Origin of the sequence: Novosphingobium sp. YAF33, from assembly GCF_052113265.1 — a bacterium.
Taxonomy (GTDB): domain Bacteria; phylum Pseudomonadota; class Alphaproteobacteria; order Sphingomonadales; family Sphingomonadaceae; genus Novosphingobium.
In genome coordinates this window covers 54,703-106,751 of sequence record NZ_JBFRCW010000015.1, presented here as the reverse complement: position 1 = coordinate 106,751, position 52,049 = coordinate 54,703, and the positions used below count along the sequence as shown (strand labels likewise).

General features: G+C 65.0%; 55 protein-coding genes and 3 tRNA genes (1 of these 58 running past the window's edge). 17 read left to right on the top strand and 41 right to left on the bottom strand.

The window, feature by feature from the left end; translation table 11 throughout:
- Positions 1–440 precede the first annotated feature (440 nt).
- The 3 genes from AB4Z00_RS23030 to AB4Z00_RS23020 form a co-directional block, all read right to left on the bottom strand.
- Positions 441–1,814, bottom strand: a complete 1,374-nt coding sequence (locus tag AB4Z00_RS23030) for a tyrosine-type recombinase/integrase (RefSeq protein WP_442047365.1) — start codon at positions 1,812–1,814, stop codon at positions 441–443.
- Positions 1,815–2,015: 201 nt separating this feature from the next.
- Positions 2,016–2,092, bottom strand: a tRNA-Met gene (locus AB4Z00_RS23025).
- A 107-nt stretch (positions 2,093–2,199) separates the two neighbouring features.
- Positions 2,200–2,742 carry a 2'-5' RNA ligase family protein gene (locus AB4Z00_RS23020; RefSeq protein ID WP_442047364.1) on the bottom strand — a complete coding sequence of 181 codons (543 nt, stop codon included), beginning with the start codon at positions 2,740–2,742 and terminating at the stop codon, positions 2,200–2,202.
- A gap of 107 nt (positions 2,743–2,849) precedes the next feature.
- Here AB4Z00_RS23020 and AB4Z00_RS23015 point away from each other — a divergent pair, with 107 nt between their 5' ends.
- On the top strand, positions 2,850–3,260 hold the full coding sequence (locus AB4Z00_RS23015) for a sugar transporter (RefSeq protein WP_132263548.1): 411 nt from the start codon (positions 2,850–2,852) through the stop codon (positions 3,258–3,260).
- Positions 3,261–3,271: 11 nt separating this feature from the next.
- On the opposite strand, the gene mltG is transcribed toward AB4Z00_RS23015, so the two are convergent.
- From mltG to aspS, 4 genes are all read right to left on the bottom strand, one after another.
- A complete protein-coding gene (gene mltG / locus AB4Z00_RS23010; protein ID WP_442047363.1) occupies positions 3,272–4,246 on the bottom strand; it encodes an endolytic transglycosylase MltG in 975 nt (324 codons plus the stop codon).
- Positions 4,247–4,265: 19 nt separating this feature from the next.
- Positions 4,266–5,525, bottom strand: a complete 1,260-nt coding sequence (fabF, locus tag AB4Z00_RS23005) for a beta-ketoacyl-ACP synthase II (protein WP_132263552.1) — start codon at positions 5,523–5,525, stop codon at positions 4,266–4,268.
- A gap of 186 nt (positions 5,526–5,711) precedes the next feature.
- Complete coding sequence (locus tag AB4Z00_RS23000) at positions 5,712–5,948, bottom strand: acyl carrier protein (RefSeq protein ID WP_007013838.1); 237 nt, start codon at positions 5,946–5,948, stop codon at positions 5,712–5,714.
- 233 nt (positions 5,949–6,181) lie between these two features.
- On the bottom strand, positions 6,182–7,966 hold the full coding sequence (gene aspS, locus AB4Z00_RS22995; protein ID WP_442047371.1) for an aspartate--tRNA ligase: 1,785 nt from the start codon (positions 7,964–7,966) through the stop codon (positions 6,182–6,184).
- A gap of 224 nt (positions 7,967–8,190) precedes the next feature.
- Between aspS and AB4Z00_RS22990 the strand changes: the two genes are divergently transcribed.
- The 3 genes from AB4Z00_RS22990 (at position 8,191) to AB4Z00_RS22980 (ending at position 11,484) form a co-directional block, all read left to right on the top strand.
- A complete protein-coding gene (locus AB4Z00_RS22990) occupies positions 8,191–9,156 on the top strand; it encodes a hypothetical protein (protein ID WP_442047362.1) in 966 nt (321 codons plus the stop codon).
- A gap of 81 nt (positions 9,157–9,237) precedes the next feature.
- Positions 9,238–10,461, top strand: coding sequence for a ribonuclease D (gene rnd, locus AB4Z00_RS22985; RefSeq protein ID WP_134095414.1), 1,224 nt, complete (start codon positions 9,238–9,240; stop codon positions 10,459–10,461).
- Between the two features lie 126 nt (positions 10,462–10,587).
- Positions 10,588–11,484: a hydrogen peroxide-inducible genes activator gene (locus tag AB4Z00_RS22980; RefSeq protein WP_132263558.1), complete on the top strand. Its 897-nt coding sequence runs from the start codon at positions 10,588–10,590 to the stop codon at positions 11,482–11,484.
- Between the two features lie 36 nt (positions 11,485–11,520).
- On the opposite strand, the gene AB4Z00_RS22975 is transcribed toward AB4Z00_RS22980, so the two are convergent.
- Both AB4Z00_RS22975 and pgsA read right to left on the bottom strand, forming a co-directional pair.
- Complete coding sequence (locus AB4Z00_RS22975; RefSeq protein ID WP_442047370.1) at positions 11,521–12,651, bottom strand: MFS transporter; 1,131 nt, start codon at positions 12,649–12,651, stop codon at positions 11,521–11,523.
- 252 nt (positions 12,652–12,903) lie between these two features.
- Positions 12,904–13,497 (bottom strand): CDP-diacylglycerol--glycerol-3-phosphate 3-phosphatidyltransferase, encoded by a 594-nt coding sequence (gene pgsA, locus AB4Z00_RS22970; protein ID WP_132263560.1) that lies wholly within the window; start codon positions 13,495–13,497, stop codon positions 12,904–12,906.
- 255 nt (positions 13,498–13,752) lie between these two features.
- Here pgsA and AB4Z00_RS22965 point away from each other — a divergent pair, with 255 nt between their 5' ends.
- Entirely contained in the window at positions 13,753–15,066 is a 1,314-nt protein-coding gene (locus tag AB4Z00_RS22965; RefSeq protein ID WP_134095413.1) for an MFS transporter, read from the top strand.
- 27 nt (positions 15,067–15,093) lie between these two features.
- On the opposite strand, the gene AB4Z00_RS22960 is transcribed toward AB4Z00_RS22965, so the two are convergent.
- The 3 genes from AB4Z00_RS22960 to AB4Z00_RS22950 form a co-directional block, all read right to left on the bottom strand.
- A complete protein-coding gene (locus tag AB4Z00_RS22960) occupies positions 15,094–15,312 on the bottom strand; it encodes a hypothetical protein (RefSeq protein ID WP_243654098.1) in 219 nt (72 codons plus the stop codon).
- 223 nt (positions 15,313–15,535) lie between these two features.
- The gene (locus AB4Z00_RS22955; RefSeq protein ID WP_132263566.1) at positions 15,536–15,718 is read right to left on the bottom strand and encodes a CsbD family protein; all 183 of its coding nucleotides are present in this window, start codon (positions 15,716–15,718) and stop codon (positions 15,536–15,538) included.
- A gap of 131 nt (positions 15,719–15,849) precedes the next feature.
- On the bottom strand, positions 15,850–16,263 hold the full coding sequence (locus tag AB4Z00_RS22950; RefSeq protein ID WP_132263568.1) for an EVE domain-containing protein: 414 nt from the start codon (positions 16,261–16,263) through the stop codon (positions 15,850–15,852).
- Positions 16,264–16,418: 155 nt separating this feature from the next.
- Here AB4Z00_RS22950 and AB4Z00_RS22945 point away from each other — a divergent pair, with 155 nt between their 5' ends.
- The 6 genes from AB4Z00_RS22945 to AB4Z00_RS22920 all read left to right on the top strand — a co-directional run bounded on the left by AB4Z00_RS22945 (position 16,419) and on the right by AB4Z00_RS22920 (position 22,919).
- Positions 16,419–17,354: an isopenicillin N synthase family dioxygenase gene (locus tag AB4Z00_RS22945; RefSeq protein ID WP_134095411.1), complete on the top strand. Its 936-nt coding sequence runs from the start codon at positions 16,419–16,421 to the stop codon at positions 17,352–17,354.
- 142 nt (positions 17,355–17,496) lie between these two features.
- Complete coding sequence (locus tag AB4Z00_RS22940; RefSeq protein ID WP_442047369.1) at positions 17,497–19,236, top strand: putative bifunctional diguanylate cyclase/phosphodiesterase; 1,740 nt, start codon at positions 17,497–17,499, stop codon at positions 19,234–19,236.
- Between the two features lie 59 nt (positions 19,237–19,295).
- Positions 19,296–20,114: a diaminopimelate epimerase gene (gene dapF / locus AB4Z00_RS22935; RefSeq protein WP_132263572.1), complete on the top strand. Its 819-nt coding sequence runs from the start codon at positions 19,296–19,298 to the stop codon at positions 20,112–20,114.
- Positions 20,111–21,328, top strand: a complete 1,218-nt coding sequence (locus AB4Z00_RS22930) for a MiaB/RimO family radical SAM methylthiotransferase (protein WP_442047361.1) — start codon at positions 20,111–20,113, stop codon at positions 21,326–21,328. Before dapF ends, AB4Z00_RS22930 begins: the two co-directional genes overlap by 4 nt.
- Positions 21,325–22,266, top strand: coding sequence for a signal recognition particle-docking protein FtsY (gene ftsY / locus AB4Z00_RS22925; RefSeq protein ID WP_442047360.1), 942 nt, complete (start codon positions 21,325–21,327; stop codon positions 22,264–22,266). Before AB4Z00_RS22930 ends, ftsY begins: the two co-directional genes overlap by 4 nt.
- Positions 22,266–22,919, top strand: a complete 654-nt coding sequence (locus AB4Z00_RS22920) for an inner membrane-spanning protein YciB (RefSeq protein ID WP_442047359.1) — start codon at positions 22,266–22,268, stop codon at positions 22,917–22,919. Before ftsY ends, AB4Z00_RS22920 begins: the two co-directional genes overlap by 1 nt.
- Positions 22,920–22,959: 40 nt before the next feature.
- Here AB4Z00_RS22920 and AB4Z00_RS22915 read toward each other — a convergent pair whose 3' ends face one another.
- The 10 genes from AB4Z00_RS22915 to AB4Z00_RS22870 all read right to left on the bottom strand — a co-directional run bounded on the left by AB4Z00_RS22915 (position 22,960) and on the right by AB4Z00_RS22870 (position 31,304).
- Positions 22,960–23,805: a hypothetical protein gene (locus AB4Z00_RS22915; protein WP_132263580.1), complete on the bottom strand. Its 846-nt coding sequence runs from the start codon at positions 23,803–23,805 to the stop codon at positions 22,960–22,962.
- 111 nt (positions 23,806–23,916) lie between these two features.
- Positions 23,917–25,875, bottom strand: a complete 1,959-nt coding sequence (locus tag AB4Z00_RS22910) for a potassium transporter Kup (protein ID WP_132263582.1) — start codon at positions 25,873–25,875, stop codon at positions 23,917–23,919.
- Between the two features lie 105 nt (positions 25,876–25,980).
- The gene (locus AB4Z00_RS22905) at positions 25,981–26,772 is read right to left on the bottom strand and encodes a tetratricopeptide repeat protein (RefSeq protein WP_442047358.1); all 792 of its coding nucleotides are present in this window, start codon (positions 26,770–26,772) and stop codon (positions 25,981–25,983) included.
- Positions 26,769–27,158 carry a cytochrome c-type biogenesis protein gene (locus AB4Z00_RS22900; RefSeq protein ID WP_243841153.1) on the bottom strand — a complete coding sequence of 130 codons (390 nt, stop codon included), beginning with the start codon at positions 27,156–27,158 and terminating at the stop codon, positions 26,769–26,771. Before AB4Z00_RS22900 ends, AB4Z00_RS22905 begins: the two co-directional genes overlap by 4 nt.
- 44 nt (positions 27,159–27,202) lie before the next feature.
- Positions 27,203–27,757 (bottom strand): DsbE family thiol:disulfide interchange protein, encoded by a 555-nt coding sequence (locus AB4Z00_RS22895; protein ID WP_442047357.1) that lies wholly within the window; start codon positions 27,755–27,757, stop codon positions 27,203–27,205.
- Positions 27,754–29,733 carry a heme lyase CcmF/NrfE family subunit gene (locus AB4Z00_RS22890; protein WP_442047356.1) on the bottom strand — a complete coding sequence of 660 codons (1,980 nt, stop codon included), beginning with the start codon at positions 29,731–29,733 and terminating at the stop codon, positions 27,754–27,756. The genes AB4Z00_RS22895 and AB4Z00_RS22890 overlap by 4 nt, the downstream gene beginning before the upstream one ends.
- A 10-nt stretch (positions 29,734–29,743) precedes the next feature.
- Positions 29,744–30,223 carry a cytochrome c maturation protein CcmE gene (gene ccmE, locus AB4Z00_RS22885; protein WP_442047355.1) on the bottom strand — a complete coding sequence of 160 codons (480 nt, stop codon included), beginning with the start codon at positions 30,221–30,223 and terminating at the stop codon, positions 29,744–29,746.
- A gap of 2 nt (positions 30,224–30,225) precedes the next feature.
- Positions 30,226–30,366: a hypothetical protein gene (locus tag AB4Z00_RS22880; RefSeq protein WP_165921337.1), complete on the bottom strand. Its 141-nt coding sequence runs from the start codon at positions 30,364–30,366 to the stop codon at positions 30,226–30,228.
- Between the two features lie 25 nt (positions 30,367–30,391).
- On the bottom strand, positions 30,392–31,120 hold the full coding sequence (ccmC, locus tag AB4Z00_RS22875; RefSeq protein ID WP_132263592.1) for a heme ABC transporter permease CcmC: 729 nt from the start codon (positions 31,118–31,120) through the stop codon (positions 30,392–30,394).
- A 107-nt stretch (positions 31,121–31,227) separates the two neighbouring features.
- Positions 31,228–31,304: transfer RNA gene (locus AB4Z00_RS22870), tRNA-His, on the bottom strand.
- Positions 31,305–31,482: 178 nt separating this feature from the next.
- Between AB4Z00_RS22870 and AB4Z00_RS22865 the strand changes: the two genes are divergently transcribed.
- Positions 31,483–32,115 carry a prolyl hydroxylase family protein gene (locus AB4Z00_RS22865; protein WP_132263594.1) on the top strand — a complete coding sequence of 211 codons (633 nt, stop codon included), beginning with the start codon at positions 31,483–31,485 and terminating at the stop codon, positions 32,113–32,115.
- A gap of 39 nt (positions 32,116–32,154) precedes the next feature.
- On the opposite strand, the gene AB4Z00_RS22860 is transcribed toward AB4Z00_RS22865, so the two are convergent.
- Positions 32,155–32,712: a superoxide dismutase family protein gene (locus tag AB4Z00_RS22860; RefSeq protein ID WP_132263596.1), complete on the bottom strand. Its 558-nt coding sequence runs from the start codon at positions 32,710–32,712 to the stop codon at positions 32,155–32,157.
- Positions 32,713–32,870: 158 nt separating this feature from the next.
- Here AB4Z00_RS22860 and AB4Z00_RS22855 point away from each other — a divergent pair, with 158 nt between their 5' ends.
- Positions 32,871–33,221, top strand: a complete 351-nt coding sequence (locus AB4Z00_RS22855) for a PilZ domain-containing protein (RefSeq protein ID WP_134095403.1) — start codon at positions 32,871–32,873, stop codon at positions 33,219–33,221.
- A 107-nt stretch (positions 33,222–33,328) separates the two neighbouring features.
- On the opposite strand, the gene rpmE is transcribed toward AB4Z00_RS22855, so the two are convergent.
- From rpmE to AB4Z00_RS22795, 12 genes are all read right to left on the bottom strand, one after another.
- Complete coding sequence (gene rpmE, locus AB4Z00_RS22850) at positions 33,329–33,556, bottom strand: 50S ribosomal protein L31 (RefSeq protein WP_021235635.1); 228 nt, start codon at positions 33,554–33,556, stop codon at positions 33,329–33,331.
- 117 nt (positions 33,557–33,673) lie between these two features.
- Positions 33,674–34,126 carry a 3-hydroxyacyl-ACP dehydratase FabZ gene (gene fabZ / locus AB4Z00_RS22845; RefSeq protein WP_132263601.1) on the bottom strand — a complete coding sequence of 151 codons (453 nt, stop codon included), beginning with the start codon at positions 34,124–34,126 and terminating at the stop codon, positions 33,674–33,676.
- Positions 34,127–34,146: 20 nt separating this feature from the next.
- Complete coding sequence (locus AB4Z00_RS22840) at positions 34,147–34,752, bottom strand: OmpH family outer membrane protein (RefSeq protein WP_132263603.1); 606 nt, start codon at positions 34,750–34,752, stop codon at positions 34,147–34,149.
- Complete coding sequence (bamA, locus tag AB4Z00_RS22835) at positions 34,752–37,394, bottom strand: outer membrane protein assembly factor BamA (protein ID WP_431566735.1); 2,643 nt, start codon at positions 37,392–37,394, stop codon at positions 34,752–34,754. The genes AB4Z00_RS22840 and bamA overlap by 1 nt, the downstream gene beginning before the upstream one ends.
- A gap of 172 nt (positions 37,395–37,566) precedes the next feature.
- The gene (gene rseP / locus AB4Z00_RS22830; RefSeq protein WP_134095401.1) at positions 37,567–38,952 is read right to left on the bottom strand and encodes an RIP metalloprotease RseP; all 1,386 of its coding nucleotides are present in this window, start codon (positions 38,950–38,952) and stop codon (positions 37,567–37,569) included.
- 30 nt (positions 38,953–38,982) lie between these two features.
- A complete protein-coding gene (locus tag AB4Z00_RS22825; RefSeq protein ID WP_132264193.1) occupies positions 38,983–40,134 on the bottom strand; it encodes a 1-deoxy-D-xylulose-5-phosphate reductoisomerase in 1,152 nt (383 codons plus the stop codon).
- 5 nt (positions 40,135–40,139) lie between these two features.
- A complete protein-coding gene (locus AB4Z00_RS22820) occupies positions 40,140–40,913 on the bottom strand; it encodes a phosphatidate cytidylyltransferase (protein WP_442047354.1) in 774 nt (257 codons plus the stop codon).
- Positions 40,900–41,595 carry a polyprenyl diphosphate synthase gene (gene uppS / locus AB4Z00_RS22815; RefSeq protein WP_134095400.1) on the bottom strand — a complete coding sequence of 232 codons (696 nt, stop codon included), beginning with the start codon at positions 41,593–41,595 and terminating at the stop codon, positions 40,900–40,902. The genes AB4Z00_RS22820 and uppS overlap by 14 nt, the downstream gene beginning before the upstream one ends.
- A gap of 28 nt (positions 41,596–41,623) precedes the next feature.
- Positions 41,624–42,181, bottom strand: coding sequence for a ribosome recycling factor (gene frr, locus AB4Z00_RS22810; protein WP_132263613.1), 558 nt, complete (start codon positions 42,179–42,181; stop codon positions 41,624–41,626).
- Between the two features lie 3 nt (positions 42,182–42,184).
- The gene (gene pyrH, locus AB4Z00_RS22805) at positions 42,185–42,907 is read right to left on the bottom strand and encodes a UMP kinase (RefSeq protein ID WP_132263615.1); all 723 of its coding nucleotides are present in this window, start codon (positions 42,905–42,907) and stop codon (positions 42,185–42,187) included.
- Positions 42,908–43,024: 117 nt separating this feature from the next.
- Entirely contained in the window at positions 43,025–44,212 is a 1,188-nt protein-coding gene (locus AB4Z00_RS22800) for a DUF1624 domain-containing protein (RefSeq protein ID WP_442047353.1), read from the bottom strand.
- Between the two features lie 69 nt (positions 44,213–44,281).
- On the bottom strand, positions 44,282–44,713 hold the full coding sequence (locus tag AB4Z00_RS22795) for a winged helix-turn-helix transcriptional regulator (protein ID WP_442047352.1): 432 nt from the start codon (positions 44,711–44,713) through the stop codon (positions 44,282–44,284).
- Between the two features lie 55 nt (positions 44,714–44,768).
- Here AB4Z00_RS22795 and AB4Z00_RS22790 point away from each other — a divergent pair, with 55 nt between their 5' ends.
- Complete coding sequence (locus AB4Z00_RS22790; RefSeq protein ID WP_442047351.1) at positions 44,769–45,377, top strand: NAD(P)-dependent oxidoreductase; 609 nt, start codon at positions 44,769–44,771, stop codon at positions 45,375–45,377.
- A 77-nt stretch (positions 45,378–45,454) separates the two neighbouring features.
- Here AB4Z00_RS22790 and tsf read toward each other — a convergent pair whose 3' ends face one another.
- Both tsf and rpsB read right to left on the bottom strand, forming a co-directional pair.
- Positions 45,455–46,378 (bottom strand): translation elongation factor Ts, encoded by a 924-nt coding sequence (tsf, locus tag AB4Z00_RS22785; protein WP_132263623.1) that lies wholly within the window; start codon positions 46,376–46,378, stop codon positions 45,455–45,457.
- Between the two features lie 201 nt (positions 46,379–46,579).
- Positions 46,580–47,335 carry a 30S ribosomal protein S2 gene (gene rpsB / locus AB4Z00_RS22780; protein ID WP_132263625.1) on the bottom strand — a complete coding sequence of 252 codons (756 nt, stop codon included), beginning with the start codon at positions 47,333–47,335 and terminating at the stop codon, positions 46,580–46,582.
- A 395-nt stretch (positions 47,336–47,730) separates the two neighbouring features.
- Here rpsB and AB4Z00_RS22775 point away from each other — a divergent pair, with 395 nt between their 5' ends.
- Positions 47,731–48,000: a hypothetical protein gene (locus AB4Z00_RS22775; RefSeq protein WP_442047350.1), complete on the top strand. Its 270-nt coding sequence runs from the start codon at positions 47,731–47,733 to the stop codon at positions 47,998–48,000.
- A 15-nt stretch (positions 48,001–48,015) separates the two neighbouring features.
- On the opposite strand, the gene AB4Z00_RS22770 is transcribed toward AB4Z00_RS22775, so the two are convergent.
- The 4 genes from AB4Z00_RS22770 to AB4Z00_RS22755 all read right to left on the bottom strand — a co-directional run bounded on the left by AB4Z00_RS22770 (position 48,016) and on the right by AB4Z00_RS22755 (position 50,802).
- Positions 48,016–48,486, bottom strand: a complete 471-nt coding sequence (locus AB4Z00_RS22770) for a hypothetical protein (RefSeq protein WP_132263629.1) — start codon at positions 48,484–48,486, stop codon at positions 48,016–48,018.
- 382 nt (positions 48,487–48,868) lie between these two features.
- On the bottom strand, positions 48,869–49,765 hold the full coding sequence (locus AB4Z00_RS22765; RefSeq protein WP_442047349.1) for a CDP-alcohol phosphatidyltransferase family protein: 897 nt from the start codon (positions 49,763–49,765) through the stop codon (positions 48,869–48,871).
- Positions 49,762–50,511, bottom strand: coding sequence for a phosphatidylserine decarboxylase (locus AB4Z00_RS22760; protein WP_132263631.1), 750 nt, complete (start codon positions 50,509–50,511; stop codon positions 49,762–49,764). Before AB4Z00_RS22760 ends, AB4Z00_RS22765 begins: the two co-directional genes overlap by 4 nt.
- Positions 50,512–50,716: 205 nt before the next feature.
- Positions 50,717–50,802, bottom strand: a tRNA-Tyr gene (locus tag AB4Z00_RS22755).
- 163 nt (positions 50,803–50,965) lie between these two features.
- Between AB4Z00_RS22755 and AB4Z00_RS22750 the strand changes: the two genes are divergently transcribed.
- Both AB4Z00_RS22750 and AB4Z00_RS22745 read left to right on the top strand, forming a co-directional pair.
- Complete coding sequence (locus AB4Z00_RS22750; protein WP_134095394.1) at positions 50,966–51,790, top strand: TrmH family RNA methyltransferase; 825 nt, start codon at positions 50,966–50,968, stop codon at positions 51,788–51,790.
- 28 nt (positions 51,791–51,818) lie between these two features.
- Positions 51,819–52,049, top strand: partial view of a hypothetical protein gene (locus AB4Z00_RS22745; protein ID WP_442047348.1) — the start only. Its footprint extends 603 nt past the window's final position; only the first 231 of its 834 coding nucleotides appear in the window; it begins with the start codon at positions 51,819–51,821; its stop codon lies beyond the right edge, outside the window.

Sequence of the window (52,049 nt, the reverse complement as noted above, 5' to 3'; positions counted from 1 at the left end):
TTCTCTACCAGCGAACGCAAGTGCATCATCGGATCGGTCATCGTGATTCCTTCCGTCAGGTTTGAGCTTCACAACCCAAACCTACCCGAAAATCACGGTGACCACCTCAGCCTTCAGCTACACCACGTCCTGGGACACGATCTCCTCGGGCAAACTGCGGGTCCTCAAAATATTCATTCTCCGCAGCACTAACGAGATTGTTCTAGCCCGTCGACAGCGACCTTCTATCGTCGAGCGGGCGCCCGGGCGAACTATCAGATCACGTATCAGTTCGAAACGAAAAGCTTCCGCTCCGCTTCTGAGGACCGCAAATGAGAGGCTGAGCGTCCGAAATGGGTCGAAACTTGCTGCTCCTAAGTATGCCCCGCAAACAACGAATTTGTTCCTCAAGCCGAACGATTCACAGTTCTCGTTCGAGTATGAGCGTTTTCATATGAAGCTCAATTCTCGCCGGAACGTGCACGTGCCGGGAACTTGATGATGTTGTCCCGGTTTTCCACGTCCTGCTGGACGAGCCGCAAATCGCCTCGCCGCTCTTGGCTACGTGGCCGTCGCTCATGGACGTCGGAAATGTCATTCCGGTCCACGCCGGAAGAGACCGAACCATCTTTCTCCGGGCAACCGCAGGCATCGACGTAGTTACCCCAGTCCTGAAGCATCCGACTTCTTTGAGTAAGATGCTGGGCGCTGTTGTAGGCGGCTCGAACGGTGTCATCCTCCGCGTGCGCCAGAGCCAACTCGATCCAGTCCGATCGATAGTTCTGGGATTCGTTCGCCCAGGTCGAGCCCAAGGCCCGGAAACCGTGGATGGTTTGCTTGCTGCGATATCCCATTCGATAGCACCCGTAGAGCATCGTGTTCTCGGACATTGCGATCCCGGCTCGGTCTCCAGGGAAGATGAACCCGCCGGGTGTCGCCTTCGCCAGCTCCTTTCGCCGCCTGAGGATCAGGACGGCCTGAGATGACAGCGGCACCAAATGCTCGCGCCTTTTCTTCATCCGCTCGGCGGGCACTCTCCACACCGGCTGCCTGCCATCCAGATCCTCGATCTCGCTCCAGACCGCAAAGCGAACTTCACCAGTGCGGGCCCAGGTCAGCAGGGTGAACATCATGGCGTCGCGGGTTCGATCACGCCTTCTGCTTCCATCTTCGCCGTCGTAGCCGGCGATGGAACGAACGAGGTCAGGCACTTCATGGAGCGACACCCGCGCCATGTGCTTCACTCGCGGCCGAGGCTTGAGGGCACCTAAGAGGTGGACGGTCGGATTCTCGCGCGCCCAGCCGTTTGCGATCGCGAATCGATAGACCTGGCTCACGCACTGGTTGGCGCGCCGGCTGATATCGAGAGCCCCCCTCGCCTCGATCTTTCTGATCATGGCCAAAATCTCTGCCACGGCTACCTCAGTGAGGGGACGGTGGCCGATCACAGGAAAGACATCGCTTTCCATCCGGCTCAGTACCCGTCTGGCGTGAGCGGCATTTAAACTGTCCGAACGATTGGCGTGCCACGCACGGGCCGCCTTCTCAAAGGTGCGCTCCGCAACCTCCTGCTCCTCGGCCAGTACCACCCCTGGATCTCGGCCCTCGGCAAGGCAGACCCTCGCCTCGTCGCGCTTGGTCCGCGCCGCGGCGAGCGGAACGTCGGGGTATTTTCCGAAGCTCAGGAGCTTTTCCTTCGCTGCGAATCGGTACTTCATCCGCCACAACTTCGAGCCGTTCGGTTGCACATAAAGATGCAATCCGCCGCCGTCCGTCAGCTTGTATGCGCGGCTCCGGATCGCTGCGTATTTAACTTCAAGTTCCTTGAGAGCCATCTGGGGGTATCGCCTGTTGGGGGTGCCGGGCAAAAATACCCCCAATTCCACCCCCAATTCAAATCGACGTGAGCGGTCCCGCATGGACGCGAACGGACGTCAGCGCACCTATGCGGCCGCTGTAAGTAGCTGATTTTATTTTGAAAAAAGGCGTTTCCGGATGTCTGCGGACAAAGCTGGACTACCGCTCAAAAGCGGGATTGGTAGCGGAGGAGGGACTCGAACCCCCGACACGCGGATTATGATTCCGCTGCTCTAACCAGCTGAGCTACTCCGCCAAACCAGGGCCGCCACGTGGGGGCCAGATCCGGTGCCTCGCATTGCTGCTGGGCAGGCCGCGTCCTCTAGGGGTAAGGTTTCCATCGGTCAACACCCAAAAATGCTTTTAGCCGCGAAAAGCTATCGAGCGGATCGGGCGCCACAATCCGTCCTCCCAGGCATGGACGCCGAAGCCTCGGAAACGGAAGGTTACCGGGCGCAAGCGCGGCTCCAGATCGGCCTGGAGCGCGCGGGCGGCGGCTGGTTCCACCTTGTTCTGGATCGTGATGTGAAGCCGCAGCGGCCGACTGTCCTGATCGGTGAGCAGCCCGTACATGCGCTCGGCGATCTGGGCATGCAATTCGACCATCTCAGGCGATTCGATGGCGATCGCCGTGCCGCCGCCCAGCTTCATCACGCCGGCGATCTGCGCTTGCGGCCTGCTTGCGCGGGCGAGCGTCCCGAGGACCTGCAACAATTCGGGCTCCACGCGCGGCGGAAGCGCATGGAACAGAGTGACGTGGGCGCGAAGGCGGTTCCGTTCGGCAGGATAGTGCGCGCGGCGCAGGCCGTCCGCCCAGTCCAGAACATCGGCAGGCAGTTCCGCCGTGACGAGCAGCGGCGCATTCGGCTTGCGCTCCGGCGGCAGGACCTCACCCTCGCGGTTCATGCAGTCTGCTCCTTCATTGCCGCGCCCTCCCCCGCCGTAACGGTTGTCAGGGCCTTGGCGCCAAGGCAAAATCGCCCATTCACCGTCCTGCGCGAAAGGAAGCGGGCATGAGAAAGTTCCGGGTCATCGCCGTTCTCATACTCTTGTGGAATCTTCTGGGCGATGCCGCCTATCTCATGCAGGCGACCGCCAATCTCGACGAGATTGCGCTGCGCGATCCGGTGCAGGCGCAGGCCTTTCGCGCAATGCCCGGCTGGGTCTGGGCAGCTTACGCCGTTGCCGTGTCGAGCGGCACCATCGGCGCGATCGTCCTGCTGATGCGGCGCGGCTGGGCCTGGGCGCTCTTCGCGCTGTCGCTTGTCGCCGTGGTGATCCAGTTCGGCTGGACCTTCCTCGGCTTCCACCTGCTCGGTGCGAAGGGACCGTCCTCCGCCGTGTTTCCACTGCTGATCGTGGCGGTCGCCCTCGCTTCGACGGTCTACGCCCGCCGCAAGCGCGCGGACGGGACGCTGAAGTAGCGCCCGCGCCGTCAGATCTCGCCGCGCGCCCGGCGGATCGCGAACCACTTCTTCACGTTCTCGTTGTGCTCCGAAAGGGTCGCAGCGAAAACGTGCCCGCCGGTACCGTCCGCCACCATGTAGAGGGCGTCGGTCTTCGCCGGATTGAGCACGGCGGCGATCGATTCGCGGCCGGGATTGGTGATGGGATGCTTGGGCAGACCGGCCATCGTGTAGGTGTTGTAGTCGTTGACCGCGCGGATTTCCGACTGGCGGATGCGGCGGCCTAGCGGCTTGCCCTTGGTGATCGGATAGATGATCGTCGGGTCGGCCTGAAGCGGCATGCCGATGCGCAGGCGGTTGGAGTAGAGCCCCGCCACCATGCCGCGTTCAGACGGCTTGCCGGTTTCCTTCTCAACGATGGAGGCCAGGATCAGCGCCTGTTCCGGCGTTTTGACGACCAGACCGGACGCGCGTTTGGCCCAAAGCTCTGCCAGGGTCTTCGTCATGGCCCCTTGCATGCGCCGCAGCAGGGCCGCGCGCGGTTCGCCATTTTCGTAGGCATAACTGTCGGACAGGACGGACCCCTCGTTCGGCGTCGAAACGTCGCCGCTGAGGTGCTCCTGCGCGTTCAGGCGCTCGTAGACCATGATCGAGGGCATGCCCTCGGGCACCATCACGAAGCGGCGGACCATGTCGTCGCTGGAAATGATCGCCAGCACGCGCGAAGCACTGGCATGGGCGGGAATGGCGAACTCGCCCGCCTTGATGCCGCTGCCGCCGCCGAAGACGCGGGCACGCAGCGTGAAGCCGCGCGCGCTGCGGATCACGCCCTGCTTTTCCATCCGTTCCGCCACGGCCGAGAGGCTGGCCCCGGCCGGAACGAGGAAATGCTGGTCCTTCTTGAGCGGTCCGGATCCGTACCAGCCTCCCACGAAGGACCACAGGGCGATCGCCGCCACCAGGCCGATGGCCGCGACGAGTATCCAGTTGCGCCGCGACATCATCGCCTTCAGTCCTTCTCGATCAGTCGATCTTGCGCATCACCAGGCTGGCATTGGTGCCGCCGAAGCCGAACGAATTGTTCAGCACGGCGCGCACTTCGCGCTTCTTGGCGACGTGCGGCACCAGGTCGACGCCTTCGCAGCCCTCGTCCGGATTGTCGAGATTGAGCGTGGGCGGCACGATCTGGTCGCGCAGCGCCAGGATGCAGAAGATCGATTCCACCGCACCGGCACCGCCGAGCAAGTGGCCGATGGCCGACTTAGTCGAGCTCATCGAAACGCCGCCGATGTCATCGCCGAACAGGCGGCGCACGGCGCCGAGTTCGATGGTGTCGGCCATCGTCGAAGTGCCGTGGGCGTTGATGTAGTCGATGTCGGCCGGGGTCATGCCCGCCTTCTTCAGCGCCATCGCCATCGAGCGATAGGCACCGTCGCCAGTGGGCTCCGGCGCGGTGACGTGGAAGGCATCGCCCGAAAGCCCGTAGCCGATCACTTCGCAGTAGATCTTGGCGCCGCGCGCCTTGGCATGCTCGTACTCTTCCAGCACGAGGACGCCCGCGCCCTCGCCCATGACGAAGCCGTCACGATCCTTGTCGTAAGGGCGGCTCGCCTGTTCGGGGCGGTCGTTGTAGCTGCTGTTGAGCGCACGGGCCTGTGCGAAACCGGCAATGCCGATCGGGCAAACGGTGGATTCGGCGCCGCCCGCCAGCATGATGTCGGCATCGCCGTCCTTGATCATGCGCGCGGCGTCGCCGATCGAGTGCGCGCCGGTGGAGCAGGCGGTGACGACCGCGTGGTTCGGGCCCTTGAGGCCGTACTTGATCGAGACCTGGCCCGAGATCAGGTTGATGAGGCGGCCGTGCACGAAGTGCGGCGATACACGGCCCGGGCCCTTTTCGGCCAGCACCAGCGATTCGCTTTCGATGCCCGGCAACCCGCCGATGCCCGAACCGATCGAGCAGCCGGCCATGAGCTTGTCTTCCTCGCTCATGTCGGTGAGGCCGGCGTCTTCCAGCGCCTGGCCCGCGGCGTCGATGCCGTAGACGATGAAAGGATCGACCTGGCGCTGGACCTTGTGGTCGACGCGCTTGTTGGCGTCGAAACCATATTCGTGGTCGGCCGGCTTCACCTCGCAGGCGATCTGGCACTTCTGGTCCGAGGCATCGAAGCGGGTGATCGGCCCTGCCCCGCTCTTGCTCGCAAGGATGTTGGCCCAGGCGGTCTCCACGTCGGCCCCGAGCGGGGTGACAAGACCAAGTCCAGTGACGACAACACGACGCATTCATGCTCTCCGAAAAAGCAATTTGGCCGAAAATGCGGCCGGTGCAAACCAGCCTGCAGAAACGGCAACAGGCCCGCCCCCTTAGAGGTCGAGCCTGTCGAGTTCAATCCGGTTATGAACCGGGATCACAGCCGCCCGCGCGCCGGCACCTGGCCGGCCTGCGCGAGAGTAGCCGAAAAGCCGGGCTCAGCCCTTGTTCTCTTCGATGTACTTGATGGCATCCGAGACGGTGCTGATCTTCTCGGCAGCATCGTCGGGGATTTCGACGCCGAATTCTTCTTCGAACGCCATGACCAGCTCGACGATGTCGAGCGAGTCAGCGCCCAGATCGTCGATGAAGCTTGCTTCTTCCGTCACCTTGTCGGCTTCGACGCCCAGGTGTTCGACGACGATCTTCTTAACCCGATCGGCGGTATCGCTCATTGAATAAACCCCTTCAAAAATTCGCGAGGTGTGAAATCTCGCCTGCCGCCCTAATGACTGGGGGCCGCGCTGGCAAGCCTCGCACGCAAGTTAGGATCACGACGTACAAGCGTCATGGCCCGATTTATCCACGACGCGTCCCTGTTTCCAGATTGTTTCCCGAAAACGGGGCTGCATCGTGACGGTTGAGGCGGCGGAGCAAGCCCCGCCGCCATGCAAAAATTCGAACGAACTCAGCTCTTCTGCGGTTCCACGACACGCATGTGCAGTTCGCGCAGCTGCCTGGATTCGGCCGGGCTCGGCGCGCCCATCAGCAGGTCTTCGGCGCGCTGGTTCATCGGGAACAGCGTGATTTCACGCAAGTTCTGCGCCCCGCAGAGCAGCATCACGATGCGGTCCACGCCGGCCGCCATGCCGCCGTGCGGCGGCGCGCCGTACTGGAAGGCGCGGTAGAGGCCGCCGAAGCGATCTTCCACGTCCTGCTTGGTCAGGCCCACCATTTCGAAGGCCTTGACCATCAGTTCGGGCGACTGGTTGCGGATCGAACCCGATGCGATTTCGTAGCCGTTGCAGACGAGGTCGTACTGGAACGCCTTGATCGTCAGCGGATCCTGGCCGTCCAGCGCTTCCATGCCGCCTTGCGGCATCGAGAACGGGTTGTGCGCGAAATCGACCTTCTTGTTGTCCTCGTCCCATTCGAAGAACGGGAAGTCGACGATCCAGCACAGCTCGAAGCGGTCCTTGTCGATCAGGTCGAGCTGCTCGCCGGTACGGATGCGGGCGAGACCGGCCAGCTTGGCAGCCTGCTCTTCCTTGCCGGCGGCGAAGAACACGCCATCGTTCGGGCCGAGACCCAGCGCTGCGATCAGCGCGGCGGTCTTTTCCTCGCCGTGGTTCTTGGCGATCGGGCCTCCGGGGACGCCGTCCTTGATGTTGATGTAGCCAAGGCCCGAATAGCCCTCGCCGCGTGCCCAGACGTTCATCTCGTCGAAGAACTTGCGGCTGCCGGCGCCGGCGCCCGGAGCCGGGATCGCGCGGATCACGCCGCCGTTCGCGACGATGCCGGCGAAGATGCCGAAGCCCGATTCGACGAAGTGCTCGGTCACGTCCTTGATGATCAGCGGGTTGCGCAGGTCGGGCTTGTCCGAACCGTAGTCCAGCATCGACTGGGCATGCGGAATGCGGCGGAATTCACCCGCGGGCGTCACCGGCTTGCCCTCTGCGAAGTCGGCGAAGACGCTCTGGAGCACCGGCTCCATGGTTTCCCAGACTTCTTCCTGGGTCACGAAGCTCATTTCGAGATCGAGCTGGTAGAATTCGCCCGGCAGGCGGTCTGCGCGCGGATCCTCGTCGCGGAAGCAGGGTGCGATCTGGAAGTAGCGGTCGAAACCGGCGACCATCAGCAGCTGCTTGTACTGCTGCGGCGCCTGCGGCAGCGCGTAGAACTTGCCGGGATGGATGCGGCTCGGCACCAGGAAGTCGCGCGCGCCTTCGGGGCTGGAAGCGGTGAGGATCGGCGTCGAATATTCGGTGAAGCCGATGCCTTCCATCTTGCGGCGCATGTCCGAGATGACCTTGGTGCGCTTGACGATGTTGGCGTGCAGCGTGTCGCGGCGCAGATCGAGGAAGCGATAGCGCAGGCGGATATCCTCGGGATATTCCTGCTCGCCGGCCACCGGCATCGGCAGCTCCTCGGCGCGGCTGATCACCGTGGCGGAACGGGCGTAGACCTCGATCGCGCCGGTCGCGAGGTTGGCGTTCACCGTGGATTCGGTGCGGGCCTTCACCACGCCCTCGATCGTCACGACCGATTCGACGCGCAGCGAATCGAGCAGTTCCAGCGCCGCGCTGTCGGTATCGGCCACCACCTGGGTCATGCCGTAGTGGTCGCGCAGGTCGACGAAGAGAACGCCGCCGTGATCGCGCTTGCGATGCACCCAGCCCGAGAGGCGAACGGTCTGGCCGACCTCGGCAGCGGTCAGGGCGCCGCAGGTGTGGGAGCGATAGGGATGAGTCATGGCGGGCTCGCGCTTCTTCTGATCGGAATTGAGTTGCAAGCCGAGGCCCCTAGTCGAGTGGCGCGGCGATTTCCAGAAGAGATCGGACCGTCATGCGCGTCCAGCGCCAGGTGGCTTGTGGAATCCTCGTGGATTCCCGTTCCTATCTCTCGACCAGGCGCGCGGGCGCTAACCTGAAATAAACCATTGCGGGTCCATACCCATCGGCAAAACGGGTCTTGCCGATGGATCACATGGACAATGCGCAGGCTTCGGGCACCGTCACGATCGACGGTATTCCGGAGAATCAGTTCCGCACCGCGATCGAGGCCATGCTCCGCGAGGGCCGGGCCGACGAAGCCGCGCGCCGCCTCAAGGACGAACTCGTCTTTCTCTGCGGCGAAGGCCTCCCCCTGCCCGCGCGTTTCCGGTTCATCGCTGCGCAGGACGTTTCCGTCAGCGGCTGGGCGCGCCTGATCGAGCGGATCGGCGAACTCGACCGGCCCGGAGACCCGATCACCGCGATCGGCATCGACATCTGCCAGGGACCGACCGAAACCGGGCGGCCCTTCTACGAAACCGCTTTCTATACCGACCGCGCCTGGCCCTTCTCTCGCGCCGGGCGAATCGACCTGGCAGCGGCCTGCGGGGCCGACAGCCCGGCGTGGCAGGGCGCTGCGGAAGACAATGGCGATACGCTGAATGTCACCGGCCTGGAGGACCTTCATGCCGTGATCGCCGCGATAGGCAAACTCTGCGAAAGCGGCATGGCCACCATCGAGGAGCAGCGTGCCTGCATCGTCGGGGCCTGCCATCTCGCGGTGCTGACTCATCAGGCCATCCGTGACGCGGCCATGGCCGAGGGCCTGCCGCGGCCCATGGCCCTCCTCGTCGGCAGCGACGGCGGCTATCCGGGCTTCGAGGCAGCGGCGCTCGCCGCCGCCGAAGGACCGCCCCGCAACGCGCCTCCCGCCGCGCCGTCCGAGCCGGCGAAAGACGCCCAGCGCCCCGCCGAACAGGCCGCGGCGATTCCCGGCGACAATTCCGAAGCCTGGCCCGAAGCCTGGCACCTGCCGCCGCCGGGCCTGCACGTCACCGGCACGCAGCTTCGCCGCCGGCTGGTGACCCAGGAAAGCATCGCCGAACTCGACGCAGAGGCGAGTCCGAGCCTCCTGAACAGGGTTTTCGGAGGCCTGTGGCGCAAGAAATAGGCAATTTCGTCATTTGTCGGAGAATTTGACGGGCTGGAAACATTGATCCCCCGCCCTGTTCGCGTTACCGCCACGGTCGAAATGAAAATCCACCCTCTGATAACGAAGACCGAAGACCTCGCCGCGCTGTGCGAACGCCTTGCGAAATCCGATTTCGTGGCGGTCGACACCGAGTTCATGCGCGAGAACACCTATTGGCCGGAACTCTGCCTCGTGCAGATCGCCAATACCGAGGAAGCGGCCGCGATCGATCCTATGGCAGTTGGGCTCGACATGACGCCCCTGCTCGACCTGCTGACCGACAACGAGGAGGTCCTGAAGGTCTTCCACGCCGGCGGGCAGGACGTGGAAATCATCTACAACGCTACCGGCCGCACGCCCCATCCGATCTTCGATACGCAGATCGCGATGATGGCGATCAGCCAGTCCGAGCAGATCGGCTATTCGAACCTGGTCGAATCGTGGATGGGCCTCACCATCGACAAGGGCGCCCGCTTCACCGACTGGTCGCGCCGCCCGCTGACCGAGCGGCAGATCGAATATGCGATCGGCGACGTTACCCACCTCTCCAAGATCTTCCCCAAGATCCTCAAGCGCCTGATGAAGACCGGGCGCGGCGAATGGCTCGACCAGGAAATGGAAAAGCTCGCCGATCCGGAGCACTACCGCAACGATCCCGCCCAGGCGTGGAAGCGGATCAAGGCCGCCGGCCGCAACCCGACGATGCTCGGCCGCCTCAAGGCCATTGCCGAGTGGCGCGAGCACGAAGCGCAGGGCAAGAACATCCCGCGCGGCCGTATCGCCCGTGACGAAACGCTGGCCGACATCGCCAGCCACCCGCCCAAGCAGCAGTCCGACCTCGCCAAAGTGCGCGGCCTTTCGCAGGGCTGGAAAGACAACGACATCGGCAAGCGCCTGATGAACACCATCGCCAAGGCCGAGCCGCTGCCCGATGACGAATTGCCCCCGCGCACACCCAAGGGCGCGCCGCTCGGCAAGGAAGGTGCGCTCGTCGCTGACCTGCTCAAGCTGCTGCTCAAGATCCGCGCCCGCGAGATCGACGTTGCCGCCCGCCTGCTGGCCCGCAGCGAGGATCTCGAACTGCTGGCCGCCGGCGTGCGCAAGAAACTGCCGATTCTCGAAGGCTGGCGCTACGGCGTGTTCGGCCGCGATGCGCTGGACCTCGTAGAAGGCAAGCTCGCGTTCGCCGTCGAGAACGGCAAGCTCAAGATGACCCGCGTCGAGGACGAACCGACGGACGAGGCCTCCGATGAGCCTTCGGACGCCGCCGCAACGGAAGAATAAGGCACGGCAGAAGTCCATCGTCCCGGACCCGATCCGGGACGATGCGCCTTTCCGCCTTCTTCCGGAAGCGCATTCAACAAAAGCAAACGCTTGGCGAACCTGCCGCGTTCATGCGATAGCCGGCGCGTGACCGTATACCAGCCCACGCTCAAGCAGCTCCAGTACCTCGTCGCCCTGCACGAACACGGGCATTTCGGCCGTGCCGCCGATGCCTGCTTCGTCTCGCAATCGACTCTGTCCGCGGGCCTGCGCGATCTCGAAGCGCTGCTGGGGGTCACTCTGGTGGAGCGCACCAAGCGCGCGGTGCGCTTCACGCCGCTCGGCAATGCCGTGGTGGCCAAGGCGCACCGCATCCTGCGTGAGACCGAAGAACTCTCCGACCTCGTCCAGTCCAGCGGCAAGCCGCTCTCCGGCGAAGTGCGCATGAGCGTGATCCCCACGATCGCGCCGTTCCTGCTGCCCCGCATGCTCCCGCGCCTGCGCCGCGAGCGCCCGAACCTCAAGCTGTTCCTGCGCGAGGAGCCCAGCCAGGCCGCCATCGAATCGCTGCACCACGGCCGCGCCGACTGCGTGCTCCTGGCGCTGCCCTATGCCACCGGCGAGGTCGAGAAGGAGACCATCGAACTCGACGCCTTCTTCGTCGCCTTCCCCAACGACGATCCGCGCAATCCGCCGGCCGAAGTCGGCCCCGAGGTGATCGACGAGCACCGCCTGCTGCTGCTGGAAGACGGCCACTGCCTCAAGGACCATGCACTTGCGGCCTGCAACCGCCCGGAACTGCGCGCTTCGGCAACGATGATCGGCACCTCGCTCCATACGCTGGTGCAGATGGTCGACAACGGCCTGGGGCTGACGATGCTGCCGGAAATGGCGATCGATGCCGGCATTCTGAACGGCACCAACGTCGTGGCCCGCCCGCTGCTCTCCCCCAACGCCAACCGGGAGATCGCGCTGGTCTGGCGCAAGAACTCGCCCCGGGCCGAGGAATTCCGTTTGCTCGCGGATGAGTTGCGCGCCGGATAAGCCGCGCGCCCGGTCCCGGGCGCGCGATCCGGGAAATCAGGCCTTGCGCCGCAAAGTCTGAAGGCCCAGCCCCAGCGCCGCGATTCCGGTGCCGAGCACGACGACGCCGGTCCAGCCCCAATTGTGCCACGCCACGGTCGCCGCGCCGGAACTGGCCGAGCCGGCGAAGAACATCGAGGCCATGTAGACGGTGTTGATCCGCGAGCGCGCCTCGGGGCGCAGGGCGTAGATGATGCTCTGGTTGGAGATCTGGCTCGCCTGGATCGCGAAGTCGAGAAGCAGCACGCCGACCACCAGGCCGATGATCGAGGTCCATAAACCGAACACGAGCCAGGACACCAGCGTGAGGGCGCTGGCAGCGACGATCACCGGATGAGGGCCGCGTCGGTCGGCGATCCGTCCCGCGACGGGCGCGGCCAGGACGCCGGCCGCCCCGAGCACGCCGAACAGCCCCGCCACTTCCGAACCGAGGCCGAAACGCGGCTCCTGCAAGTGCAGCGCCAGGATCGTCCAGAACACGCTGAACACGCCGAACTGGGTGCACTGGGTGAATGTCGCCAGGCGCAGGGCGGGAAATTCGCGCCAGAGATCGCGCAGCGAGGCTATCAGCCCCAGGTAGCCGAGCCCGCCCGATTGCGGACGGCTGCGCGGAAGCTGCCAGGCCATCAGCCCCGCGGTCAGCAGCGCCAGAGGCACCGCCAGCCAGAACATCGCGCGCCAGCCGAAAGCCGCGCCGACGAAGCCGGCCAGGGTTCGGCTCAGCAAAATGCCGCAGAGCAACCCGGCCATGACCGAGCCGACCACGGCACCACGCTTTTCTTCAGGCGCGAGATTGGCGGCGAGCGGAACGATCTGCTGCGCCACCGAGGCAAGCAGGCCGACGACCAGCGAGGCCGCCAGCACCGTGCCACCCGTGGGCGCGAGCGCGACCAGCGCCAGCGCGACCGAGAGCGCCAGGCACTGCAGCACGATGAGCCGCTTTCGCTCCAGCAGGTCGCCCAGAGGCACCAGCAGCAGCAATCCACCCGCGTAGCCGAGCTGAGTCGCGGTGGGGACGTAGGTGATCGCAGCGCCGGAAAAATCGCGCTCCATCAGCCCGAGCATGGGCTGGCCATAATAGATATTGGCCACGGTCAGCCCGGCGGAAACGGCCAGGGCAAAGACCATGGAGGGGCCGAACGCGCGCTCGCGGCCAGATCCGCCGCCCGGTGCTCCGCCCTGTTCCTCACCGGACGGCAGCTTGCGAAATGAGGCGGGGTTGGAACGAGGCGACGCGGAGATGGGATTATCCTTCATGAAGAGTCCCCCCGAACCGGAGCGCCCTGCCGGGTCAGCGCGCTTGTGCCAAACGCAACGAGTTCAAGCCCGATAGCCAATTTTGCAATAGAGCGCCGCCGAAAACGAGGCCGGCGCGGGCCTTCAGTCCATGTGCTTCAGGCCGACGCGCAGATAGTCCCAGCCGGTGATGAGCGTCAACGCGGCCGCAGCCCAGAGCGTGGTGAGCCCGACGGTATGCGGGATATTGACCTCCACCGCGCCCAGGTCGACGTTCCACCATGGCATCGCCGCGCCCAGGATCAGGGCGCCGAGCGAAACCAGCTGGAACGTGGTCTTCCACTTGGCAAGGCGGCTTACGGGCACGGAAACCTGAAGCCCGCCCAGGAACTCACGCAGGCCGGATACGGCAATCTCACGCACCAGGATGATGAGACCGGCGATCACATGCATGTCGCCGACGTAGGGCCCGGTGAGAATCCCCTGCGCCGTCAGCACCAGGATCACGGTGGCTACCATGATCTTGTCCGCGATCGGATCGAGGAACACGCCCAGTTTCGACACCGTGCCGCTTGACCGGGCGAGATAACCGTCGAAATAGTCGGTTATGCCCATCAGGCAGTAGATGCCGAAGGCAAGGCCATAGCCGAATTCCCATCGGGGCCACCACAGCAGGAAGCCCAGCAGGGGGAGCGTGACGATCCGCGAGAGCGTGAGGATATTCGGCAAGGTCAGCATGTTCTCTAGCCCATAGCGTCGATTCTCGCGTTTGAGAATTGGCTTGTGATCGGGTGCCGCGTCATTTCCGCCCGACCACCTCGGCCTTGCCTCGATCGGCGTGGCGGTGTTTGTTGCCGGGGCATTTCCACAGGGCCCGCAGGCGGCCGCACCCCGGCAAAAAAGGCCGGGTCGGCGCCTACAGGGGTTGTGCCCTCGCCCTACCGCATTAAGTGTCGCCGCAACGATGAAGCGAGGCCGCCGAATTTTTCCGACATGACCACGACCTCCCAACTCATCCGGGCAAGACGATTCCTGCCCCTCTTCGTCACCCAGTTGCTTGGCGCGTTCAACGACAACCTGTTCAAGAACGCGATGGTGCTTTTCGTCGTCTACGGCGTCTACAATTCGGAAACCGCCGAGGCCCGGTTCAGCGCGCTCGCTTCCGGCATCTTCGTGATCCCCTTCTTCCTGCTCTCCGCCCTCGCCGGCCAGATGGCCGACATGCGGGACAAGTCGCGAATCATCCGCATCGTCAAGTTCTGCGAGATCATCATCATGGTGGTCGGCGGGACCGGGCTTGCGCTCGCCTGGCAGGGTATCGCGCTGCACACGGTGGCCATCCCGCTGATGCTGCTGGCGCTGTTCGCCATGGGCATCCATTCGACGTTCTTCGGCCCGATCAAGTACGCGATCCTCCCCCAGCACTTGCGCGATGACGAAGTGCTGTCAGGCACCGGGCTGGTGGAAGCCGGGACTTATATCGCCGTGCTGGCCGGCACGATCGTGGCGGGCTGGATCAGCGTGGATACCGCTGCCATCACCGTGGTGATCATCGCCGGCCTGGGCTATTTCGCGGGCCGCCAGGTGCCGCCCGCACCGCCGCAGGGCAAACCGGAGCCGATCGACTACCACGTCATCCGCTCCTCCATCCACCTTGTGCGCACGACGATGAAGGACCGCCGGGTCTACCTGGCGATCTGCTCCATCAGCTTCTTCTGGGCGATCGGCACCGTGCTGTTCATCCAGTTCCCGCCCCTTGCCAAGAACATGCTCCATGCCAGCAAGGAAGTGGCCAGCCTGTTCCTGGTGATCTTCTCGGTGGGCGTCGCCATCGGTTCGGTAGCGATCAATGCCCTGCTCAAGGGTACCGTTTCCGCGCGCTGGTCGCCGCTATCGGTGATCGGCATGGGCCTGTTCCTGCTGGCGTTCCAGGAAGTCTGCGCGATCTGGCCGCCACACGAAGGGCCGGAAGTGCTGATGAACGTCGGCACGTTCGTGGTCCAGCCGCTGGCCGTGCCGCTGCTGCTCACCCTGCTCGGCATCGCCGTGAGCGGGGGCATGTTCGTGGTGCCGCTCTACGCCTTCCTGACGACTTTCGTCGACAAGTCGCAGACCGCCCGCACCATCGCGGCCAACAATATCGTGAATTCGGGCGCCATGGTGGTCGGTGCCATCGCCACCGGGCTGATGTCGCTGCTGGGCCTGCCCGTGGTCACCCAGCTTATGGTCGTGGCGCTGTGCTGCGTCGCTTCGGCCTGGCTGGGATACCTGCTGTACCGGGCCGAGCGCACCGCCAGACGTCCCTGATCTACAGCCCGATCTGGGCCAGGCCCTTCAGGCGATGAAGGCGACCACGGCGGCCAGGCTCACGCAATAGGCCGAGAGGAAACTGCGCCAGTCTCCGCCGGTCATTTCCCAAGCGGTCCGGGCCTCGGCATTTTCCGCGGCCTCCACGGCAGGGGGCCGCATGCCCCGGAAGACATGACGAGGCAGAGAGCGCCGGAAGGGATGGCCGGCCCGCTCATGAGTGAGGACGAGTGCGCGTCTTGACATGCTCCACATGGGACGCACCTTAAGACATTGTTTACCTTTGACCACTCGCCCGAAAGAGACATCCCGATCCGGGACGGTACTGCTGCCAGGCAGGCCATGAACGACCTTTAACAGGCGAAGATTCCTTGGTTTTCTGCCATCGCAGCGATCAAGGCCCAAACGAAAAAGGGCCGCCCTCGGGCGACCCTTTTCGAACGCTTCGGCATGGAGCCGAGGCGCGTGGTCAGATCCGGTCGCCGAGGGCGCCCTTGACCTTGCCAACGCCCTGCTGAAGCTCGCCCTTGGTTTCCTGGGCCTTGCCTTCAGCCTGCTGGGCCGGGTCGTTGCGAGCCTTGCCCGCGGCCTGCTTGGCGTTGCCGGCAATCTCGTTGCCCAGACCCTTGATGGTGTCCTTCAGTTCGCCCATGATCGGTACTCCTTTTCGGTTTCGGCAGAAATCCGCCGTCTACACGAACAAGAAACCGGACCAGGGCGCTGGAAGTTGCAGGCCGCTGCGCCGAAGCGTTCCGCAGCGGCGACGAATCTTTTCGCCTGTCTTTATCCGCCGGCCAGGGTCAGGATGTACTTCCAGTCTTCCGGCGTCACTTCCGCCACCGAAAGGCGCGACAGCCGGATCATTTCCATGTCGGCCAGCCTGGGATCGGCCTTGATCTGCTTGAGCGTGACCGGACGCGCCACCTTGCGCACCGGCTTCACTTTCACCGCCGCCCATTTGCCCTCCGGATCGGACGGATCGGTGAGGCCGGACTGGCTGATCGTGACGATGCCCACGATCTCCTTGCCGATGTTCGAATGATAGAAGAAAGCCTCGTCCCCCACTTCCATGGCGCGCAAGTTGCCCGCGGCGCGGTGGTTGCGCACGCCGTCCCAGGTGCCCTCACCTTCCGCGACCAGATCGTCCCAGCCGTAGGCATCCGGTTCGGACTTCATCAGCCAGTAGCGCTTTGCCATGAATCGCCTTTCGATTTTCGATTTGGGACGGAAGCTTCTATGGGGGCGGCATAGCGATTCAATCGACGGAAACAACATCGGTGATTCGGCCTTCCGCTGGAGGCGCCGGTCACCGCCCGCTTACCACGGGCCGCCGATCCTGTTGGAAGACCATGATGAACCTTGCCCAGATTCCCGTCCTCAGCCTCGCAGACGACCGCGCCGAATTCTCGCAGCGCATCGGCGAGAGCTTCCGCACTTTCGGTTTCGCCATGGTCCGCGACCACGGCATCGACCAGGCCCTGATCGACCGCGCCTGGGAGATGACCGCCGCTTTCTTCGCCCTGCCAGACGACGTGAAGCGCAGCCACTTCATCCCCGGCCAGGGCGGCGCGCGCGGCTATACGCCGTTCCGCACCGAAGTGGCCAAGGGTGCCACCGAAAAGGACCTCAAGGAGTTCTGGCACATCGGCCGCGACCTGCCGGCCGGCTCGCCCCTCGCCGCCTCGATGCCGCCCAATATCTGGCCCGGCGAAGTCGAAGGCTTCCAGGAGACCTTCACCGAACTCTATGCCCAGTTCGACAAGGCCGGCGCGGAAATCCTCTCGGCGATCGCCGTCTACCTCGGCCTCGACGCCCGCTGGTTCGATCCTGCTATCGAGGACGGCAACTCGGTGCTGCGCCTGCTGCACTATCCCCCCGTGGCGCAAGGCGCAGGCGGCGCCATCCGCGCGGGCGCGCATGAGGACATCAACCTCATCACCCTTCTTCTCGGCGCGCAGGAAGCCGGCCTGGAACTGCTGGGCAAGAACGGCGAGTGGCTGTCGGTCGCCCCGCCCGAAGGCGCGGTCGTCATCAACATCGGCGACATGCTCCAGCGCCTGACCAACCACGTCCTCCCCTCGACCACGCACCGCGTGCGCAATCCCGAGGGCGACCGCGCCGCGCACAGCCGCTATTCGATGCCGTTCTTCCTGCACTTGCGCAGCGACTTCCCGTTCAAGACGCTCGACCAGTGCATCACGCAAGAGAACCCCGACCGCTATCCGCTGAGCATCACGGCGGACGACTACCTGCAGGAGCGCCTGCGCGAAATCGGCCTCAAGATGTGATCGATCGGTGCTCCCGGAAGATCCCGGGAGCACCGCTGTCTCTGCGATTTAACCAATATTTCAGTCCACTGCGCTAAGGAACTCACCGGGGTTCAAGCAGGGGGTAACTGGAGTGACGGAAACGGAGGCCACACGATACGCCGTGGTTGGCGAGGCGACCGAAGCGGCGAACGAAGGCCCGGATAACGAGGCCGATCGCCCGGTGGACATCGTCGCGCTCGGTATCGTCACGGCCGCGATCCTGTTGTTCCTCGCCACCGGCGCGGCGATCGGTCCTTCGGTCGTGAAGTCGCTGACCGGACAAGGCCCAGCGCCCGACCGGTTCCTGGTCAACGCCTTCCTCCTCAACGTCGCCATCATCATCTTCGGATGGAGCCGCTATCGCCAGCTCTGCGAGGAAATCCAGCAGCGCAAGCGCGCCGAGCGGCACGCCCGCCACCTGGCGGAAACCGATCCCCTCACCGGCTTCCTCAATCGCCGCAGCTTCCACCGCGCGGTGGACGCCCTGATCCGCGAGGCCGCGCTGCGCGACCGGGCAGTGATGCTGGCGATGATCGACCTCGACAATTTCAAGCAGGTCAACGACTACAACGGCCACAACACCGGCGACCGCCTGCTCCAGGAATGCGCGCGCCGCATTTCCGGGTGCCTGCCGGATCGCGCCCTGATCAGCCGCATCGGCGGAGACGAATTCGCGGTTGCCGTGGAATTCGACCGGAGCCGGGTCGAGCGAATCGACCGCATCGCCGCCTCGCTGGTCGAGGCCATCGGCCAGAGCGTCTCGGTCAATTCCACCCCGATCGACGTGACGGCCTCGATCGGCCTGGCCCGTTCGGATATTCCCCGTTCGGATGCTCCCCGCTCCGCCCCTTCCGGCGAGCGGGCGCCGGGGCCCGATGCGCAGGCTCTGCTCGAGATGGCGGATATCGCCATGTATCACGCCAAGCGCCAGGGTCGGAACAGCTTCTACTGGTTCGAAACGGCCATGGCCGAAGAGATGCGCTTCCGCAGCGATCTGGAGTTCGGCATTCGCCAGGGCATCGCCAATGGCGAATTCGTGCCCTTCTACGAGCAGCAGATCGATCTCCAGACCGGCGAGCTGACCGGCTTCGAGATGCTGGCGCGCTGGAACTCGCCGCTGTTCGGGATCGTCGCGCCGGACATCTTCATTCCCGTGGCCGAGGACATCGGCGCAATTGCCGAACTCTCCGAACAGCTCATCGCCCGCGCCCTGGACGATGCGCGGGGCTGGGACGCGCGGCTGACGCTTTCGGTCAATATCTCGCCCCTGCAGATGCGCGACCCCTGGTTCGCCCAGAAGCTGCTGAAGCTTTTGGTGGAGGCCAGTTTCCCGCCCCATCGGCTGGAGATAGAGATCACCGAATCGTGCCTTCACCAGAACCTCACCCAGGTCCGCACGCTGATTGCCAGCCTGAAGAACCAGGGGATCAAGGTGAGCCTCGACGATTTCGGCACGGGGTTCAATTCGCTGGCAATGCTGCGCAGCCTGCCGTTCGACCGCATCAAGATCGATCGCAGCTTCATATCGGGCCTGGCCGAGAACAAGGACAGCATGGCCATCGTCCACGCCATCGCCCTGCTCGGCAAGGGTCTCGACCTGCCGGTCACGGCCGAGGGGATCGAGACCAGCGAAGTCCTGTCCCACCTCCAGCAATACGATCGCATCAAGGGCCAGGGCTATCTCTACGGCAAGCCGCGTCCCGCCGAGCATCTGGCCGAGTGGCTGGAAGGCATGGAGATCGTGGCCGATGCCGAAGCCGTCAGCGATCTTGCCGCCTTGCGCCGCCGCATCGAAGCCGCGCGCATAGACGAGCAGCGGGCCTCCGGCGCCGCGCCGGATCCGCAGGCCCGTCTGGCCTGAAGCGAGCGCCTCGCGGCTTTTTCTGGACCTCGCGCCCCGCAGCGCATAAATCGCCCGCCATGCGGATCGACTTCACCAAGATGCATGGACTGGGCAACGACTTCGTCGTGCTCGATGGACGCACCGCCGCGCTGCCGGTCGTGAACGCTGCGCTCGCCGCCGCGCTCGCCGATCGCCATACCGGCATCGGCTGTGACCAGCTCATTGTCCTCACGCCTTCCGATCGCGGCGACTTCCGCATGCGCATCTTCAATGGCGACGGCAGCGAAGTGGAAGCCTGCGGCAATGCCACCCGCGCGGTGGGCCTGCTGCACGGTCGGCCGGCCACCGTGGAAACGCTGGGCGGCATCGTCTCCACCACGCCCAGGGGCAGCGGCATCAGCGTCGAGATGGGCAAGCCCCGCTTCGACTGGAACGCGATCCCGCTTGGCTATCCGATGGACACGCGCAGCCTGCCGGTGGCCTGGGAGGAACTCGTCAATCCCATCGCCGTCAATGTCGGCAATCCGCACGTCATCTTCTTCGTCGACGATCCCTATGGCATCGACATGGCCCGGCTCGGCCCCCTGATCGAGAACGATCCGCTGTTTCCCGAGCGCATCAACGTGAACGTCGCAGCCGTGACGGCGCGCGACGCCATCACCCTGCGCGTCTGGGAGCGCGGCGCCGGACTGACACGCGCTTGCGGCACGGGCGCCTGCGCCACCGCCATCGGCGCCATGCGGCGCGGCCTGGTCGACCGCAAGGTCACCGTCACCCTTCCCGGCGGCCCGCTGGCCATCGAATGGCGAGCGGACGACGAAATCGTCATGACCGGCCCGGCCACCGAATCGTTCCGCGGCTCGTTCGAAACGGCGGACTACGGGATCCCAGATTGACTGTCGAAGTCCATTCGCTCGGCTGCCGCCTCAACATTTCCGAGAGCGAAACGCTGCGCGGCTTGCTGCGCGGGGCCGAGGATCAGCCCGAAGGCCTGGTGGTCGTCAATTCCTGCGCCGTGACGGCGGAAGCCGTGCGCCAGACGCGTCAGGCGATCCGCCGCGCCCGCAAGGCCCACCCGGACGCGCGCCTGATCGTCACCGGCTGCGCGGCTGAAGTGGAACGCGCGATGCTGGCCGCCATGCCCGAAGTCGACGGCATCGTCGCCAACACCGCCAAGCTCGATCCGCGCGCTTGGAACGTCCCGCCAGCGCCCATAGCGCCTTCCCCCGGCCTGACCGCGCGGCGCGCCTATACGCGCGGTTTCGTGCAGGTCCAGAACGGCTGCGACCATGCCTGCACTTTCTGCGTGATCCCGCAAGGCCGTGGGCCCAGCCGCTCACGCACCGTGGCCGAAGTCCTCCACGACCTGGCCGTCCACATCGACGCCGGCGTCAACGAGATCGTGCTGACCGGCGTGGACCTCACCTCCTGGGGCGGCGATCTTCCCGGATCGCCCCGCCTCGGCACGCTCTGCGAAGCGATCCTCGCCCGCTTCCCCGGCCTGCCCCGCCTGCGCCTGTCCTCGATCGACGGCGCCGAAGTGGACGAGACGCTGTTCGCGCTGCTGGCCAGCGAGCCGCGGGTCATGCCGCATGTCCATCTCTCGCTCCAGCACGGCCACGACCTGATCCTGAAGCGCATGAAGCGCCGCCACAGCCGCGCCGATGCGCTGGAACTGGTCTCCGGCCTGCGCGCGCGCCGGCCCGAAATCGCCATCGGCGCCGATCTCATCGCCGGCTTCCCGACCGAGGACGAGGAAGCCCATGCCGCCAATCTCTCGATCATCGAGGAACTGCAGGTCGTCCACGGCCACGTCTTCCCCTATTCGCAGCGGCCCGGCACCCCGGCGGCGCGCATGCCGCAAGTGGAGGCCGCCACGATCCGGTCCCGCGCAGGCGAACTGCGCGAGAAGATCGCCGGAACCAGGGCGAACTGGCTCACGGGGCTCATCGGCCAGCCGCTATCCGTGCTTGCCGAAAGAGGCGCGAAAGGCCATGCGGAAAACTTCGCGCCGGTACGTCTCCCTGGGCGCCTGCCCGACCATGTGCAGCCCGGCACGCTGATCCGCGTTACGCCCGCAAGGGTAGTCGAAGGAATACTGGAATCATGAGTACCGATGGCCAGCAGGCTGACCGCGACTGGTCCGACCGCCTGTTCGGCGGCTTCCGCAAGACCTCGGAACGCCTGAGCGAGAACCTGTCCGGCATCGTCGGCAAGTCTAAGCTGGACGATGCCCAGCTCGACGCTCTCGAAGACGCGCTGATCATGTCGGACCTCGGCCCCCGCRCCGCCGCCCGTATCCGCGCCCGCCTGGCCGAGGAACGCTTCGAGCGGGACGCGGACGAACGCGCAATCATGGAAGTGGTCGCCCGCGAGATCGCGGAAATTCTGCGCCCGGTCGCCAAGCCGCTGGACGTCGTGGCCTTCCCGCGCCCGCAGGTGATCCTGGTGATCGGCGTCAACGGCTCGGGCAAGACCACCACGATCGCCAAGCTGGCGCACTTGTTCCAGGAGCAGGACTACTCGGTCATGCTGGCGGCGGGCGACACGTTCCGCGCCGCCGCGATCGGCCAGCTCGGCGTCTGGGCCGACCGTCTGGGCGTTCCGCTCATCAAGGGCCCCGAGGGCGGCGACCCGGCCTCCATCGTCTTCGATGCGGTGAAGGCCGCGACCGACCAGGGCATCGACGCCCTCATCGTCGACACCGCCGGCCGCCTGCAGAACAAGCGCGAACTGATGGACGAACTGTCCAAGATCCGCCGCGTGCTGGGCCGCCTCAACCCCGAGGCGCCGCACGATGTGGTGCTCGTGCTCGACGCCACCAACGGCCAGAATGCGCTTTCGCAGATCGAGATCTTCAAGGAAGTGGCGGGCGTCTCCGGCCTCATCATGACCAAGCTGGACGGCACGGCCCGCGGCGGCGTCCTCGTCGCGGCAGCCGAGCAGTACGGCCTGCCCATCCACGCCATCGGCGTCGGCGAGAAGATCGACGACTTGCGCCCCTTCAACCCGGATCTGCTCGCGCGGGTCATCGCCGGGATCGCCTGATGAACAGCCAGACCACGCCTGCCGAGAAACCCAAGAGTTCCTGGGTCAATCTCGTCGTCGATTTCGGCCCGCTGCTCGTCTTCTTCCTGGCCTATCGCCATTTCTCGCCGACCGGCGAGGGAGACACCATCGGCACGGTTTCCGCCGTGATCAAGGGCACCGTGGCCTTCATGGTCGCCACCGTGATTGCGCTGGGCATTTCGAAATGGCGCCTCGGCCACATCTCGCCAATGCTCTGGCTGACGACTGTGCTGATCGTCGGCTTCGGCGCGCTCACCGTGGTGTTCCACGATGCCTTCTGGATCCAGATCAAGCCCACCGCCGTCTACCTGATGTTCGCGGGCGTGCTGTTCTTCGGCCTCATGCGCGGCAAGCCCATGCTGAAATACCTCCTGCAATCCGCGTTCGAGGGATTGAACGAGGAAGGCTGGATGAAGCTTTCGCGCAACTGGGCCTGGTTCTTCCTGCTCCTGGCCGTGGTCAACACCGCGCTGGTCTTCACCGTCAGCTTCGACACCTGGCTCCAGGCCAAGCTCTGGGGCTTCACCGTGCTGTCGTTCGTCTTCACGTTCTCGCAGCTGCCCATGGTGCTCAAGCACGGCATGGGCGAGGCTGCGAAGGAAGAAGTGATCGAGAACCCGCCGCACGACTGAGCGGAGCGGGCGGGCAGCGGCAAGGCCGCCGCCCGCCCCGTCAGCCGACCGAGCGGCAGTCCTTCAACAGGAGGATGTGGTCAGTGGGGCTGAAATTGTCGTAGACCCCGCTCATGCGAATGGTCTTGCCGGGCTTCAGCTGCAGGGTGAACGCGGCCTGCCCTTTGGCCATGACACAGGCGATATCGGTCTTGAATGCCGCCTGGCCCGGCAGGCGGATGGCCTGCTCGTAAGGCTGGGGGATCTTGTAGGTGACGATATAGTCGCCCCGATCCTTGGCGATCTCGCCCACCATGCCCTTGATGATGAAGCTCTTGTTTTCATAGCGCAGCGGAATGGCCGCGGCATTGCGTTCGGTATCCTTCGAGATCTGCTGCGACAGCGAGAGCGCGTCCATTTCGAGCGGCGGCGCGGTGCTGACGGCCTTCATGCCGCTGCTGGCCGCCGCCAGACCGGCCTTGCCGCCCTTGAGGCCGCCGAGCATCTCGCACATCTCGGTCTTGGCCGCCTCTGCCGGCACCGTCTGCCCCCCGCGCAGCTTCGCTTCCATCTGCACGGTGCCCTGCCCGCCGGCATTGGTGGCAGTGATCGTGATCGGGAAAGCGCGCGCCTTGCCGGTCTGCGGCTGCTCGATCAGCATGGATCCGTCTTCCGGCTCGGCGACGATCACGTCGTAGCCCTTGGCCGCGACGATTCCCCGCATTTGGCCGATGGCGCTGGCCGGTGTCAGGTCGGGAACGGTCACCGTGGCGGTGAAGCGCATGCCGCTGAGAATGGAGCCGGCCTTGGCGAACGTCTCGTCGCAAGTCGCCGCTTTCGCGCCGGAGGACAGCGCCAGCGCCGGAAGGATCAGGGCCGCACCGGCCGAGAGGTAACAGGAACGCATCTCACCCCCTTGTTGGAGAAGTAAAGTTGCGTCCTATCAGACCGTTATGTTTGAAACTGATGACAAATACCGTCAACAGGGCCGCAAGGATGCCGCCCCTGCCCGCATGGCTCAGATTTCCAGCTGGCTGCCCAGTTCGACCACGCGGTTGGTCGGCAAGCGGAAGAACTCCATCGCGCTGGCCGCATTGCGCATCATCCAGGCGAACAGCTTTTCGCGCCAGATCGCCATGCCGGGCTTGGCCGAGGGAACCAGGGTCTGGCGCGAGAGGAAGAAGCTGGTCTTCATCATCTCGAACGGGCCGCCGCACATCTCGGAATGCGCGAGCGCGGCCGGAATGTCGGTCTCTTCCATGAAGCCGTAACGCAGCGTCATGCGATAGAAGCCCTGCCCCAGGTCGGTCACCGAATAGCGTTCGGCCGGCTCGACATAAGGCACGTCCTGAACTTCGACCGTCAGCACCACCACGCGCTCGTGCAGCACCTTGTTGTGCTTGATGTTGTGCAGCAGGGCCGAAGGCACCCCGGCATTGCTCGAAGCCATGAAGATCGCCGTGCCCGGCACCCGCGCCGCCGAGCCATGCGCGCTCTTGGCGAAGACGTTGAGCGGCAGGGCGGCCTCGGTCATGCGAACGCGCATGAGGCGGCGGCCCTTGTTCCAGGTCGTCAGCAGGGTGAAGGCGATGCCGCCGATCAGCAGCGGGAACCAGCCGCCGTCCGGCACCTTGGTGGCATTCGCCGCGAAATAGGCGCCGTCCACGACGAAGAAGGTGACGATCACCGGGATCGCCATCCACAGCTTCCAGCGCCAGAGCACGATCAGCAGCACCGCCATGAGGCAGGTGTCGATCAGCATCGCGCCGGTCACCGCGATGCCATAGGCCGAGGCGAGGTTCGACGAGTTCTGGAACACCAGGACCAGCACGATCACGCCGGTCATCAACGCCCAGTTGACGAAGGGAATGTAGATCTGGCCCACCTCGTGCTCACTGGTGTGGCGAGTGGAGAGACGCGGGATGAAGCCGAGCTGCATCGCCTGGTGAGTGATCGAGAAGGCGCCCGAAATCACCGCCTGGCTGGCGATGAAGGTGGCGCAAGTGGCCAGGATCACCAGCGGCAGACGCAGGTTTTCGGGCGCGAGGTTGAAGAATGGGTTCTTCATCGCCTCTGCCGCGGCCGAATCGTCGAGCCCGAGGATCATCGCCGCCTGGCCGAAGTAGTTGATCAGCAGGCACGGCATGACCACCCCGAACCACGACAGGCGCAGCGGGCCGCGGCCGAAATGGCCCATGTCGGAATAGAGCGCTTCCGCGCCGGTCACGGCCAGCACGACCGAGCCCAGCGCCAGGAAGCCCAGGACCTTGTCGGTCATGAAGAACTGGATGGCGTACCACGGGTTCAGCGCCACCAGCACTGACGGCATCTGCACGAGATGGTAGATGCCGAGAATGGCGAGCACGGCGAAATAGACGATCATCACCGGCGCGAAGAGCGCGCCGACTTTGGCGGTTCCGCTCTTCTGGATCACGAACAGTGCGATCAGCAGCACCAGCGCGATTGGGAGCACCAGCGGCGCCAGTCGCGATTCGACGACAGTGAGGCCCTCGACCGCGGACAACACCGAAACGGCGGGTGTAATCATCGAGTCGCCGTAGAACAGCGAGGTCGCGAAGACGCCCAGCAGGACCACCAGCGAACCGTAGCGCGACTTGCGGATCGCGCCCGAGATCAGCGCCACGAGCGCCAGGCTGCCGCCCTGCCCCTTGTTGTCCGCCCGCATCAGGATGCCCACGTACTGGACCGACACGACCAGCGTCATCGACCAGAAGATCAGGCTGACCACGCCGAGAACGTGCAGTTCGTCGATCGCCAGCGGGTGCGGGCCGACGAAGGTTTCCCGGAAGGCGTAAAGCGGGCTGGTGCCGATGTCGCCGAAGACGACGCCCACGGCACCGAGCGCGAGCTTGGTTATGTTGCCGGAACCATGTCCACCCGCGGCGGGGGCTTTATGCCCCGTCGCCGGATCGATCACCGTCGGAACGACAGCCGTGTCCGAACTTGCATCACTCATTCCAGCGCCCCGTAATGGCTTTGCCGCGTCGGCATTTCACCCCCGCAACAAGCGCCCGCCGTTAGCAGCATGATCGGAGCCTAGCAACGACCGTTAGTTGAAGGTTCATCGACGCGGCGGCATGGGCTGGGGATTCCGCGATGGCGGCGTCCGCTCTTTCATGGGCTCAGGCCCGGATTCCTGGGCCTGAGGTTCTTGAGCCTGAGCATCTTGACCTTTGGCATCCGGTGCCCGCCGGGTCTGCTCCTCCGCCTGTACGGCCGACGGCGATTGGCTGGCGATGAAGACATCGAGCCGCTGAAGCTGCTGCGCCACTGACACCCGCCAGTCCGCATCCTTGGGCGCCGTCTTCAGCAGATCGGCCCATAATGCGCGCGCCTGTGTCAATTGACCGGACTGAGCCATGGCCAGCCCCAGGAAATAAGGCGGCCCGGGCGCCTTCGGATCGGCCTTGACGGCCCGCCGGTAGGCATAAAGCGCGGGCGGCGTCAGCACGCCTTCCGAATGGGCGACAAGGACGTTGCCCAGCGCCAGCCAGGCTTCGGAATCCTTGGGATCGTCCTCGATAGCCCCGCGCAGGAGCTGCGCGGCGTCGGCATAATGGCCATTGCGGGCCAGCCCGTCGGAAATGATGACCCAATGGTTGCTGGTGGGGATGCCCTGGTCGCGCAAGCGGGCACGGGCCTCCACGAAGAATTGACCAGCTTCCGGATTCTGCGCGTCCGTGGCTTCCTTGGGCGCTCCGGCTTCGCCGGGCCGCCCCTGAGCGGCATAGCCTGCCGCCCCCAGCATCAGTGCCGCCGCCACCGCCTCTCGGCCGCCCTTCGGCGCCTTGAACAGGAAGACGATGGCCAGGAAGGACAGGATGGCCAGCAAGGCGACGAAAACCCAGGTCATCGCGCCTCTCCCCGGCGAAAACGCTTGCGCAGGAGCAGCGCGGCCAGCCCGATCAGCACGACCGGCAAGGCGAACAGCGGCCAGGTCAGCGAGGTAAGCTGCGGCGCATAACTGACGTAGTCGCCATAGCGCTCGATCAGCCAGCCGCGAATCGCCTCGGGCTGCTCGCCGGCAGCGATTCGCTCGCGCACCAGCGAACGCATGGACCCGGCGATGGGCGCATCCGAATCAGCAATCGACTGGCCCTGGCATTGCAGGCAGCGCAGCGTTTCCATCAGCGCCTGCGCCTGCTGTTCCTTGGCGGGATCATCCAGCTGGCGATAAGCGAATGGCGCCGTGGATTGCTCTTCCTGCGCGGCCGCGGGCACGGTCAGCCAGAGCGCCATCGCCAGGGACAAAGTCGCCAGGGACAAGGATGCCGGGCGCCGCGTCACTGCGACGCCTCTTGCAGCTTTGCCAGGATCATCGCGACATGCTCGGGGCGTATCTCACCGATGTGCTGGTAGCGGATGACGCCCCGCCCATCGATCACATAGGTTTCGGGCACGCCGGACGAGCCCAGCGCCAATTGCACCTTGCCATCGTCGTCCGCGCCGATCCGTTGATAGGGATCGCCGTTTTCCTTGAGAAAACCGGTCAGCGCCTCGGTGCTGTCGCGCACCGAAATCCCCACTATCGGCACCCCCGCTCCGGCCAGAGCGCGCAATTGCGGTGCCTCGACCCGGCAGGGAATGCACCACGAGGCGAAGATATTGACGAGATGCGGCTTGCCGGTGGCGATGTCGGCGCTGCCCAGGCCCGGTCGGTCAGGCAGGGCGGGCGGCAGCGCGAACGCCGGCATCGGCTTGCCGATCAGGGTGCTGGCGACCGTCCGGTCCGCCGGCCGGAAGAGGCCGATCGTGACCAGCGCCGCGAAAGCCAGGAACAGCCCCAGCGGCAACCAGATCGCCCAGGCAGGCGCCTTGGTTCGCACAGGCGGGCTCATGGCTCCTCGCCCTCCTGCGCGCGCTGCAGATCGGCCATGCGGCCCCGGCGATAGGCGATCTTCTCGCGCGCGAAAATGCGGCGCAAGTCGCTGGCGACGCGGCCCAATAGAGCCAGCACCCCGCCCAGGGCGATGAGCACCCCGCCCAGCCAGATCAGCGGCACGAAAGGCTTCCACCACAGGCGCAGCTGCCAGCGGCCGTCATCCGCCTCGCCGCCAAGCACCGCGTAAAGCTGGCCGTTCCAGCGGGTGAGCAGCGCCGATTCGCTGGTCTGCTGCGGCGGCGCCCAGAAGCTGCGCGACTGCGGGTCGAGCTGCGTAACCTTCCCGTAGTCGCCATAACGCACCAGCAGTCGGGCTTCGAGAGCGGTCCAGTTCGGACCTGCCATGGGCTCCACCGCGTCCAGCTTGATCTGCCACGGTCCCACGGCCGTCGCGTCGCCGGCTTTCACCGCAACCAGCTTCTCGACCGAAAATGCGCTCTCGCAGCTCATCCCGAACAGCGAAACGGCAATCCCGAAGTGCGCGAGAACCATGCCCCAGATCGGCAAGGGCGTGCGGCGCAAGTTGCGGCCCTTGAGCGGCAGCACGCTCGCCCAGCCAAGCCCCAGCGCCAGCGCAAAGCCGAGCGTGGGCAGGAGACCGACGCCGCCGACCACCACCATGGCGATGATGCCCGCCGCCACCAGCATCACCGGAATGACCAGCGACCGGCCGACCCGGGCGAACGAATCGCGCCGCCAGCGCAGCATGGGGCCGACGGCCAGGATCACCAGCATCGGCACCGCGAAAAGCGCGCCCATCGGGTTGAAATAGGGCGGTCCGACGGAGACTTTCGCGCCCATCGTCTCAGCCACCAGCGGGTAGAGCGTACCGAACAGGACGATGCCCAGGATTGCCGAGAGCATGACGTTGTTGAACACCAGCGCGCCCTCACGGCTGACGAGAGCGAAACGCTCGCCTTCGGTGACGGTCCCGGCCCGCAGCGCGAAGAGCGTCAGGGCGCCGCCGATATTGATCGCCAGCAGAGCGAGAATGAAAGAACCGCGCTGCGGGTCCACAGCGAAAGCGTGCACGCTGGTGAGAATGCCGGAGCGCACGAGGAACGTGCCGATCATCGACATCGAGAAGGCCACCACGCCCAGCATCACCGTCCAGGCCCTCAGCGCATCGCGGGATGCCAGCACGCTTACCGAATGGAGCAGCGCCGTCGCCGCCAGCCAGGGCATCAGGGAAGCATTTTCCACCGGGTCCCAGAACCACCAGCCGCCCCAGCCCAGCTCGTAATAGGCCCAGTAGGAGCCGGCCGTGATGCCCAGCGTCAGGAAAATCCAGGCGCCCAGCACCCAGGGCCGCATGGCACGGGCGAACGCCGGGCCGACCTGCCGCGTGACCAGCGCGCCGATGGCGAAGCTGAAGGCCACCGAAAGACCGACATAACCGAGGTAGAGCGTGGGCGGATGGAACGCGAGCCCAAGATCCTGCAGCAGGGGATTAAGCCCATTGCCTTCCTCCGGGACCGGGGAAAGGCGGTCGAACGGGTTGGAGGCGATCAGCAGGAAGGCATAGAAGCCCAGGCTGACGAAGGCCTGTCCGGCCAGGGTCGCCAGCATGGTCGGCTCCGGCAGCCGCCGTTCCACGAGCGCGACGAAGCCACCGGCCAAGCTCATCACCGTGACCCAGAGCAGCATCGAGCCTTCGTGATTGCCCCAGGTTCCCGCCACCTTGAAGATCAGCGGCTTCAGCGAGTGCGAGTTCATCGCCACCAGCTTCACGGAAAGATCCGTCGTCGCGAAGACGGCGATCAGGCAGAGGAAGGCGATCAGCGCCAGGACGCCCTGCACCGCCGCCACCGGCCGCACGATCCCGCCCAGCGAGGAGCCGCGCCCGGTCAATGCCAATATGCCTGCCAACAATTGCAGGCCGGCCAGCGCCGCGGCCATCCAGAGGGCGGCAAGTCCGAGTTCGGCTATCATCGCGCGTCGCTCATTTCGTCTCGCGCATCACTTGCTCGGCCTGTTCCCTGCTCATGTCCTTCATTTCGCGCGGCACATAGTTCTCATCATGCTTGGCCAGGAGATTGTCCGCCTGGAACGTGCCGCCGGGATCCAGATGCCCTTCGGCCACGACGCCGGAGCCTTCCACGAAGAGCGAGGGGACGATCCCTTTGAAGCGCACCGGAACGCGTGCTTTCCCGTCTTCCACGGCAAAGGCGATCGTCACGCCGTCAGCCTCGGTTTTCAGAGAGCCTTGCGCGACCATCCCGCCCAGCCGCACGGCGCGGCCGGGCTCGGGCGGTTTGGCCACGATCTCGGCCGGTACGTAGAAATAGCTGGCCTGGTTGCGCAAGGCCCAGGCCGCCAGCAAGGCAGCGCTCACGAGAACGACCAGCGCCACGGCCAGGAGGACCAGCCTCTGGTGCTTCGCCTTGATCCCGCCGGGGCGGACATGGGCCGTCTGCGCCATGCTCAGCGCTTCCTCGCATCGTCGCGGCGCTTCTCCGCACGACGCATCGACAGCAGCGACCATGCCGCCATCGTCACGGTCGCACCGATCCCGACCACATAGGCCGCGGCCACGAAGATCCAGGGGTCCATCGCCTCGCGCATCAGTTCCTCTTATCCGGCATGACTGTCACCAGGCCTCGCTCAGGGCCTTGCGCCGCAAGCGCGCTTCGGCTTGCTGGTTTGCCAGGATCGCGCGCATCCGCGCCAGGACGCAGCCTGCGAAAAGCAGTGTGAAACCCAGCATTGCCAGAAGCAGCGGCCAGAGGAAATCGCCGGCCATCGCCGACTTGCCCAGGCTGATGCTGGGTGCCTGGTGCTGGCTGTTCCACCAGATGACCGAGTAGTGAATGATCGGAATGTTCACGGCGCCCACCAGGCCGAAGATGGCGGGTGCGCGGTTCTGGCTGCCGTCGGCAGCCTCGCTCGCCTGCGAAAGCGCCATCCAGCCGAAGTAGAGGAAAAGCAGCACCAGCATGCTGGTCAACCGGCCATCCCAGACCCACCAGGTGCCCCAGGCCGGCCGTCCCCATAGCGATCCGGTAATCAGGCAGACCGCGGTAAACACCGCCCCGGGCACTGCGCAGGCACGCGCGGCTATGCCCGCGAGCGGGTGGCGCCAGACGAGTTCGGTAAAGCTGGCGGCCGCGATTCCCATCCATCCCGCCATGCCGAGCCAGGCGGCCGGGACATGGAGATAGACGATGCGAACGGTTTCGCCTTGCAGACGCTCTGCCGGGCCGAAGAACAGCCCCCACCCCAGAGCGCCGAAAGCCACGGCGAATCCGATGCCCATGCAAAGCGGCATCAGCCATCGGGCGATGCGCAGGAACCGGGCGGGATTGGCAAGGCCGTGCATGGTCGAAGGCGTTCTATCGTCCGCAGGGAAAGGAGCAAGTGGCCTACGTCAAAGCATCGGGAATTTCACCCGGCATTTGATCCATATGGCGATAGAAGAAGGAGAAATGGGGCGATTGATGGGGTTCGAACCCACGACCTCCGGTACCACAAACCGGCGCTCTAACCAACTGAGCTACAATCGCCACACGGCAAACGCGGTTTGAAACGACGCGTCTTCCGAAGTCCGCTCCGTTTCGCTTTGCAGCGACCGTTGCGGAGGGCGCCCTTTGCACAAGGTTTGCCCTCTTGCAAAGCAAAAAATTGGATCAGGCCGAAACTCATGCAATTTTCTCGCCCGGAGCGGCCCGCTAAGGGTGCAGCATGAAGTCTCCCGGCGAATCATCTGCTGACATCCTGCTCTCGCGCCATGGCGTGCAGCGCTTCCCCTCATCGCGGCTGGACCTCTTCGTCCTGCGCGCGTTTCTTTCCGGGGAGGAATGCGACGCTCTGCTTGCCATGATCGAGGCGCAGCATCGGCCCTCGACGATCGCCAACTACAACGGTGACGATGCCTTCCGCACCAGTTCGACTTGCGATCTTTCACCCGAGGATCCCGCCGTGGCGGCTCTGGCGGACAAGCTGGCGCAGTTGTCGGGCATCGACATCGCCCACGCGGAGCCGCTCCAGGGCCAGCGCTACGAGGTGGGCCAGGAATTCAAGGCACACACCGACTACTTCGAGCCTAACAACAGCGACTACGACAAATACTGTTCGGTCGCGGGCCAGCGGACCTGGACTTTCATGGTCTACCTCAACGATGTTGAGGCCGGCGGCGCCACGCGGTTCAAGGTGATCGACAAGCTCATCCAGCCCGAGCGCGGGAAGCTGATCGCCTGGAACAACCGCCGCGCCGACGGTACGCTCAATGCCGCCACGCTCCATCACGCGATGAAAGTGCGCAAGGGCTACAAGTACGTCATCACCCAGTGGTACCGGGAAAAGCCCTGGGGCTGAGCGGGGAGCAGCCCAGGAAGCGCGCCCCGCTCACCGGGATCACTTCGGAGCGCTGATCACCGCGCAGGCAATGCGGCCACCGGCGTTGCCGGCAGGCTGGCTGGTATAGTCGTCGGGATCGGCGTGGATGACCAGCGCCGAACCATCCGCATCGGCCAGTGACTTGGCGCCTGCGGCCAGCGTCACGCCGGTATTCAGAACCTGCGCCTTCAGCACGCCGTCCGCGCCGACGTGCTGGTTCGGCATGTCACCGCCGTGCGGCCCGCCCATGACCATCAGGCCGTGCTTGTGGTCGCCGCCCGTGAAGTGACCACCGGCCGTGGTGAACTTTTGCGCCGGTTCGCACACGCCCTTCTCGTGGAAGTGGAAGCCATGGTCGCCGGCAGGAATCCCCTTGAGATCGGTGGTGACGAGCACGCCGCCCGCCGTGTCCTGAAGCATGACGGTCCCCATCGGCTTGCCGTCCAGGCCGATGACATCGGCGTGAACCATCGGCGCGGCCGCTGCGGTGTCCTGAGCCTGCACCTGTCCGGCGAGAGCGGCGCTGGCCACGAGTGCGGCGCCACAGGCGGTCAGGATACGGAAGTTACGGTTCATTGCGCTTCTCCATCTGCAAGCCGGCAAACCGGCATCTGCCTCATTCCATCAGGACCGGCCGGAGATTTTGGTTCCGATCGCCCCACGGTGACTGTCCGTTAACGGTATTGACGGAAATTGGCTCCGAATTTTCAACGGTACGCCAAGGACATCGCACAGTGAACGCATCGCTCGCAAGGCTCATGCCCAGCCCCGCGCGGGCCCGCGACGACCGGCGCCGCGAACACCGGCACGTCACTTGCTACGATGCCACGCTGGAATCGGCCCGCGGCGGCCCCGCATCGGTCCAACTCGCCGACGTCTCGTCCCATGGTTGCAGCGTTCGGGGCGACGCGGACTGGCTGCGCCCAGGCGCATTCGTTTCGATCCGACTGGAAACCGGCGCGCCCGCGCTGCAGGCAATCGTGCGCTGGGTGCGCGGGGATGCCGCCGGGATGGAGTTCCTCCGCCCCGTCCCCGCCGAGCGGCTGGACTGGCTCGATCTCATGGACTTCGGCTTCGAGACCTGACCAGGACGCCTCCGACACGCTGCCAAGCGAATCGGATAAACCTGAACCGGACAACAAAAAAGGCGGCCCGAAAGGACCGCCTTCTTTGTGTTCGAAGCTGTCTGCGCTCAGTTTTTCTTGAGCGAAAGACCGCCGAAACGCTTGTTGAACTGGGCAACACGGCCGCCGTCCTGCAGCTGGGCCTTGCCGCCGGTCCAGGCCGGGTGCGACGTGGGATCGATGTCGAGGACCAGCGTGTCGCCTTCCGAGCCCCAGGTCGAGCGGGTCTGGAAAGTGCTGCCGTCGGTCATCTGGACGGTGATCATGTGGTAGTCGGGATGCGTATCGGCCTTCATGTCGTATCTCTCTTCGCATATGGCCGGTTCCGACCGGCCTGCTTCGGAAAGCGGCGCCCTTACACGGACGCCCCCGAAAATGCAAGGGTCAAGGGAAGGCTGGCCCTCCCCTTCCCGTCAGGCGTCGGCGATCATGGCGGTGAAGTTCACTTCGCAGGTCACCTTCTCGCCGATCGAGGCCTTGCCCCAGAACTTGCAGACGCGCGAGCGCTTCTGCACGAAGCCGGCCCGCAGGTCGAGCAGGTTGCCCGGCGTCACGGGATTGCGGAACTTCGCTTCCTCGATCGCCATGAAGTAGACCAGCTTGCCGGTTCCGGCGAGCCCGAGTGCTTCAATCGCGAGGATGCCGGCCGCCTGCGCCAGCGCTTCGATCTGAAGCACGCCGGGCATGATCGGACGGCCGGGGAAGTGGCCCTGGAAGAAGTCCTCGTTGAAGCTCACGGCCTTGACCGCATGGATCTCGTTCTCGTCGAACGAGACCACGCGGTCGACCAGCAGCATCGGGTAGCGATGCGGCAGAGCCGCGAGGATCTTCGCGGTGTCGTAGACGAACTCGGTCGGCTCGCTCATCGCCTTACCCGCCGCTGCCCTTAGCGGCCCGAGGCCGCGGGAGCAGGCTGCTGCTGCTGCTGCGCCGGAGCCGTGGTGTTGATCGAGGTGAGCGCGCCGTTAAGCGCGGTCAGCACGTCGGTGGTCACGTCCAGGCCGGGATCGTAGGCCAGCGTCTGGCCCATTTCGACCAGCATGTTGGCGCCGCGCTTCTGCATGGCGGGCTTGTAGAGGTTCTGCAGCTGCGCCTGGATCTGCTGGCCGACATAGGCCTGGTTGCGCTGGATCTGCTGCTGCTGGCCCTGCAGTTCCTGGCCGGCCTGCTGTTCCTTCTGCTGGTAGGCCTGGATGCGGGTCTGCAGCGCGGCGTCGGGCTGCTTGCCGTTCAGCGCCTTGACGGCGGTTTCGAGGCCCTGGGCTTCAGGCTGGAGCGAGGTCTGCAGCTGGTTGCGGCGTGCCTCGAAAGCCTGGATCTGCTGCTGCAGCGACTGGTTGGCAGTCTTGCAGGCGTTGCACTCACGCGCAACGCGGTCGAGATCGACCACGGCCACCTTCGACGCGGGCACAGCCTGCGCGAGCGCGGGCTGGGCCAGAGCGACAAACGCCAGGCCCGAGGCCAGAGCGGCGGACTTGAGAAGCATGTTCATCAGAATTGAGTTCCCACGTTGAAAGTGAAGGTCTTGGTATTGTCGCCGTCATACTTGAGCAGCGCCTTGGAGATATCGATACGGAACGGCCCGAAGGGCGAGTTCCAGTTCACGCCGAAACCGATGGCAACGCGCGGCTTCCAGGTATTACCCTCGAAGGTTTCGGTGAAGTAGCTGGTGGTACCGATGGCGGCATTCGCTGCACCGGTGACCGAGTTGGTCGCGCTCGTGGTCGTCGAGGTCGTGCCGTCGGTTGCCGTCTCGGTGTAGAGCTGGTTACCGCTGGAGTCGCGCGAACCGATGAAGCAGCCGCTCGGGCACTGGTTCAGAACTGGCGACTTGATGGCCCAGACCGCGCCGGCATCCACGAAGATGGACGGGCGCAGACCCATTTCACGCGCACCCGAACCCAGAGGAATCTCGAGTTCGGCGCGGTTCATGTAGTAATACTTGCCGCCGAGAGCGTCGTCCGAATCCTCGCCCTTGACGGTGTAGTTCCCGTCGCTGTCCGCGGTAAGATACTGGCGCACGACGCGCGGTCCGACGCCGCGAATGCCGAAGCCGCGGATCTGGGGCTCACCCAGATAGAAACGGTCGGTCAGGCGGACATCGTCTCCGCCCCAGCCCTTGATCAGGCCGCCTTCGCTCTGGATCGAGAAGATGAAGCCCTTGCCGAGCGGCCAGTACTTCGCCGCATTGGCACGCAGGCGATAGTACTTCACGTCGCCGCCGAGGCCCGCCACGTCGACGTTGGCCGAGATGGTTTCACCGCGGGTCGGACGCTGGCGGTTGTCGAGGTTGTCGTAAACCACCGACATGCCGAGGATCGAGCTGAGACGCTTGCCGATCGCATCGCAGAGATAACGGCCGGCACGCAGCGGGTCGCATGCGTAGTTACCGTTGGAATCGACCGAGTAGTACGTACCCTTGTCCAGCGACACATCATCGTAGTTGAGCGTGTAGCGGCCGATGGCGGTCAGGTATTCGGTCAGCGGCACACCGGCACGAACCTGGAAGCCCGTGGTCGACTGCTGGTAGGTCGTGTTGCGGTCCGAGTTCGTGTAATTGAAGCTGTTGTAATCGCGGCGATAGATATCGACGCCCAGCGACACGTTCTTGTCGAACAGGTACGGCTCTACGAAGCTGGCTTCGACCGACTTCGAGTAGGACGAATAGCTGCCCGACAGGCCCACCGTCTGACCGCGGCCGCGGAAGTTGCGCTGGCGGATCGAAGCCTGGAAGATGAAGCGCTCAAGGCTGGAGAAACCGGCCGAGAGCTGGAGTTCGCCAGTCGGCTTTTCCTCGACGTTGGCTTCGAGGATAATGCGATCCTCGGCCGTACCAGGCTTCTGCTCGACTTCGAACTTCTCCTGGAAGTAGCCGAGCGACTTGATGCGGTTGGTCGAACGCTTGACCTGCAGCGAGTTGAAGGCGTCGCCTTCCGCAAGGCGGAATTCGCGGCGGATCACCTTGTCCTGAGTCAGGGTATTGCCGTTGATGTCGATCTTCTCGACATAGACGCGCGGCGCCTCCTGGATCACGAAGGTCAGCCCCATGGTGAGGTTTTCCTTGTCGCGATCGTACTGCGGGCGCACGTCGGCGAAGGCATAGCCAAAGGCACCGGCGGTGTCGTTCAGGCCCTCGATCGTGTCTTCGACCAGCTTGGCGTTGTACCAGTCGCCCTTGTGGAGCGCGAGGTTCTTGGCCAGCTTGTCGCCATCGAAATCGCGCAGTTGGCTCTCGACCTTCACGTCGCCGAACTTGTAACGCTTACCTTCCTCCACCACGTACGTGATGATGAAGTCCTTCTTGTCCGGCGTCAGTTCGGCCACGGCCGAGACGACGCGGAAATCGGCATAACCCTGCGTCAGGTAGAACTGGCGCAGCTTCTGCTGGTCGAAGGCCATGCGATCGGGATCGTAGCTGGTGCCCGAGCTGAACAGTCGCGTGAAGCGGGCCTGCTTGGTCACCATCTGGCTGCGCAGTTCACCGTCGGAGAACTGCTCGTTGCCCAGGATGTTGATCTGGCGCACCTTGGACTTGTCGCCCTCGGTGATCTCGAAGACGATGTCGACGCGGTTCTGGTCAAGCATGACCATCTTCGGCTCGACAGTCGCAGCGTAACGGCCCTGGCGCTTGTAGAGTTCGATGATGCGGGCCACGTCGGCGCGGATCTTGGAACGGGTGAAGATCTGGCGCGGGGAGACCTTGATCTCGGGCAGGATCTTGTCGTCCTTGATGCGCTTGTTGCCTTCAAGGATGATGCGGTTGATGACCGGGTTTTCCTTGACCGTGATGGTCACGACGCCCTTGTCGTTGTTGACCTGCACGTCCGAAAACAGCTCGGTTCCGTAGAGATCCTTGAGCGCGGCGTCGCCGGCGGACTTGGTATATTGCTGGCCGACGCGCAGCTGGATGTACGAAAGCACGGTCTGCGCTTCGAGGCGTTCGGCGCCGGTAACCTGAATCGTCTGGATCGTTTCGCCAACTTCGGCGGGGGCCTGAGCGGGAGCCGAGACGGGAGCGGCGGGGGCAGGTGCATTCTGCGCAAGGGCAATGCCGGGGGCGCCCGCGAGGATCGTGGTCCCCAGGAGCACTACGGCAAGCTGCGGCGCACGGCGAGCTTCAGTGCTGCGACCCATTTCCAATCCGATCATTCTACGCAAATTCCTGTATTCGCTTTCGCGAGGACTTCGACCGACCCGCCAGGCTGCCCGTCATGACGACGGGTAATCGCGCCCATCTGCCCGATGGACGACGTCCAATCAAGCAGCCAATCCCGGCGGAAATGTGATGGCTGATGAATTCTCCAGGCTATCCCCCGAAAATCGGGAGCGATGCCAGATCGTTGACCGTGACGAACACCATCAGGGCAAGCACGAGTGCCACCCCGGTGCGGATCGCCCATTCCTGACTGCGCAGTCCCAGCGGCTTGCGACGGACCAGTTCGGCCGCATAGAAAGCCAGGTGCCCGCCGTCGAGGCCAGGAATTGGCAGGAGATTGATGAATGCCAAGTTAATCGAGATCATCGCCACGAAGCCCACGAAAGGCTCCCATCCCAGCGAGAATTGCTCGCCGGAATACTTGGCGATCTTGATCGGGCCGCCCAGTTCTCGGACGGACCGGTCTCCGGTCACGATCTGCCGGATCCCGGTGACTATCGTGCCCATCAGCGCGAAGCTGCGATCGACGCCGATACCCAGTGCGGCGACCGGCCCAACAGGCTCAAGCCGGCCGAAACCGGACTGGACACCGATACGCCCGACGGTTTCCTGGCGACCTTGCGCGTCCTTCTGGATGGCGCTGCCGATCGTCATGGGCAGGACATGCGCCTGGCCCTCGCGCATGACGGTTATGGTCGTCCTGGCACCCGGCATGGGCATGATCAGCGGCGGCACTTCGCGGAAGCTGCTGATCGGAGTCTCGCCGACGGCAACGATCCGGTCACCCACTTTCATGCCTGCCTGCTCGGCCGGGGAATCGCCCATGAAGCCGCTTACGACCGGGACGGCGAAATCGAGGCCGAGGTCGCCGATCCGGGCCTTGTTGCCGAAATCGTCACTCACTTCGTCGCCGGCCAGGGTCACCGGCAGAACGACCGAGCGCCCTTCCCGGTCCACGACCAGTTCCACGTTCTTGCCCGGGAAATAGACGGTGTGTTCGGGAATGTCGGTGACGCTACCGATGCGGTTACCGTCGATGGCGACGATGCGATCGCCGATCTGCACGCCCGCCACCTTGGCCGCGGAAGTTTCCGAGAAGCCGACGACCTCGGGATCCGCGATCAGACGGCCGTGGGCATAGACGAAGCCGGCCAGGATCAGCACGCAGAGGACGAAATTGGTCAGCGGGCCCGCAAAGACAATAAGCGCACGCTGCCACAGCGGCTTCACATGGAAGGTCCTGGCACGTTCCTCGGCCGTGAGGCCGTCCTCCCCAGCGCGGGGCGCCGAGGCCGGGTTCATGTCGCCGGCGAACTGGACGTAGCCGCCCAGCGGCAGGGCCGAGAGCTTCCAGCGGGTGCCGCGCCGGTCGGTCCAGCCCGCGATCTCCTTGCCGAAACCGATCGAGAAGGCATCCGCCTTTACGCCGAACAGCCGTCCCACCAGATAGTGGCCAAGCTCATGGATCAGCACGAGCGGCCCCAGCACCAACAGGAATGCAAAGATCGTCGTCAGCAGGTTGGGCGATCCGGTCAATTCAGGGAATCCTTTTCGGACCGCGTGCCGTCACGCCGTCCCGGCCAGCATGCTTGCCCTTGCTCTTGCCTCGCCGTCAACCGCCAGAACATCCGACAGGCTGGAGGGCGCGGGCGGCGCATAGGCCCCGAGCACGTCCTCGACTTGTGCGGCGATGCGCGTGAACGGAATCTGACCGCCAAGGAAAGCGGCCACGGCCACTTCGTTTGCAGCGTTGAGCACGGCCGGAATGGCGCCGCCCGCCTCGGCCGCTTCCCTGGCCAGACGCGTGGCTGGAAACCGCACTTCGTCGGGGCGGCGGAACGTCAGTTCACCGATTTCGGCCAGGTCCAGCGGTGCGCAGGGCGTGTCCATCCGTTCCGGCCAGGCGAGCGCGGAAGCGATTGGCACGCGCATGTCGGAAGGCCCGAGCTGCGCCAGGGTCGACCCGTCCCGATACTCCACCATCGAATGAACGACGGACTGCGGGTGGACGATGATACGCAGCCGGTCCAGCCCGACCGGGAAGAGGTAGTGCGCCTCGATCAGTTCGAGGCCCTTGTTGAACATCGTCGCCGAATCGACGCTGATCTTCGCGCCCATGTCCCAATTCGGATGCTTTACCGCCTGTGCCGGGGTCGCCAGCGTCAGCCGGTCGAGCGACCAGTCGCGGAACGGACCGCCACTGGCCGTCAGCGTGATCCAGCGGACGTGATCGAGGCTGTTGCCCTGCAGGCACTGGAAGATCGCATTGTGCTCGGAATCGATGGGCAGCAGGGTTGCGCCGTGACGCTCCACCGCTGCGGTCATCACTTCGCCCGCCGAGACGAGCGCCTCCTTGTTGGCGAGCGCGATCACCCCGCCCTGCTCGATCGCGGCCATGGTGGGCGCGAGGCCGGCACAGCCGACGATAGCGGCCACGGTGACGTCGGCGCCGCGCGAGGCCGCTTCCACCAGCGCGGCCGGGCCGCCGGCGGCTTCGATCCCGGTTCCGGCCAGAGCCTCCCGCAAGGCGGGCAGGCACGTCTCATCGGCGACAACCGCGACTTGTGCGGACAGCTCGATCGAAAGCCTGGCCAGTTCCGGCACGTTGCCGTTGGCGGTCAGAGCCACGACGCGCCAGTCCGCCGGATGGCGGCGAACGAGGTCCAGCGTCGAGGCGCCGATGGAGCCGGTGGCTCCGAGAACGGAAATGGTGCGCATCATGGTCATCGCGGCTGGAAAAGGATCATCAGCCCTAGCACGAAAAGCACGGCCAGCAAGCCATCGAGACGGTCGAAGAAACCGCCATGGCCCGGAATGAAGTGGCCCGAGTCCTTGACCCCGGCCCGGCGCTTCATCCAGCTTTCGAAGAAATCGCCCGCTTGCGCGCAGACGGCCAGCAGGATGCCGGTCATCAGGCAGGTCGCGAAAAGCGGCACCGCATTGGCCGTCAGGTACCAGCAGGGCTGCATGCCGAAGCAGGCGGGGCCGTCCGCCGCATTGCCCTGCGGATGGACCGAGATCAGCCCCTCCTGCCAGAATCGCGCGGCGCCGAACAGGACCAGCGTGGCGCCAAGGACGCCGCCGAGCAGGCCGGACCAGGTCTTGGACGGACTGATGGAAGGTGCGATCTTCGGGCCGCCCAGCGAGCGTCCCGTGAAATAGGCGCCGACATCGACGCCGATCACGGCCAGCAGGATCGTCAGCAGCGGCGCAAGGCTGAAAGCCGGGTTGCGCAGGAACAGCAACATCGCGGCGCCGATGCCCACATAGAGCATGCCGCCGAAGTTGAAGGCCGCGCGCTCGCCGGGATGTTGCGTGCCGCCGCGGGCCAGCTTGACCCATTCCCAGAGCACGCCAAGCGCCACGGCACAGACGAAGGCGGTCCAGACCACCCCGCCCAGCCACAGCGCGCCGCCGGCCACGAACAGCATGACCACGGCCGAGGCCGTCCGCACGCCCAGGTCGGACTTCTTCCTGCCGGGGTCAGCGTCCGCCATAGCGTCGCTCGCGGGAGGTGAAATCTTCCAGGGCCTGGCGCAAGTGCTCGGCGGTGAAGTCCGGCCAGAGCACTTCGGTGAACATCATTTCCGCATAGGCCGCCTGCCAGAGCAGGAAATTCGACAGCCGAACTTCGCCCGAAGTGCGGATCAGCAGATCGAGCGGGGGCATGTCCGCCGTATCGAGTTCGGCAGCGATGGTGTCGGGCGTGATCGGGCCCTTCGCGGCTGCCTTGCTGGCGGCGCGGGCGATCTCGTCCTGCGAACCGTAATTGAGCGCCACGGCCAGCGTGGTGCCGGTGTTGCCGGCCGTCCGCGCGACGGCACCTTCGACCAATTCGACCACATCGGGCTTGAAGGCCTTGTAATCCCCGATGATCTTCAGCCGGACACCGGCCGCTGCAAACTCGTCCAGATCGGAGAGGATGAAGCGCTTCATCAGGCTCATGAGGTCGGAGACTTCTTCCTCCGGCCGCCGCCAGTTCTCCGTGGAGAAGGCGTAGAGCGTCAGCGCTTCCAGCCCCATCTCCCGGGCGCCGCGCACCACGCGGCGAACCGATTCGACGCCGCGCTGGTGACCCAGCGCACGCGGCAAGTGGCGCTTCTTCGCCCAGCGCCCGTTGCCATCCATGATGATGGCAACGTGGCGCGCCACGACTTTCGCAGGTTCTTCCTTGGCCATCAGGTCTCCCTCGCGGCGAGGCTAAGCCTCACTTGCCGAGGATTTCCTTCTCCTTGCGGCCGAACTCCTCGTCGAGCAACTTGATCATGTCGTCGGTCAGCTTCTGGACTTCGGTTTCGCCGCGCTTGCGCTCGTCTTCCGAGATTTCCTTCTTCTTCTCGTCCGCCTTCAGGTTCTCGATACCATCGCGGCGCACGTTGCGCACGGCGACGCGGGCCTTTTCGGCGTAAGAGCCGGCGAGCTTGGCCAGTTCCTTGCGGCGTTCCTCGGTCAGGTCGGGAATCGGCAGGCGCAGGGTGTTGCCATCATTGATCGGGTTGAGGCCGAGACCGGCCGAACGGATCGCCTTTTCGACGGGACCGATGTTCGTCTTGTCCCAGACCTGCACCGAAAGCATGCGCGGTTCGGGCGCCGAGATCGTGGCGACTTGCGTGATCGGCGTGTTGGCACCGTAGACGGTGACCATGATCGGCTCCAGCAGCGCGGTGTTGGCGCGGCCGGTGCGCAGGCCCGAAAGGTCGTGCTTCAGCGCTTCGATCGCGCCGGTCATGCGGCGTTCGAGATCCGCCTTGTCGTACTTGGCCATTGTTCAGGCTCCCTTCTGGACGATCGTCTTGGTGCCGCCACCGGCAAGAACGGTGGCGAGATTGCCCTTCTCGCGGATCGAGAACACGACGATCGGAATGGAATTGTCGCGGCACAGGGCCACGGCGGAGGCGTCCATCACCTTCAGGTTGTCGGCGAGGACAGTGTCGTAATCGACCGAATCGTAGCGCTTGGCATCCGGATTGGTCTTGGGGTCGCTGTCATAGACGCCGTCGACGCTGGTGCCCTTCAGGAGAGCGTCGCAGCGCATTTCGGCGGCGCGCAGGGCAGCGCCCGAATCGGTGGTGAAATAAGGTGCGCCAACGCCGGCGGCGAAGATCACCACGCGGCCCTTTTCCAAGTGACGCTCGGCACGGCGGCGGATCACCGGCTCGCAGACCTGGTCCATCTGCACGGCGGACTGCACGCGGGTCTCGACGCCGAGCTGCTCGAGCGCATTCTGCATCGCCAGGGCGTTCATGACGGTGGCCAGCATGCCCATGTAATCGGCCTGCGCACGGTCCATGCCGCGCGCGGCGCCGGCCATGCCGCGGAAGATGTTGCCGCCGCCGATGACGAGGCAGACCTCCAGGCCGGTTTCCTTGGCCGCCTTCACTTCCTTGGCAAGTTCGGCGACGAATTCGGGATCGATTCCGAACTGCTGGCTTCCCATCAAGACCTCGCCCGACAGTTTCAGCAGGACGCGCTTGTAAGGGGAAGAACTCATGGCCGCACAATCTCCTCTGGGCAGGACCGCCCGGCTTTAGGAGCGCGCGGGCCGATTGCCAAGGGGCGAGCTTGTGGATGACCGCGCCCGGTCTGCGCGGCGGCCCCTCCTACCCCTTCATAGGTAGCGCATCCACCAGGCGGGACTGGCGCGCTTGACCCCGGCGAACCAGCGCGTGGCGAACCAGCAGGGGACCGCGGTGAGCGCTGCCAGCGCCCAGATCCAGCCCACCGAAGGCACGCTCGTCAGGCCCTGCGCGCCCATCACCGCACCGGCCGCGCGGTTGGCGGCGTGGAGCAGATAGAGATGGACGATGTAGAAGAACAGCGGCGCCCCGCCCAGCACGGCCAGCCACCGGATCGCCGCACCGGCGCCGCGGTGCTCCGCGCGTTCGAACAGGTTGAGCAGCGAGGCACCTATGCCAAGGGTCAGCACCAGGAAACAGGCGGAGGCCGGATACTTGGTGAGGTTCACGAAGGCCATGGCATCGCGCGGCATGTTGCCGCTGACGGTCCAGGCCTGGGTGTCACCGTATCCCGTCGCTGCGCGTAGCAGGGCGAAGAGGGCCAGACTTCCGGCCGAGAACAGGAGCAGCGCCCTGCCCCGCATCTTCGGGTTCGCCTCGCGGCCGAACCACGGCCCGGCGGCATAGCCGATCGCCATCGCCCCGATCCAGGGCAGAACCGGATAGGAGGTGCGCGCCGCCGCGCCCCAGGGCAGCGCGATCAGGTCGCGCTGGTGGAGAATCGCCCAGAGGGCATGCCCGGGCGCGTCCGGCGCCAGCGTGATGCTGTCGAGGAGGTTGTGTCCCAATATGAGCGCCCCGCCCAGGCCCGCGACACAGGCGCGCGGCAGATGGACGAGCGCGGCCAAGGCCAGCATCGACAGGCCGATCGCCCAGATGACCTGGAGAAAATAGGTCTCGGGCGCCGGGTCGAAAGTCCAGGCGAAGTTCACCAGGGTCACTTCCAGCACGATGAGGAACAACCCGCGCTTGGCCAGGAAAGCCCCGGCCCGCGCCGCATCGCCGCGCGCATGGAGCCAGGCCGATACGCCGGTCAGTACGACGAAAACCGGCGCGCAGAGATGCGCCGCAAGTCGCGTAAGGAACAGCGCGGGATCGGTGACATCGAGGTTCATGGGATCGGTGACCTGCCGATCGAGATAGAAGAACTCGCGGGTATGATCGACGAGCATCAACAGCATGACCAGCCCCCTCAGGGCATCGATGGCCATGATCCGCGGACCCGAAACGGGACGCACGGCTTCGTTCTGCGGCAGGGATAGGAGATCGGCTCGGCTCATGCCTCGCGCAGTACAGTAACGTTATATCATTTCAACCCTGCACTGCAGATCGCATGCGATCCAGCCTTCTTACAGAGCCAGGCCCGCCAGTTCCTCTTCGCGAACGTCGTAAGCAAGCTGCGCCAGCCTTACGTCGGCCATGCGCCGTTCGGCCCAGTCGATCATGGCCTGAAGCGCGGCGAGCAATTCACGTCCCAGCGGCGTGATGGCATAGCTGACCGTCACCGGCACCGTCGGCACGACCGCACGCACAACCAGTCCGTCACGGTCCAGCGAGCGGAGGGTCTGGCTCAGCATCTTCTGGGAAATCCCGTCGATCCGCCGTTTCAGAGCGTTGAAACGCATCTCCCGGGAACCCAGGGTGGTCAGGATCAGCACGCTCCATTTGTCGGCAATGCGATCCAGCAATTGCCGGGTCGGACAGTTCGCCGCGTAGACGTCCGGGAGACGGTCACCGGTTCCCTCGGGGTAACCCGGTGCGCTGAAAGTGCCTTCTTGCATGGCCACGCTCCATGACACACTTGGTCACTATTGGAAACCAGTGGAGTATCCGGAAATGAAGATTGCAGTCCTCGGCGCCAGCGGCCGCGCCGGATCGGAAATCGCCAGGGAGGCCGCCGCGCGCGGCCATCAGGTTCTCGCCATCGCGCGCAATCCTGCGAAGATTCCGTCGGTAGAAGGCGTGACCGCCACGGCCGGTGACGCCTCAGACCCCGAGGCGCTCACCCCGCTCATCGCCGGAAGCGATGCGGTGATCAGCGCGCTCCACTTCGATGTCTCGGCCGACACACTGCTTGGCGCGCTCCGCAAGGCGGGCGTCCACCGCCTCCTCGTCACCGGCGGTGCCGCCAGTCTCGAAGTCGCGCCCGGCAAGCGGCTCATCGATTCGCCGGATTTCCCGGAAGAGTGGAAGCCCTTTGCAACCGGCGGCATCGCTTTCCTCGACGCGCTCAGGCAGGTCGACGACGTGGACTGGACCTTCTTCTCCCCCGCCGCGCTGATCTTCGAAGGCCCGCGCACGGGAACTTACCGCACGGGGGGCGACCTGCTCCTCACGGACGAAGCCGGCGAGAGCAAGATCAGCTTTGCCGACTACGCCATCGCCATGGTCGACGAACTGGAAGCACACCGGCACAGCCGGGCGAGGTTCACCGCCGCCTACTGACCCTGCGCCGCGCAAAGAAAAAGGGCCGGGAAGCCTAAGCTCCCCGGCCCTTTTCTTGTTTCGGTATCCGCGAAGGATCATCCGGCGACAGCAGCAGCCACTTCGGCTGCGAAGTCGGTGACTTCCTTCTCGATGCCTTCGCCGAGCTGGAAGCGGACGTAGTCCTTCAGCACGATCTTGGCACCGGCTTCCTTGCCGGCCTGGTCGACGACCTGCTGGATCGGGGTCTTGTTGTCCATGACAAAGACCTGCGAGAGCAGAGCGTTTTCCTTGGCGTACTTGGCGATCGCGCCTTCGACCATCTTGGCCTGCACGGCTTCGGGCTTGCCCGATTCGGCGGCCTTTTCCTGGGCGATCTTGCGCTCGCGCTCGATCAGCTCGGCGTCGAGGTCGTCGGCGTTGAGGGCCAGCGGGAAGGCAGCGGCGATGTGCATCGCGATCTGCTTGCCGAGGGCTTCGAGAACGTCAGCGGAAGCTTCCGATTCGAGCGCGACGAGAACGCCGATTTTGCCGAGGTTCGGCGCGGCAGCGTTGTGCATGTAAGGGATGACGAGGCCCTGAGCGACTTCGACGGTCTTCAGACGGCGAACCTGCTGGTTCTCGCCGATGGTCGCAACGTTGTTGGTCAGCGCGTCGCCAACGGTGCCGCCGGTCGGGTAGGCAGCGGCCTTGAGCGCTTCCACGTCGTCACCGGCAACGCCGAGGGCGACTTCGGTGGTGTTGCGGACGAAGTCCTGGAACTGGTCGTTCTTCGCAACGAAGTCCGTTTCCGAGTTCACTTCGACGGCAACGCCCTTGGTGCCGGTGACGGCAACGCCGACCAGACCTTCGGCAGCCGTACGGCTGGACTTCTTGGCTGCAGCGGCCAGACCGCGAGCGCGCAGCGCGTCGACGGCGGCTTCGAGATCGCCACCGGTTTCGTCCAGGGCCTTCTTGCAGTCCATCATGCCGGCGCCAGTGCGCTCGCGCAGGTTCTTCACGTCAGCGGCGGTGTAAGCCATCGCTCAAATCCTCTTGCTTGGTGGGACCGTGTAGCACGGCCTTTAAAATCCTCGGATCGCGATGCGACCCGAAAATGCCCAGGTCGCGTTGCGGCCCATGAAATGCCCGGGTCGCATAGCGGCCCATAAAATTAACGCGCGCCAGGCCCATTGGACCCGGCGCGCGACAATTCCATGACGAAAAAGTCGTCGCCGGACCTATCAGGCCTCGACGGTCTCTTCGGCAACCGGCACGTCCATGGCGCCGAGATCGGCACCGCTGTTCACGAGCGCGTCACGACCACCCTTGGTGGCGGCCTGAGCAACGGCTTCGCAGTACAGACGAACGGCGCGGCTGGCGTCGTCGTTACCCGGGATCGGGAACGAGATGCCCTGCGGGTTCACGTTGGTGTCGAGCACGGCAACGACCGGAATGCCAAGGACGTTGGCTTCCTTGATGGCCAGCTCTTCCTTGTTGGCGTCGATCACGAACATCACGTCCGGGATGCCGCCCATGTCGCGGATACCGCCGAGCGACAGCTCAAGCTTGTCGCGCTCGCGGGTGAGCTGAAGGACTTCCTTCTTGGTCAGACCGGTGGTGTCGCCGGCGAGCTGCTCTTCAAGAGCCTTGAAGCGCTTGATCGAACCCGAGATGGTCTTCCAGTTGGTGAGCATGCCGCCCAGCCAGCGGTGGTTGACGAAGTGCTGACCGCAAGCGCGGGCGGCCTGGGCGATCGGCTCCTGAGCCTGGCGCTTGGTGCCAACGAAGAGCACCTTGCCGCCGGCCTGGACAGTGGCCGAAACGAACTCGAGAGCGCGGGCCATCAGGGGCACGGTCTGCGAAAGGTCGATGATGTGGATGCCGTTGCGCGCGCCGAAGATGTACGGCTTCATGCGCGGGTTCCAGCGGTGGGTCTGGTGGCCGAAGTGCGCGCCGGCTTCGATGAGCTGCTGCATGGTGACGACGGGAGCCGCCATAATGTAATTCCTTCCGGTTGAACCTCTGGAAAGCAGGAACCAAGCGGGGATATCGATCCCTGGCCGCCTAGCACCGGTATGTGCGCTTTCCATGTGGATTGCCCGAGTCGCGGGTGACGCGAATTCGACACCTTTCGCCGAGCGGGGCCGCCCTTAGCGCCGTTTGCCGGAAAACACCAGCCCCAATCCGGCGTCCCGACAAGGCATTTCGTCGCAGAGCGCGAGACTTGGCGGCCAAGGCCGGAAACTACAGGGCTTCCACTGCTTTTCCACAGGGTAATCCCCAAGCTGCCGGCGCTTCTGGCTCAGTTCCAACCGGCGCCAGCGATCGGCACAGCAGAAGGGATCTTTCAAGGACAGCGCCTGAGGGGGTCGCGAATTCAAGGACGCAATCGATGACCGTCGTTTCATCCATCCTGTTCGGAATCGGCGCCGCCCTGGCGCTCATGACGATCTGGAAGAGCTACCGCGCTGCCCTGCCCGCACTGCGCAACCTGAAACGCCAGATCGACCTTGAAGCCGGAGACGCCGTGCGCTGGAGACGGGGTGCCGTATTGCCGGGAGATCGTGCCCCGCGCCGCCCCCCTGCAGTCCGCCGCCGCCTGCTCGCGCCAAAGGCCGCGCCGCATATTCCGCTCCGCCTGACCCATCATCGGGCAGCCTGACCTGACATCGGCCAATCAGTGCAGGCGCCGCGAGCCTTCCAGTCCGAACGCCTGGTCGATGGTCCGGTCATCGGCCTCCATCTCGCGCTCGATGACATCCTCCAGCAGTTCGCTCGTATGATCGATGATTGCCTGCATCTGCATGACCGCCTCGCCGATTGCCGCAGCGGTTCGGCAGGAGGGCATGAGATCGACGATGATGATGAGGCCCTGCTGCGCGTCGACTGAGAATCGGCAGCCCAGCAACCGGTCATGCAAGCGCGCGAGGGTCAGGCATAAGGCCGACCCCGGTTCGACTTCGTCCAGAACCAGACCCTTGATCTGGATCCAGTCGTCAACGCCGAATACCGACCAGACGCTTCCCGCCTCCCGATCGGTCAGGACGAGTTCGCTCGAATCAATTTCCTCCAGATCGAACTGATTGCTCTCGCACCAGTCGCGCAAGCCCTCCAACTCGGCCAGACGATCGACGGCTTCTCCGCTCATGCCGCCCCCCGCAGCGCGCGCTTTACGCTCAGCGAAGGCCTGGACGATTCCTGCTTGACAGCTGGAGAACAAATTGAGAACAACGAGATCACAGGAACATTAATAGAACGATTCTGGATTTTCCACAAGGTGTCCACAGGCGCTGCTCTTCGGCAGACCAGGGAGACCATGGATGATGGTTCGAAAGGAACGGTCATGACTGCTTTTGCTGCCTGTATCTTCGCTGTGGCCGCGATTGTTTCGGCCCATGTCATCGCCACGAGCTGGCTGCGCCACGCGGATGCGGCGCGGTCCTTGCCGGCGCAGCTGCGTGGTTGCCCGGACAGCACTCTTCTGGTCTGGAAAGCGATCGAACGCGTGCCCCTGCCCGCGCTCGCCACGCTCAGAAAGGACCGTTCGGTCCGTCCTCGCCGTCAGTCGCAGTGGACTGCGGCGGAACGCCCGGGACTGGAATGGCCGGGGATGGAACTGCCGGCGACGGACCTCGCCGCCTGATCTTCATGTAAGTGACGATGCCGATGGGAATCAGCGCCAGATAGGCAATGGTAATCACGGCCAGCGTGAACCAGGGCTCGGTCAGCAGCGCCGCCACGGTCAGGCCGACCAGCGCGATCAGTCCGACGCGAAGGCTTGGCGGCGGACTCATGCGGGACCAGCTGAGCGTCGGCAGGCTGGAGATCATCAGGAAGGCGATCACCACCATCCAGACGCTGACCGCGATGGGATTGGCGAATTCCGGCACCCCGCTCGCGATCCACAAATACATCGGCAGGAACGCCAGCCCCGCGCCGATCGGCGCCGGAACACCGGTCAGGAAACCGGCGTCCTTATGCGGCTGATCGATCTCGTCGAGGCGGGAGTTGAAGCGCGCCAGACGCAGGACGCAGCAGATGGCGAAGGCCAGGGCGGCAATCCATCCCAGGCTGGGCAGCTGGTGAAGCGTCCAGAGATAGACGATCAGCGCCGGCGCGACACCGAACGAAATCGAATCGGCCAGACTGTCCAGCTCGGCGCCGAAACGCGTCTGCGCCTTGAGCAGGCGCGCCGCGCGGCCGTCGATACCGTCGAGCAGGCCCGCAAGGATGATGGCCTGCACGGCGCGCTCATAATCGCCGCCGATCGCAAAACGGATTCCGGTAAGGCCGGAGCAAAGCGCGGCGGCCGTGATCGCATTGGGAACGAAAACGCGCATCGGCAGCCCGCCGGCAAGGCGGCGGCGCACGCGAAGGCCATCGCCCTCGAACTCGCCGCCCTGGATTCCGTCGGGCTCGCCGGTCACTGCGAGATACCCTCGATCACCGGCGCCGAACCGAGTTCCGCCAGCACGGTTTCACCGGCGACGATCCGCTGGCCCATGAGCACCTTGGGCTCCGTTCCTGCGGGGAGATAGACGTCGACGCGGCTGCCGAAGCGGATCAGGCCGATCCGCTGGCCGGAGGCGATCATGTCGCCCGGCTTCACGAACGGAACGATACGGCGCGCGACCAGACCGGCGATCTGCGTAAAGCAGACGCGCAGTCCATCGCCGCGCTCGACCAGGATGTGCTGGCGCTCGTTCTCTTCACTGGCCTTGTCGAGGTCGGCATTGAGGAACTTGCCGGGGATGTAGATCACCCGGCGCACCGTGCCGCCGATGGGGCTGCGATTGATGTGGACGTCGAAGACGCTCATGAAGATCGAGATGCGGGTAACCGGTTCCGTCGACATAGGCTGCGAGCCGCTGCCATCCTCGACCGTCAGTTCGCGCGGCGGAGAGACTTTGCCGATAAGCGTCACCAGGCCATCGGCCGGTGCGACGATATAACGGTCGTCCTGCGGCGTCACGCGCACGGGATCGCGGAAGAAGGCCAGCACGCAGACCGTGAGCAGCGCCAGCGGCCAACCGACCAGCGGGCCGAACACGATCCAGCCGATCAGGGCCACGACACCGGCGATGGCGCCGAACTTGCGGCCTTCCGGGTGGATGGAAGGCCAGCTCCAGGACGCTTCGCCGCGTCCCTGATTATCGAGAATTTCTCCGGGCATCACCATCCTCTAGTCAGTGTCCACCCCTCCCGCAATGCCGGGAAGAAGGGCATGTTCCCATCCACGCCGACGGCCGGGGATAGTTTCCAGCGCGATACGCCACATAGTACCCTGTCCGCCGCGATACGCGGCACGGCACGGTTATCTCGCGCGATGCTGTAACTGGAGGGGAGCCCCGAAGGGAATGTCCTGTTAGGGAAACCGGTGGTGGACAGGGCTGGATTCGAACCAGCGTACGCTTGCACGGGCAGATTTACAGTCTGCTGCCTTTAACCACTCGGCCACCTGTCCACACCAGTTGCTGGCGGGGGTTCTTCTTTCGAAAAACCCGTTGTGTTGAAGCTCCGAAACCAGAGCCTCGCTGCCGAGGAGCGCGCCTATGTAGAACGCGGCCTTGCCTGTCAATGGGGGTAATGGCAGGAGCGGCATAGTTTTTCCAAAAAGGACAGTTTTCATGACCAATCGTAGCGACCGGCAAGAAGGCGACCGCGAAGGCGGACGCTCCGGGAAGGCGCTGCGCGGCCGCGCAGGCCGGATGAAGAACGGCCGTGGCAGCGGCAGAGCGAGCACCGGCATGGTTCGGCTCTGGGGTCGCCACGCCGTGGAGGCCGCGCTCAAGAATCCGAATCGCAGCCATCGCAAGCTCTGGGCGACTCGCGAGGGCGTGGAATCGCTCGACGGCGAATTGCCGGCCGACTTCCCCGTCGAATGGGCCCAGCCCGCCGATCTCGCCCGCCTCGTCGCACGCGACGCTCCGCACCAGGGCCTCGTGCTCGAATGCGCACCGCTCGATGATATCTTCATCGACGATGTGCTGGATGGCGATCCCTCGCGCCCGGTCGTCGTGCTCGACCAGGTAACCGACCCGCACAACGTCGGCGCGATCATGCGTTCGGCGGCGGCCTTCAATGCCTGCGCCATCGTCACGCAGGACCGTCACGCACCGCCCGAATCGGGTACCCTGGCCAAGAGCGCTTCCGGTGCACTGGAAGTCCTTCCCTGGGTCCGCGTGGTCAACCTGGCCCGCGCGCTCGAGGAAATCGCGGAAGCCGGCTACTGGCGCATCGGCCTCGACGGCGCCGCGCAGTCGACTCTCGGCGAAGCGCTTCCTGCCGGACCGGTCGCGCTCGTGCTCGGCGCCGAAGGTGACGGCATGCGCCACAACATCGCCCAGCATTGCGATTCCGTCGCCAAGCTGCCGATCAGCGATGCGATGGAAAGCCTGAATGTCAGCAACGCCGCTGCCATCGCGCTTTACGCCGCGGCGACCCGCGGCTGACGATCCGAACGCAAGAGAGGCACTCATCATGAACCAAGTCGAACGGCGCCCCCTGGGGCGCCGCTTGCTGGCAGGGCTGGGCGTCACCGCCCTCGCCCTGCTGGCGGCAGCGTGCATCTTCGCACCCGGCAAATTCACCTCGACGCTGGATTTGCGCAAGAACCGCACGTTCACCTTCCGCTATGCCGGCGAAATCGTGATGGTGCCTCTCCAGGCATCCAAGCCCAAGGTCTTCGCGCCGGAAGCGTGCCACGACGAA

Bases quoted from the DNA above. Each gene is read 5' to 3' on its own strand.
- AB4Z00_RS23030 (WP_442047365.1), bottom strand. From the start codon at position 1,814: ATGGCTCTCAAGGAACTTGAAGTTAAATACGCAGCGATCCGGAGCCGC.
- AB4Z00_RS23020 (WP_442047364.1), bottom strand. From the start codon at position 2,742: ATGAACCGCGAGGGTGAGGTCCTGCCGCCGGAGCGCAAGCCGAATGCG.
- AB4Z00_RS23015 (WP_132263548.1), top strand. From the start codon at position 2,850: ATGAGAAAGTTCCGGGTCATCGCCGTTCTCATACTCTTGTGGAATCTT.
- mltG (WP_442047363.1), bottom strand. From the start codon at position 4,246: ATGATGTCGCGGCGCAACTGGATACTCGTCGCGGCCATCGGCCTGGTG.
- fabF (WP_132263552.1), bottom strand. From the start codon at position 5,525: ATGCGTCGTGTTGTCGTCACTGGACTTGGTCTTGTCACCCCGCTCGGG.
- AB4Z00_RS23000 (WP_007013838.1), bottom strand. From the start codon at position 5,948: ATGAGCGATACCGCCGATCGGGTTAAGAAGATCGTCGTCGAACACCTG.
- aspS (WP_442047371.1), bottom strand. From the start codon at position 7,966: ATGACTCATCCCTATCGCTCCCACACCTGCGGCGCCCTGACCGCTGCC.
- AB4Z00_RS22990 (WP_442047362.1), top strand. From the start codon at position 8,191: ATGGATCACATGGACAATGCGCAGGCTTCGGGCACCGTCACGATCGAC.
- rnd (WP_134095414.1), top strand. From the start codon at position 9,238: ATGAAAATCCACCCTCTGATAACGAAGACCGAAGACCTCGCCGCGCTG.
- AB4Z00_RS22975 (WP_442047370.1), bottom strand. From the start codon at position 12,651: ATGGTCTTTGCCCTGGCCGTTTCCGCCGGGCTGACCGTGGCCAATATC.
- pgsA (WP_132263560.1), bottom strand. From the start codon at position 13,497: ATGCTGACCTTGCCGAATATCCTCACGCTCTCGCGGATCGTCACGCTC.
- AB4Z00_RS22965 (WP_134095413.1), top strand. From the start codon at position 13,753: ATGACCACGACCTCCCAACTCATCCGGGCAAGACGATTCCTGCCCCTC.
- AB4Z00_RS22960 (WP_243654098.1), bottom strand. From the start codon at position 15,312: ATGTCAAGACGCGCACTCGTCCTCACTCATGAGCGGGCCGGCCATCCC.
- AB4Z00_RS22955 (WP_132263566.1), bottom strand. From the start codon at position 15,718: ATGGGCGAACTGAAGGACACCATCAAGGGTCTGGGCAACGAGATTGCC.
- AB4Z00_RS22950 (WP_132263568.1), bottom strand. From the start codon at position 16,263: ATGGCAAAGCGCTACTGGCTGATGAAGTCCGAACCGGATGCCTACGGC.
- AB4Z00_RS22945 (WP_134095411.1), top strand. From the start codon at position 16,419: ATGAACCTTGCCCAGATTCCCGTCCTCAGCCTCGCAGACGACCGCGCC.
- dapF (WP_132263572.1), top strand. From the start codon at position 19,296: ATGCGGATCGACTTCACCAAGATGCATGGACTGGGCAACGACTTCGTC.
- AB4Z00_RS22920 (WP_442047359.1), top strand. From the start codon at position 22,266: ATGAACAGCCAGACCACGCCTGCCGAGAAACCCAAGAGTTCCTGGGTC.
- AB4Z00_RS22915 (WP_132263580.1), bottom strand. From the start codon at position 23,805: ATGCGTTCCTGTTACCTCTCGGCCGGTGCGGCCCTGATCCTTCCGGCG.
- AB4Z00_RS22910 (WP_132263582.1), bottom strand. From the start codon at position 25,875: ATGAGTGATGCAAGTTCGGACACGGCTGTCGTTCCGACGGTGATCGAT.
- AB4Z00_RS22905 (WP_442047358.1), bottom strand. From the start codon at position 26,772: ATGACCTGGGTTTTCGTCGCCTTGCTGGCCATCCTGTCCTTCCTGGCC.
- AB4Z00_RS22900 (WP_243841153.1), bottom strand. From the start codon at position 27,158: ATGGCGCTCTGGCTGACCGTGCCCGCGGCCGCGCAGGAAGAGCAATCC.
- AB4Z00_RS22895 (WP_442047357.1), bottom strand. From the start codon at position 27,757: ATGAGCCCGCCTGTGCGAACCAAGGCGCCTGCCTGGGCGATCTGGTTG.
- AB4Z00_RS22890 (WP_442047356.1), bottom strand. From the start codon at position 29,733: ATGATAGCCGAACTCGGACTTGCCGCCCTCTGGATGGCCGCGGCGCTG.
- ccmE (WP_442047355.1), bottom strand. From the start codon at position 30,223: ATGGCGCAGACGGCCCATGTCCGCCCCGGCGGGATCAAGGCGAAGCAC.
- AB4Z00_RS22880 (WP_165921337.1), bottom strand. From the start codon at position 30,366: ATGCGCGAGGCGATGGACCCCTGGATCTTCGTGGCCGCGGCCTATGTG.
- ccmC (WP_132263592.1), bottom strand. From the start codon at position 31,120: ATGCACGGCCTTGCCAATCCCGCCCGGTTCCTGCGCATCGCCCGATGG.
- AB4Z00_RS22865 (WP_132263594.1), top strand. From the start codon at position 31,483: ATGAAGTCTCCCGGCGAATCATCTGCTGACATCCTGCTCTCGCGCCAT.
- AB4Z00_RS22860 (WP_132263596.1), bottom strand. From the start codon at position 32,712: ATGAACCGTAACTTCCGTATCCTGACCGCCTGTGGCGCCGCACTCGTG.
- rpmE (WP_021235635.1), bottom strand. From the start codon at position 33,556: ATGAAGGCCGATACGCATCCCGACTACCACATGATCACCGTCCAGATG.
- fabZ (WP_132263601.1), bottom strand. From the start codon at position 34,126: ATGAGCGAGCCGACCGAGTTCGTCTACGACACCGCGAAGATCCTCGCG.
- AB4Z00_RS22840 (WP_132263603.1), bottom strand. From the start codon at position 34,752: ATGAACATGCTTCTCAAGTCCGCCGCTCTGGCCTCGGGCCTGGCGTTT.
- bamA (WP_431566735.1), bottom strand. From the start codon at position 37,394: ATGGGTCGCAGCACTGAAGCTCGCCGTGCGCCGCAGCTTGCCGTAGTG.
- AB4Z00_RS22825 (WP_132264193.1), bottom strand. From the start codon at position 40,134: ATGCGCACCATTTCCGTTCTCGGAGCCACCGGCTCCATCGGCGCCTCG.
- AB4Z00_RS22820 (WP_442047354.1), bottom strand. From the start codon at position 40,913: ATGGCGGACGCTGACCCCGGCAGGAAGAAGTCCGACCTGGGCGTGCGG.
- uppS (WP_134095400.1), bottom strand. From the start codon at position 41,595: ATGGCCAAGGAAGAACCTGCGAAAGTCGTGGCGCGCCACGTTGCCATC.
- frr (WP_132263613.1), bottom strand. From the start codon at position 42,181: ATGGCCAAGTACGACAAGGCGGATCTCGAACGCCGCATGACCGGCGCG.
- pyrH (WP_132263615.1), bottom strand. From the start codon at position 42,907: ATGAGTTCTTCCCCTTACAAGCGCGTCCTGCTGAAACTGTCGGGCGAG.
- AB4Z00_RS22800 (WP_442047353.1), bottom strand. From the start codon at position 44,212: ATGAGCCGAGCCGATCTCCTATCCCTGCCGCAGAACGAAGCCGTGCGT.
- AB4Z00_RS22795 (WP_442047352.1), bottom strand. From the start codon at position 44,713: ATGCAAGAAGGCACTTTCAGCGCACCGGGTTACCCCGAGGGAACCGGT.
- AB4Z00_RS22790 (WP_442047351.1), top strand. From the start codon at position 44,769: ATGAAGATTGCAGTCCTCGGCGCCAGCGGCCGCGCCGGATCGGAAATC.
- tsf (WP_132263623.1), bottom strand. From the start codon at position 46,378: ATGGCTTACACCGCCGCTGACGTGAAGAACCTGCGCGAGCGCACTGGC.
- rpsB (WP_132263625.1), bottom strand. From the start codon at position 47,335: ATGGCGGCTCCCGTCGTCACCATGCAGCAGCTCATCGAAGCCGGCGCG.
- AB4Z00_RS22775 (WP_442047350.1), top strand. From the start codon at position 47,731: ATGACCGTCGTTTCATCCATCCTGTTCGGAATCGGCGCCGCCCTGGCG.
- AB4Z00_RS22770 (WP_132263629.1), bottom strand. From the start codon at position 48,486: ATGAGCGGAGAAGCCGTCGATCGTCTGGCCGAGTTGGAGGGCTTGCGC.
- AB4Z00_RS22760 (WP_132263631.1), bottom strand. From the start codon at position 50,511: ATGCCCGGAGAAATTCTCGATAATCAGGGACGCGGCGAAGCGTCCTGG.
- AB4Z00_RS22750 (WP_134095394.1), top strand. From the start codon at position 50,966: ATGACCAATCGTAGCGACCGGCAAGAAGGCGACCGCGAAGGCGGACGC.